46 protein-coding genes, 1 tRNA gene and 1 pseudogene (2 of these 48 cut by a window edge) are annotated in these 57671 nt (G+C 36.7%); 26 read left to right on the top strand and 22 right to left on the bottom strand.

Features of this window, described 5'->3' with window-relative positions; translation table 11 throughout:
* Positions 1 to 1294, top strand: the 3' portion of a protein-coding gene (mnmE, locus tag K2X50_01865; GenBank protein ID MBX9585980.1) for a tRNA uridine-5-carboxymethylaminomethyl(34) synthesis GTPase MnmE. Its footprint begins 59 nt before the window's first position; 1294 of the gene's 1353 nt are visible here — the last part of the coding sequence; the start codon falls outside the window, past its left edge; it ends in the stop codon at positions 1292 to 1294.
* Between the two features lie 113 nt (positions 1295 to 1407).
* Here mnmE and K2X50_01860 read toward each other — a convergent pair whose 3' ends face one another.
* The gene (locus tag K2X50_01860) at positions 1408 to 3069 is read right to left on the bottom strand and encodes an STAS domain-containing protein (GenBank protein MBX9585979.1); all 1662 of its coding nucleotides are present in this window, start codon (positions 3067 to 3069) and stop codon (positions 1408 to 1410) included.
* Positions 3070 to 3300: 231 nt separating this feature from the next.
* On the opposite strand from K2X50_01860, the gene K2X50_01855 reads away from it, so the two are divergent.
* Positions 3301 to 3927, top strand: coding sequence for a carbonic anhydrase (locus K2X50_01855; protein MBX9585978.1), 627 nt, complete (start codon positions 3301 to 3303; stop codon positions 3925 to 3927).
* 34 nt (positions 3928 to 3961) lie between these two features.
* Here the strand turns inward: K2X50_01855 and K2X50_01850 are convergent, their stop codons facing one another.
* Complete coding sequence (locus K2X50_01850; GenBank protein ID MBX9585977.1) at positions 3962 to 4468, bottom strand: DUF523 domain-containing protein; 507 nt, start codon at positions 4466 to 4468, stop codon at positions 3962 to 3964.
* A 173-nt stretch (positions 4469 to 4641) separates the two neighbouring features.
* Between K2X50_01850 and K2X50_01845 the strand changes: the two genes are divergently transcribed.
* Complete coding sequence (locus tag K2X50_01845; GenBank protein MBX9585976.1) at positions 4642 to 5028, top strand: hypothetical protein; 387 nt, start codon at positions 4642 to 4644, stop codon at positions 5026 to 5028.
* A 43-nt stretch (positions 5029 to 5071) separates the two neighbouring features.
* Positions 5072 to 5855, top strand: a pseudogene (locus K2X50_01840) (glucose 1-dehydrogenase).
* 285 nt (positions 5856 to 6140) lie between these two features.
* Here K2X50_01840 and K2X50_01835 read toward each other — a convergent pair.
* The 3 genes from K2X50_01835 to K2X50_01825 all read right to left on the bottom strand — a co-directional run bounded on the left by K2X50_01835 (position 6141) and on the right by K2X50_01825 (position 7634).
* Entirely contained in the window at positions 6141 to 6551 is a 411-nt protein-coding gene (locus tag K2X50_01835; protein MBX9585975.1) for a hypothetical protein, read from the bottom strand.
* Positions 6552 to 6618: 67 nt separating this feature from the next.
* Entirely contained in the window at positions 6619 to 7017 is a 399-nt protein-coding gene (locus tag K2X50_01830) for a hypothetical protein (GenBank protein ID MBX9585974.1), read from the bottom strand.
* Between the two features lie 335 nt (positions 7018 to 7352).
* Entirely contained in the window at positions 7353 to 7634 is a 282-nt protein-coding gene (locus K2X50_01825; protein MBX9585973.1) for a hypothetical protein, read from the bottom strand.
* 420 nt (positions 7635 to 8054) lie between these two features.
* On the opposite strand from K2X50_01825, the gene K2X50_01820 reads away from it, so the two are divergent.
* Positions 8055 to 9407: a putative DNA binding domain-containing protein gene (locus tag K2X50_01820; GenBank protein MBX9585972.1), complete on the top strand. Its 1353-nt coding sequence runs from the start codon at positions 8055 to 8057 to the stop codon at positions 9405 to 9407.
* Between the two features lie 12 nt (positions 9408 to 9419).
* Positions 9420 to 10607: an aminotransferase class V-fold PLP-dependent enzyme gene (locus tag K2X50_01815; protein ID MBX9585971.1), complete on the top strand. Its 1188-nt coding sequence runs from the start codon at positions 9420 to 9422 to the stop codon at positions 10605 to 10607.
* A gap of 230 nt (positions 10608 to 10837) precedes the next feature.
* Here the strand turns inward: K2X50_01815 and K2X50_01810 are convergent, their stop codons facing one another.
* Entirely contained in the window at positions 10838 to 11263 is a 426-nt protein-coding gene (locus tag K2X50_01810; GenBank protein MBX9585970.1) for a type II toxin-antitoxin system VapC family toxin, read from the bottom strand.
* Positions 11260 to 11499, bottom strand: a complete 240-nt coding sequence (locus K2X50_01805) for a hypothetical protein (GenBank protein ID MBX9585969.1) — start codon at positions 11497 to 11499, stop codon at positions 11260 to 11262. The genes K2X50_01810 and K2X50_01805 overlap by 4 nt, the downstream gene beginning before the upstream one ends.
* A 477-nt stretch (positions 11500 to 11976) precedes the next feature.
* Here K2X50_01805 and K2X50_01800 point away from each other — a divergent pair, with 477 nt between their 5' ends.
* Positions 11977 to 12747 (top strand): hypothetical protein, encoded by a 771-nt coding sequence (locus tag K2X50_01800; GenBank protein ID MBX9585968.1) that lies wholly within the window; start codon positions 11977 to 11979, stop codon positions 12745 to 12747.
* A gap of 100 nt (positions 12748 to 12847) precedes the next feature.
* Here K2X50_01800 and K2X50_01795 read toward each other — a convergent pair whose 3' ends face one another.
* A complete protein-coding gene (locus K2X50_01795) occupies positions 12848 to 13417 on the bottom strand; it encodes a nucleoside deaminase (protein MBX9585967.1) in 570 nt (189 codons plus the stop codon).
* Positions 13418 to 13546: 129 nt separating this feature from the next.
* Positions 13547 to 14350 (bottom strand): helix-turn-helix transcriptional regulator, encoded by an 804-nt coding sequence (locus K2X50_01790; GenBank protein ID MBX9585966.1) that lies wholly within the window; start codon positions 14348 to 14350, stop codon positions 13547 to 13549.
* 287 nt (positions 14351 to 14637) lie between these two features.
* On the opposite strand from K2X50_01790, the gene K2X50_01785 reads away from it, so the two are divergent.
* The 4 genes from K2X50_01785 to K2X50_01770 all read left to right on the top strand — a co-directional run bounded on the left by K2X50_01785 (position 14638) and on the right by K2X50_01770 (position 21592).
* Entirely contained in the window at positions 14638 to 19242 is a 4605-nt protein-coding gene (locus K2X50_01785; protein ID MBX9585965.1) for a hypothetical protein, read from the top strand.
* Positions 19243 to 19321: 79 nt separating this feature from the next.
* Entirely contained in the window at positions 19322 to 19693 is a 372-nt protein-coding gene (locus K2X50_01780) for a hypothetical protein (GenBank protein ID MBX9585964.1), read from the top strand.
* 54 nt (positions 19694 to 19747) lie between these two features.
* Positions 19748 to 20785, top strand: a complete 1038-nt coding sequence (locus K2X50_01775; protein MBX9585963.1) for an SH3 domain-containing protein — start codon at positions 19748 to 19750, stop codon at positions 20783 to 20785.
* Between the two features lie 93 nt (positions 20786 to 20878).
* The gene (locus K2X50_01770) at positions 20879 to 21592 is read left to right on the top strand and encodes a M15 family metallopeptidase (protein ID MBX9585962.1); all 714 of its coding nucleotides are present in this window, start codon (positions 20879 to 20881) and stop codon (positions 21590 to 21592) included.
* Positions 21593 to 21601: 9 nt separating this feature from the next.
* Here K2X50_01770 and K2X50_01765 read toward each other — a convergent pair whose 3' ends face one another.
* Complete coding sequence (locus K2X50_01765; GenBank protein ID MBX9585961.1) at positions 21602 to 22501, bottom strand: LysR family transcriptional regulator; 900 nt, start codon at positions 22499 to 22501, stop codon at positions 21602 to 21604.
* A gap of 127 nt (positions 22502 to 22628) precedes the next feature.
* Here K2X50_01765 and K2X50_01760 point away from each other — a divergent pair, with 127 nt between their 5' ends.
* Complete coding sequence (locus K2X50_01760; protein ID MBX9585960.1) at positions 22629 to 22988, top strand: DoxX family protein; 360 nt, start codon at positions 22629 to 22631, stop codon at positions 22986 to 22988.
* An 11-nt stretch (positions 22989 to 22999) separates the two neighbouring features.
* Here the strand turns inward: K2X50_01760 and K2X50_01755 are convergent, their stop codons facing one another.
* Positions 23000 to 23596, bottom strand: coding sequence for a hypothetical protein (locus tag K2X50_01755; protein MBX9585959.1), 597 nt, complete (start codon positions 23594 to 23596; stop codon positions 23000 to 23002).
* A gap of 237 nt (positions 23597 to 23833) precedes the next feature.
* Between K2X50_01755 and K2X50_01750 the strand changes: the two genes are divergently transcribed.
* The 5 genes from K2X50_01750 (at position 23834) to K2X50_01730 (ending at position 32779) form a co-directional block, all read left to right on the top strand.
* Positions 23834 to 28315, top strand: a complete 4482-nt coding sequence (locus K2X50_01750; GenBank protein ID MBX9585958.1) for a DUF3883 domain-containing protein — start codon at positions 23834 to 23836, stop codon at positions 28313 to 28315.
* Positions 28316 to 28465: 150 nt separating this feature from the next.
* Positions 28466 to 30220, top strand: coding sequence for an ABC transporter ATP-binding protein/permease (locus tag K2X50_01745; GenBank protein ID MBX9585957.1), 1755 nt, complete (start codon positions 28466 to 28468; stop codon positions 30218 to 30220).
* Between the two features lie 151 nt (positions 30221 to 30371).
* Positions 30372 to 30740 carry a VOC family protein gene (locus K2X50_01740; GenBank protein MBX9585956.1) on the top strand — a complete coding sequence of 123 codons (369 nt, stop codon included), beginning with the start codon at positions 30372 to 30374 and terminating at the stop codon, positions 30738 to 30740.
* 364 nt (positions 30741 to 31104) lie between these two features.
* On the top strand, positions 31105 to 31572 hold the full coding sequence (locus K2X50_01735; GenBank protein ID MBX9585955.1) for an NUDIX domain-containing protein: 468 nt from the start codon (positions 31105 to 31107) through the stop codon (positions 31570 to 31572).
* Between the two features lie 34 nt (positions 31573 to 31606).
* The gene (locus K2X50_01730; GenBank protein ID MBX9585954.1) at positions 31607 to 32779 is read left to right on the top strand and encodes a hypothetical protein; all 1173 of its coding nucleotides are present in this window, start codon (positions 31607 to 31609) and stop codon (positions 32777 to 32779) included.
* A 32-nt stretch (positions 32780 to 32811) separates the two neighbouring features.
* Here the strand turns inward: K2X50_01730 and K2X50_01725 are convergent, their stop codons facing one another.
* Complete coding sequence (locus K2X50_01725; GenBank protein ID MBX9585953.1) at positions 32812 to 33156, bottom strand: hypothetical protein; 345 nt, start codon at positions 33154 to 33156, stop codon at positions 32812 to 32814.
* Between the two features lie 372 nt (positions 33157 to 33528).
* Here K2X50_01725 and mnmG point away from each other — a divergent pair, with 372 nt between their 5' ends.
* Entirely contained in the window at positions 33529 to 35397 is a 1869-nt protein-coding gene (gene mnmG, locus K2X50_01720; GenBank protein MBX9585952.1) for a tRNA uridine-5-carboxymethylaminomethyl(34) synthesis enzyme MnmG, read from the top strand.
* A gap of 22 nt (positions 35398 to 35419) precedes the next feature.
* On the opposite strand, the gene K2X50_01715 is transcribed toward mnmG, so the two are convergent.
* A complete protein-coding gene (locus K2X50_01715) occupies positions 35420 to 38176 on the bottom strand; it encodes a hypothetical protein (GenBank protein MBX9585951.1) in 2757 nt (918 codons plus the stop codon).
* 96 nt (positions 38177 to 38272) lie between these two features.
* Entirely contained in the window at positions 38273 to 39088 is an 816-nt protein-coding gene (locus K2X50_01710; GenBank protein ID MBX9585950.1) for a helix-turn-helix transcriptional regulator, read from the bottom strand.
* 329 nt (positions 39089 to 39417) lie between these two features.
* Between K2X50_01710 and K2X50_01705 the strand changes: the two genes are divergently transcribed.
* Positions 39418 to 41730: a multicopper oxidase domain-containing protein gene (locus tag K2X50_01705; protein ID MBX9585949.1), complete on the top strand. Its 2313-nt coding sequence runs from the start codon at positions 39418 to 39420 to the stop codon at positions 41728 to 41730.
* A gap of 91 nt (positions 41731 to 41821) precedes the next feature.
* Here K2X50_01705 and K2X50_01700 read toward each other — a convergent pair whose 3' ends face one another.
* Positions 41822 to 42799 carry an aminoglycoside phosphotransferase family protein gene (locus K2X50_01700; protein MBX9585948.1) on the bottom strand — a complete coding sequence of 326 codons (978 nt, stop codon included), beginning with the start codon at positions 42797 to 42799 and terminating at the stop codon, positions 41822 to 41824.
* A gap of 199 nt (positions 42800 to 42998) precedes the next feature.
* Here K2X50_01700 and K2X50_01695 point away from each other — a divergent pair.
* Positions 42999 to 43088: transfer RNA gene (locus K2X50_01695), tRNA-Ser, on the top strand.
* 173 nt (positions 43089 to 43261) lie between these two features.
* Here the strand turns inward: K2X50_01695 and K2X50_01690 are convergent.
* Positions 43262 to 44302 carry a virulence RhuM family protein gene (locus tag K2X50_01690; GenBank protein ID MBX9585947.1) on the bottom strand — a complete coding sequence of 347 codons (1041 nt, stop codon included), beginning with the start codon at positions 44300 to 44302 and terminating at the stop codon, positions 43262 to 43264.
* Positions 44303 to 44552: 250 nt separating this feature from the next.
* Between K2X50_01690 and K2X50_01685 the strand changes: the two genes are divergently transcribed.
* Positions 44553 to 45503, top strand: coding sequence for a GNAT family N-acetyltransferase (locus K2X50_01685; GenBank protein MBX9585946.1), 951 nt, complete (start codon positions 44553 to 44555; stop codon positions 45501 to 45503).
* A gap of 293 nt (positions 45504 to 45796) precedes the next feature.
* Here K2X50_01685 and K2X50_01680 read toward each other — a convergent pair whose 3' ends face one another.
* The 4 genes from K2X50_01680 to K2X50_01665 are packed head-to-tail and all read right to left on the bottom strand — an operon-like array spanning position 45797 to position 48994.
* Positions 45797 to 46363 (bottom strand): GNAT family N-acetyltransferase, encoded by a 567-nt coding sequence (locus K2X50_01680; protein ID MBX9585945.1) that lies wholly within the window; start codon positions 46361 to 46363, stop codon positions 45797 to 45799.
* Positions 46360 to 47406 (bottom strand): protein kinase family protein, encoded by a 1047-nt coding sequence (locus K2X50_01675; GenBank protein ID MBX9585944.1) that lies wholly within the window; start codon positions 47404 to 47406, stop codon positions 46360 to 46362. Before K2X50_01675 ends, K2X50_01680 begins: the two co-directional genes overlap by 4 nt.
* Positions 47406 to 48191, bottom strand: coding sequence for a nucleotidyl transferase AbiEii/AbiGii toxin family protein (locus K2X50_01670; protein MBX9585943.1), 786 nt, complete (start codon positions 48189 to 48191; stop codon positions 47406 to 47408). The genes K2X50_01675 and K2X50_01670 overlap by 1 nt, the downstream gene beginning before the upstream one ends.
* Positions 48188 to 48994, bottom strand: coding sequence for a type IV toxin-antitoxin system AbiEi family antitoxin (locus tag K2X50_01665; protein MBX9585942.1), 807 nt, complete (start codon positions 48992 to 48994; stop codon positions 48188 to 48190). The genes K2X50_01670 and K2X50_01665 overlap by 4 nt, the downstream gene beginning before the upstream one ends.
* Before the next feature lie 468 nt (positions 48995 to 49462).
* On the opposite strand from K2X50_01665, the gene K2X50_01660 reads away from it, so the two are divergent.
* From K2X50_01660 to K2X50_01640, 5 genes are read left to right on the top strand one after another with little or no spacing between them, the layout of a single operon-like run.
* On the top strand, positions 49463 to 50431 hold the full coding sequence (locus K2X50_01660) for an aminoglycoside phosphotransferase family protein (protein MBX9585941.1): 969 nt from the start codon (positions 49463 to 49465) through the stop codon (positions 50429 to 50431).
* A 10-nt stretch (positions 50432 to 50441) separates the two neighbouring features.
* Positions 50442 to 50816: a fluoride efflux transporter CrcB gene (gene crcB, locus K2X50_01655; GenBank protein MBX9585940.1), complete on the top strand. Its 375-nt coding sequence runs from the start codon at positions 50442 to 50444 to the stop codon at positions 50814 to 50816.
* Between the two features lie 60 nt (positions 50817 to 50876).
* Positions 50877 to 51329, top strand: a complete 453-nt coding sequence (gene dtd / locus K2X50_01650) for a D-tyrosyl-tRNA(Tyr) deacylase (protein MBX9585939.1) — start codon at positions 50877 to 50879, stop codon at positions 51327 to 51329.
* 20 nt (positions 51330 to 51349) lie between these two features.
* Positions 51350 to 51661, top strand: coding sequence for an NGG1p interacting factor NIF3 (locus K2X50_01645; protein ID MBX9585938.1), 312 nt, complete (start codon positions 51350 to 51352; stop codon positions 51659 to 51661).
* Between the two features lie 52 nt (positions 51662 to 51713).
* On the top strand, positions 51714 to 52271 hold the full coding sequence (locus K2X50_01640; protein MBX9585937.1) for a 3'-5' exoribonuclease: 558 nt from the start codon (positions 51714 to 51716) through the stop codon (positions 52269 to 52271).
* A 13-nt stretch (positions 52272 to 52284) separates the two neighbouring features.
* Here the strand turns inward: K2X50_01640 and K2X50_01635 are convergent, their stop codons facing one another.
* Together K2X50_01635 and K2X50_01630 are read right to left on the bottom strand one after the other, a co-directional pair.
* Positions 52285 to 57114: a hypothetical protein gene (locus K2X50_01635; GenBank protein MBX9585936.1), complete on the bottom strand. Its 4830-nt coding sequence runs from the start codon at positions 57112 to 57114 to the stop codon at positions 52285 to 52287.
* Positions 57111 to 57671, bottom strand: the 3' end of a protein-coding gene (locus K2X50_01630; GenBank protein MBX9585935.1) for a hypothetical protein. 2925 nt of this gene lie beyond the right edge of the window; only the last 561 of its 3486 coding nucleotides appear in the window; the start codon falls outside the window, past its right edge; its stop codon occupies positions 57111 to 57113. Before K2X50_01630 ends, K2X50_01635 begins: the two co-directional genes overlap by 4 nt.

Genomic DNA, 57671 nt, shown 5'->3' with positions numbered 1-57671 from the left:
TATTAGGGTGTCAGGGTCACTGGCACCTTTAATCGCACAAACTATTACAGGACAGTCTCTAACTCCCCGCTACGCACAATACAGTCGTTTTCACGATGAAAAAAACAATATTATCGATGAAGGGCTTGTTATTTATTTTCAAGCACCCAATTCTTTTACCGGTGAAGATGTTGTGGAATTTCAAGGGCATGGTGGCCAAATTATTTTAGAATCTTTACTCCAACGAATCATTCGTTGCGGTGCACGATTGGCAAGACCCGGGGAATTTTCAGAGCGCGCTTTTTTAAATAATAAATTAGATTTAACGCAAGCTGAAGCAATTTCGGATCTTATTTCTGCAACATCTGAACAAGCGGCACGTTCAGCAATGCGCTCTTTACAGGGTGAGTTTTCCCAGGTGGTTCATGCTATCGTAGAAAAATTAATTGCTTTACGTATGTTTGTCGAAGCAGCAATCGATTTTCCTGAAGAAGAAATTGATTTTCTTTCCGATGGTCGAATTACACAACAATTAACAGAAATAAAAAAACAATTGGGTGATTTGAAAAATAAAGCGCAGCAGGGCGTTATTTTGAGAGACGGAATTAAATTAGCTTTGGCGGGGTCTCCGAATGTAGGAAAATCGAGTTTATTAAATCGACTCACCGGTGAGGATACTGCTATCGTGACACCGGTTCCAGGTACTACACGAGATTTACTCAGAGCTGAAATCAGCATTGAGGGCGTGCGTTTTCAATTGGTAGATACGGCCGGATTGCGAGACAGCCAAGATGTTGTTGAACAAGAAGGCATACGTCGAGCAGAAAACGAAATTAAACAAGCAGATCTTTTATTGTTGGTTTTGGATCATAGTCATTCGTCGGATTTCAATAACCTATTTTCCGCCATGATAGAGAATTTTTCAGGACGAAACAGATTAATTATTATACGTAATAAAATTGACCTTACTCAAAATGAACCCATGACGCTGGAACAAGATGGAGTTAAAACTGTTCTTATTTCTGCGAAAACAGGCTTGGGAATTGATCTATTGAAAAAAACGATTCTTGACACGATTGGTTTTCAATCAGTGGGTGAAGGAAATTTTAGTGCGAGAAGACGTCATTTATTAGCAATAGAAACCGCTGAAAAGCATTTGAAAATTGGGGAAGCCCATTTATCAAATGAGCGGGCTGGTGAGTTGCTTGCTGAAGAATGTCGGCTTGCTCAAAATTCACTGAGTGAAATCACCGGAGAATTCAGAGCAGACGATTTGCTCGGAAAAATTTTCTCGACGTTTTGTATAGGAAAATAATTTTTTTGTCTCAAGAATTAAATAGACTCCCCCGCTAAGAGGAGTCATTCAATATAAACCTAAAATAAACGTAATCAATCTAAGTCAAAGCACAAGAATATTAGGAATCCAAATTAATCATGCTTCCGTAGTTTTTTCTTTGCACAAATTTCACGCGTGATTTCAATGGCTTCTTGATAGTTTTCCGCGAAAAATACACCTTGTGCACCGTGATGAATACCCGCATTGGTTAACATTTCTCTAGGTTGATCTTGTAATCCACTGATAACAACAGCGGTGTCTTTGGCGTGGCAATCTTTGATTAAATTTTGAAGGCTTCGCGCACTTGTTCCATCAAGATAAGGCACTAAAGGCATGCGTATGATTAGTGCTTTGGGCATTTCACTGATCGGTCGTATAGCATCGATAAAGTCACCCGCTACGGCAAAAAATAGAGGCCCACTAATTTTAAAAACTTCCACCTTGGCTGGGAGAGTTAGGCGCTGATTTTCTTCATCAAGCGTATCACCATTAATGTCTGTAGAGATAGCAACTGATTTGCTCATTTCACGCATGAACAGTAATGATGCAACAATAATGCCTACAGAGATTGCAACGGTTAAATCTACTAATATTGTTAGGAAAAATGTCAGTAGAAGTAATAGTCGATCGGTATTTGATAATCGAAGAATGTGTGCAAATTGATGAACTTCACTCATACCCCATGCGACAATAAATAATATGGCGGCTAATGCTGCCATTGGGATATAACCCATATATTTAGTGGCGAATAATACAAATATTAAAATAAATGCAGCATTAAATAGCCCAGCTACAGGTGTTGTGGCTCCTGCTCTAATATTGGTTGCAGTTCGCGCTATTGCTCCAGTGGCTGGCAAGCCACCAAATAGTGTAGAGGCGATGTTAGCGATACCAGTCGCAACAATTTCTTGGTTAGGACGGTGTTTATAACCGGTCATTCCGTCAGCAACAACGGCTGATAGCAATGATTCGATTCCAGCGAGGAAGGCAATCGTGAATGCAAGAGGTACCACATCATTTATTTTATCGAGCCCAATTTCAGGAATTGAAGGCAAAGGAAGCCCAGAGGGGATATTTGGAAACCGTATGGCTATGGTATCAGTGGGGATGTTGAAGAAGGCTACTACAAGTGAAGACAAAACTACAACAACGATATATCCCGGTAATTTAGGAGTAAAATGACGCATCAATATAATGATGGCAAGCGAACCCAATCCAATCAATAACGTTTCTAAACCGATACTATGAGCATGATTAAAATAAGCACCCCATTTTTCAATGAATTCTGCAGGAACAGACTCCATTTTTATACCAAAAAAATCTTTAACCTGTGATGAAGCAATTATCACTGCAATACCGGCAGTAAAACCGGTAATCACCGAGTGTGGAAAGAAATTAATTATTCTACCGAACCTGAGATAGCCCGCAGCAAGTAGAATAAATCCGGCCATTAATGTTGCGACAAGTAGCCCATCATAGCCATATTGAGCAATACCATTAAAGACAATAACCACGAATGCGCCTGTTGGGCCGCTGATTTGTACGCGTGATCCACCTAGCAGAGAAACTAAAAAACCGGCAACAATCGCGGTAATTAAACCTTTATCTGGTGAAGCACCACTGGCGATTGCTAAAGCCATTGATAAAGGCAGGGAAACAATTGCCACAGTGAGGCCTGCTATTAAATCAGTCCTAAGTGTTTGTAGACTGTAGCCTTCTTTCAAAATGCTGAATAGTTTAGGTGTAAATTGCATAGGTGTTCTCTACTGCTTTGTTAGTGAAAAGAATAATACATGTTAATCTTTAGTTAATCTAATTGCAATATGATTGACCCCTATTGGGCAATAAGTACTGGCGTTAAACGCTCAAAGTGCCGGATTTATTGGAACTTATAGGTGGATCCAATTACATTATTATGCTAGGCTCAAAACATAGCTAATACTGGACGGAAGTAATTTGCTTAAATTTTCATTAAAGGAGAAGCTATGAAACAGAGTTTAAAGAAGATCATAAAAGGTTACCTATCCTTTCGTAAGAAATATGCACACGGAAATCGATCTGTTATGCGAGTTTTGTCTATGTATGGCCAGAAGCCAAAAATTATGGTCATAGCCTGTTGCGATTCGCGTGTTGATCCGGCCTTAATATTACAATGTGATCCAGGTGACTTATTTGTTGTGCGAAATATCGCAAATATCGTTCCGCCTTATGAAAAAGATAAAGCGCACCATGGTACTAGTGCAGCGCTGGAGTTTGGAATTACAGTTTTAGAAGTTAAACATCTTATCGTGCTCGGACATAGTCAATGTGGAGGGATGCAAGCTCTTATGGAAAAACGAACTGAAAGTAACTTCGACTTTATTACCAACTGGGTGTCAATCATCGATGCACCGGTCGAAGTACTTGAGAGTGTGGATGATTGTGCAAAATATGCTTTGAACGAATCTTATCAACATTGCCTTACGTTTCCTTGGATTGCAGAACGCGTTGCGCAAAATAAATTGAATGTTCATCAATGGTTTTTTGATATATCAACAGGGCAAATCCATACGTATTCACAGGAAGAAAATGTATACAAGCCTCTTGAAGAGGCTAACTTGATACAAAAATAGAATGAATGGGGTCAAGTCTAATATTGCTACCTTCTTATGTGTGCAGTGCAATCTCTTTTTCGGTGGCATGCTTTATTGCAAGGTCAATTTCCGTCTCATCGAAAACACGGATTCCATTGTCCGATAAAAGTTTCGCTGTAACACCCATGCCGATTAATAACGATCGTGAATGAGTTCCATCATATACTTGTTTTGATCCGCAAGAAGGGCTTTTCGCTTTTAAAATGGCAACATGAATATCATGTTTTCTGGCCAACTCTAAGGCTTTTTCTGCACCTCGAAGATATTCAGCGCTGACATCATCACCTTGTATAGTCAAAACTTTCCCTTGCCTTTTTAATACATGCTCGGCAGTTTTTCCGGGTTCTATTTCGGAAGGTGGTCTAGGCGTTGGTAAACCTCCCGCCATTTCAGGACAAATTGCTATCACTTTTCCTTCCTGAATCCATTGTTGCAAAAGCGCATTAGACTGCAAACAGTCTTTTGCATCAAAGCGTACTTTCTGCCCGATCAAACAAGCACTAATAAGGATTTTTGACATAGAACACCTCTTTATAGCTATGACATATCTTTGAAGGATAAATTAAAAGGGTCTATTTTCATATAGTAATTTTTTTTGTGGCTAAATTACACAGTTGTAACTAGGGGTATAAAATCTTTAATCTCTGTCTAAAATAGCATATTATCAAAATTGCAACAATTAGAGGTGTCACTATGTCAATTAAAGTTTATGCTGAGCGGTATAATGAGTTTCAACACCAATTAGGACAAGGAGTTGAGCAAGATTATGAGGCTATTATAACCGAGCTTTTTAGCCCTGAGTTTAAAAAAACGGCAAACGGGGATGTATTAGTTAGCAATCGATCTCAATTATTCTCTCAATGCGAAAATTGTAGAGAAATGGCGGGAAAGTGGACAATCCAAAGCACAGATATAATTCCTTCCGCTGATAATACTCAATGTACGATTCGTTATTTGTTAACATCTGAAAAAGCAGGGCAATTTGATGTCATTGCTATAATGACTATTTCTAATGGATTAATAGATCGTGTTGATGAAGTATATTATCAACCTGAGAGTGAAAACAATGGATATATTTGAGAAAGGAATTTTTCAGAATACAATTTTAATACAGAGTTAAATTATGAATCGTGTAAAAGATAAAGTGATTATTGTTACAGGTGGATCAACAGGAATTGGTCAGGCTGCTTGCCATTTATTATCAAAACAAGGTGGAACAATTGCAGTTGTTGATATTAATGATTCTGCAGGAAAAGAAACTGTAAAATACATTCAAGATCACGGTGGGAATGCTGAATATTGGAACATGGATGTTACAAATGAATTAAATATTGAAAAATGTTTTTTGTGAAATTAATCAGAAATTTGGTCGCATTAATGTTTTAGTCAACAATGCAGGATTTATTGGCAGCAACAAACCCACTCACGAATTAACAGAGTCTGAATGGGACAAAGTCATGAATATTAATGCCAAAGGAACTTTTTTCTGCACTAAACATGTGATTCCTTATCCCTAAAAATCCGGGGGTGGAAGTATTATTAATATTTCTTCCATTCACGGGCTCGTTGGCAGCCCCGACTACCCTGCTAACCATGCATCAAAAGGTGCCATTCGATTAATGAGCAAAACCGATGCGATGATTTACGCCAAAGATAAAATCAGAGTAAATTCAATTCACCCCGGCTACATAAACACACCCAACCTCGGCGAAATTCCTCAAAAAACCGACTCAACCCCTTCCGACATTCGCGCTGCTTTCGACAAACTCCAACCCCTCGGCAATATCGGCGACGCCAATGACATCGCCTACGGCATCCTCTACCTTGTTTCTGATGAATCTAAATTCGTAACTGCCAGCGAGCTCGTTATCGATGGCGGGATTTATGGTGGGCGGATGTTTGATTAGAATTGAACAGTTTCTTAAGTTAATTCAACAGGTTAACCATGACTACAGCCAAAGTAGTTAATTATCCAAATGGCGAGCAAATAATCTCATTGCCACTGACTGACCTACATCTAGATGCTAAATATGTCTTGATCCAACCCGTCCGAAACGGATTGAATGTTTGAACAAATCAAACTTCATTGTATGATGTTCCCCAATGAGAATAAAATATTAGGAAAATAAATAAATAAATAAATAAATAAAATTTTAAGCGCACAATCACCATAAGTGGCAAAATCGAAAAGATTAATATTCAATAATTTTACAGCTAAAGTCGTCTTTTTCAGAACATGCTATTTTCATATCAGAATCAAAATTGAAAATAAGTTGTAGGGTTTTAGTTTTTTCATTGTTTTGTATAGAAATGCTAAATACAGAATTTATTTCAAAATTTGATTGGATCGCAGCATTACCGCTTTTATCCGTTTTATATTTGGTCGGTTTATTTTCAATATATATTTTGGCATTCCTGAATGTATTGGTTAAATTAATATTTAACTGTTTGATTTTTCTAGGCGTAAAGCCTGAGTAGGCCATTCTCAATGGTTGCCCATGAAGGAATAATAACAGGGTATTATTGACGAGCTTTATTTCATATCCTTGATTTTTTAGATCATTGTCAAGTAATGCTATTATACTGGGGGTTTTAAATTGCAAACTAAAGTCTCTTGATTTGCAAATGGCGGTAGTATGTACAAGTAGTAGAAAACTAACAAAACAAGAGTTAATTAGAAACGTTTTCAATTTTTTTCCTCTCGATTATTAAACAATAACCTACCACTAAAAAAAACAAGGAGAGTAGCGAAGATAGAACAATCGATGCTGGATCTGGGGTGTCCAAGATATTGAAATCGCAAGATAGCTCATCGTTTATTAACGCACACTGACTTAACTTTAAAGCGATCTGATATAAGCTACTATATGTGTTTAATACAATTACAATCCCAATTATTGCGCAAGCAATACTTAATGAGAATGATATTAAAACCCCCCATCTATTTTGTACACCTTCTCTTACGGCCGATAAAGCAGCAGCAGATGCTAAGACTAGCAATAAAGAGCATAAATAACCTAGATATTGGCTAAACAGAGAAACGTATTCATGGTAAATCCATTTACTCATAGAACCTCGCTGAAGGAAATTAACTAATGCATTAATGATCTTAGGAGATAAAAGCGATATCGTCAAATGGAGCAGAGATTGAGTCAATTGTTTCATTATTTGATTTCAGTGACACAATCAAAGTGTCCTATAGAAAAATATTGCGCGTCGCGTCTTGAATTGTGAGAAGTTTTGGGCAAATCACTGCTAAACTAAATCAGTAATCTAAATTTAATTATATAATATACATGGTGTAAGATTGACAAGGGAAAGTACCTGCATTTTTGTAATCAGAATGCCAATAATTCAGGTGCTTTTCACTCAAATAAAAACAAAAATAATAGTGAGCAATGATGTTAGATATTTGTTTCGTAAGCGATGTGCAAAGTTTCGACTTTAACGCCGTCCTCTTCCATGGCTTTTTTACCTTCGTCAGATTGTAATAAGGCATTGAATTTGCCTAAATCAGCGACTTCGAAAATTAGGCCTGTAAAGTTTGGATTTACTGGGCTACGAAAGACGCGTGCAGTTGCTCCAATTGATGCCATTAAATCATGGCGGCTACCTGGTTTTCGAGTCCAAGCCTGAATCCATCGATCTCCATCTTCTACTTCATGTGTGGCAATTACTGTTGTCATAAGTCACTTTCCTTGTTGGGTTGATAAATGCACGTTGGCAATCCCATATAGATTGCCGGGGTCAGCCAAAGCATATGTTATATAGCATAGTACATGTTGATTAAGTGTGCTTATTGATCAAAATGAATAGAGAGGGCCAACAATTAGTTTTGCAGCCTAAAAAGTAGATGTGGCAAGGGTTTCGGGGCATTAAGATCTGTGTCAAACCGTAAAATCTCCTGGATATTTTACATTCTCAACAGGTAAGGGAGTGAGTCAATGGGTTCATATGATAGTTTTGTGAAACAATTGACCCGATTGAAGCGATCGATTGTGTCAATTGACCCAATCTCTGACTCAGTGACACAATCGACCCAATTTGTTGATAGAATGAGTCAGTTGTGTCATGCTTGGACATTATGAATCAATTAAGGCAAAAGGATGAAGTATCCCCAAAAAGAATCTTCAGTTTTGGAGTTCAAGCGTGATATTCCACAGAAGAAGCAGACCCTATTAAAGACGATAGTAGGTTTTGCTAATACTTATGGTGGGGAAATGGTTATAGGAGTAGACGATTCTGGAGAAATAATTGGTGTCCCAGAAGATAGTGTTGATCAATTAATTGATGACCTTAACCGCTCTATCTACGATACGGTGAGTCCTAGTATATACCCTTCCATTTATACTAAACGCATTGGAGATCAGTTGGTTGTCATTGTTGATATTGCCGAAGGCGGCAATAAACCATATCACTTTCGTAATGAGAGAATAAATGAAGGAACATTTGTTCGAATGGGCACGCATACAATGCTTGCGACACAAGATATTATTCAGCAATTACAATGGCAAGGCCAAAGGAAATTTATTGATGAAATGCCTGTATACGCAGCTCAAGAAGACGATATAGATACGAAAATATTTGAGAAATTTTTACAAGAACGTAAGCAGGGTTATTTAACAGTCGATCTTCAAGAAATGCTGTTTCATTATGAAATTCTTACGAAAGATAGAGGGCGTGTTTACCCAACTGTGGGTGGAATATTATTGTTTGGAAAAAACCCTGCTAAATTTTTTCCAGAGGCATTTACTATTTGCTCGCATATTGCTGGAATAGATGGTCGGGAAGTAATAGCAACTATAGACTCTGGTGGACAATTGTTTGCACAGTATAAGGAAACTGTTGCGTTTGTTACGAGTAGACTAAACACATCCTTTACGATAAAAGGAACAGGTACGCGAGAAGAGCAATTAGAAATTCCACCTGAGGCGCTTCGTGAGATTGTTCTGAACGCTACTGTTCATAGAAATTATCTTATTAATGGCCCAACTAAAATCACTATATATGATGATCGAGTGGAAATTTTCAGTCCAGGTAATTTTCCAGGGCCAATTTTAGATGATAAAGTTGATATTGGCGTTACGTATATCAGAAATTCCATAATCACGAGGGTATTTCGTGATATGGGATATATTGAAAAACTAGGATCGGGTTTTATCACATTATTTAAAAGCTATGCTGAGAGAAAATTACCGATCCCTGTGATCACTGAGGGAACTGGATTTGTGAAATGTATTTTACCCAGAAAACCAAAAGTAGAACATTCCGAAAATCTAGAATATTCAGAAATGGTTAACGCAATATTTTTTACAAAAGGTGAAATTAGAGTGAGTGATGTCATGGAGCATTTGAATGTATCACGTTCTACTGCGGGTCGAATTCTGATGAAGCTAACAAAAGATGGTCAACTCAATAAAGTTGGTCATGGTTCAGCTATTCGTTATGTGAAAATATAAAGGGAGACATTTATGGATGATCTTAATATCGAAAAACTCCGAAATGATACTCCAGGCTGCAAAAATGTAGTTCATTTTAATAATGCTGGCGCCGCCCTACCACCGCTTTCAGTTACCAACGCAATCAAGGAACATCTCGATTTAGAGTCATCAATAGGTGGCTATGAAGCTGCGCAAGCCGCTCTCGATAAATCAGAGAAAATTTACGATTATGCTGCCCAACTAATTAATTGTGATCGTGAAGAAATCGCATTTCTCGAAAATGCTACACGTGCATGGGAAATGGCTTTTTGTAGCCTTAAATTCAATAAAGGCGATCGGATCTTAACAGCTATGAGCGAATATGCTAGTAATTATCTTGCATTTTTGCATTGTTCAAAACGCACGGGCGTTATTATAGATGTCGTGAAAAATGATTCTTTTGGACAACTAGATTTAGAAGACTTGCGATTTAAAATTAATGATCGCGTTAAATTAATTGCCATCACTCATATTCCTACACAAGGGGGTTTAATCAATCCAGCAGAAGAAGTGGGTAAAATCGCTCGAGAAAATAATATTCTTTATCTTCTCGACACTACGCAATCAGTGGGACAAATGCCAGTTGATGTGAAAAAAATAGGCTGTGATTTTCTTTGCGCTACAGGTAGAAAATATTTGCGCGGACCAAGAGGAACGGGATTTTTGTATGCTAGTAAGAAAATACTTGATCAATGTGACCCTCCTTTTGTTGATCTTCATTCAGCGACGTGGATAAAAGATAATGATTATATTTTAAATCCGACAGCCCACCGTTTTGAAACGTGGGAACAAAATATAGCTGCAAAAATAGGCCTTGGTGTAGCAATAGAATACGCATTGAATTTAGATCTTTCAAAAATTTGGGATAGAATACAATTGTTGTCAAATCTTTTTCGTCAGCAATTATCTAGTATTCAAAATATCGAATTGCACGATCTCGGAGTAAATAAATGTGGTATTGTGACCTTTACTTGTAAAGGAAAAAAGGTTGATGATATCCAGCAAGCTTTATCAAAAAGAAAAATTAACGTCTCTATTTCACTACAAGAATATGCACGATTGGATATGTCTGCGCGACATTTACCGGCAGTAGTTCGAGCTTCAGTACATTATTATAATACTGAAGAAGAGGTCAATTTATTTTGTGAAGCGATAAAATCAATTTCAGAAGCTAAATAATCAGTTGAATATTAATACCGTAAATACTAAGTTATTAGTATATTTGATGTTTATTCAACTGAAAGCCTAACCATGAATTATTAGTAGTCTGCTGTGAATTGTAAACTAATAGGGTCTTAAATCAATAGCTTAAGGGCCAAAAAATAATGGCTAGAAACAAAATTTGCTTCATTCTTAGCATATAGCTACGAGATCGTAGCAGTCTTAGATTCTAGCCTTGCGACTAACAGTCATGAAAAATCAGATAATAGCATTATTGAACCTTCTGATTTGGTTCTTTTATAATATTTGGCGTCTGAAGTAATGAATACAGTGTTGACAGATTCTAATGCAACTGCGTGATACAAAGTATCAAAAAGATGGTGATTATATTTTGAAGATAAATGAGCTGCGGATGTGTAGACTTCAATTTCTTCATTGATAGCAAAGTTCATAGCTAGCAAAGACCCTAAAATCTCAGCTGTTCGGTTAGTATCAAGTCGCCTGCAAATTACAGAAATCACCTCTGGTAGCCAGTGAATTGGCTGTTGAATCTGACACTCACCTCTTTCAATAAGCTTTAATAAATTCAGTGCCTTGTCAATATGTTCTTTATCATCGTCTGTTTTGAAAATCCACTTCAATATAACACAGGCATCAATAACATAAGACTTCATTTTCTACCATCTTGACGAATAGTTAGGAGTTTTTTGGCAGATTGCATAGGTAACTCTTGTCGTATGGTCAGTAATTTATGAATAGCTTTTTTCCTCTGAAGCTGTAATTTATGTTCTTCTATGGCTCGACTCATTAATGAGGCGATAATTTGACTCTTATTGTCATGAGCGAAGGTCTTATTAAATTCACGCTTGATATTTTCGGGAACACTATAATTTACAGTTGCTGCTGTCATGTCATTTCTCCTCATTGTTGAAATTTTCTTTAGGTATAAAAGATTTCAACAATATTTTCAAGCAAGCGGTGCCCCGTTAAACTGTGCCCCTGTAGAGTAAGATTCCATGATACTGGCGATAAGCAAAATCAGTTACCGATTGACAGTAGATGACATCGCCAAGCCCTTTCAATTCGGTAATTTGAGACTTCCTTCCTATAGGATCTGATCCCAGTACCCTTAACTTATGACAATTATACTCTTGGTCATAACAGCCCTAGTTGATTATCATTTTAAGACCAACATATATTCTGATTCGTAGAATATTAAAACGTGTACTATAATGAATAGCAAAGGCGTAGTATCTTGAGTTGTGAGAGGTTTGGAGAAAGTGATATCAGTTTATTTGAAAAACCATATTTATATTATATAATAAAACGATTATATGCTTTGGTAAACAGTATACTAAAGTCAAGTTAATAGATGAGGAGATATGCTATGCGCATGCATCGAAGAGAAGATAATAGAGGTAAAATGCAAATAGCAGCTTTATCGGCGGCAATAATCAAGAAATTATTGGATATATCAAACTGTTCTCAGCATTATCGTGTTGAAAAATCTGGTGATTGCATAAAAATTCGAGAAAGTACTCAACATCCTCCCATACAAAGAAGAAAAGAGCGTTTTGAGGAGTTAGTGAGACAATTAGAAGGTAAAGGAATATTTAAATTTGCTGATACACATTTCGTCGGCATTGTAGATGGTCGAGAGATTAATATTCCATGTAAGTCAGTAACCCAGATTAATGTTAGAAAATTATGTGCATTTCTTGGAGTAGGCGTTACGGAAAAACCACAAAATGTCGAAGAAAGCGTTTGGGTAGTGATTCCTAACGAGATTAAAATTCGATGGAATAGATTTAGTCCTGAATTGCAAGAGTATATTGTAACCTGTTGTGAGCCAAATGCTGGGGATAATATTGTTAATTTACTTGAAACAAGATTGATAACTGATTCAAAGCGCTCTCCGATTACATTTGATGTCCCCAATATTCCAGTTCATTTGCCAAATCCTGATTTGAAAGGTGGGGCAAGTAATGAAGTGTATGACTTAGTGGAAATACTTAACATTAAACAGCGAGATCCTAATCATCCTGAACGACGAGCAGATCCGTTAACGCGTCGTTACTTTGATCTGAAAGAAGTCATACCTGCTAAGGAAGTTCATGAAAAAATTTTACAACAGGGCATGCCTCGTGGTCCAAAGTAGAGTACGTCGCTGAAAAAGATCAGCATAATTATCATTTAAATCTTTGCCATCAGGTTTGATAACTTTCGTTAATGCGAGCAGTAGTAGCATTCTTTTTTGATTAGGACCCACCCCAATCTTCAAGCCACAAATCGGGTTTTTCTTTACGGAACTTTTTAACTAGCGCGATGCTATCCGGATCGTCGAGCGCGATGACCTCAACGCCTTTTTGTTTGAGTAATTCGACGTTAGCAGGTCCCGAATTAATTGTATCACCGATAACAACGCGTCCGATTTTGAACTGGATGATCGTGCCGGTACACATCATGCACGGACTTAAAGTTGTGTAGAGTGTTGTTTTGCGCCTTGAAGGCATCCGTCCTGCGTCGCGCATTGCTGACATTTCACCATGGAGAACGGGGTTTCCTTCTTGAACTAGCATATTATGTCCTTTACCGAGAATCTTGCCGTTCTCGTCGACAATTACGCTACCAATGGGACAACCACCTTCATTGTAGCTTTTCAATGCCTGCTCATAGGCCATATGTAAAAAATATTTATGATCCAGTTCTCGTTGATGAGCTTTTGCCTTGGGTTGTAAATTAGTGACCACAGAATCCCCTTTGTGATTATCAGCATTGCTGCTCAATGATACAGCAAGAACCACTGGCAGAATCAAGAATTTTATCATAACCGCCCTCTGTTGGTTTCACGAAATAAGAAAGATTGTAATTTAATTGACACTCAATGGCAAAACCCATGGAGGCAAATGGGCGAGGCCGTCTATATTATTGGTAGGGAAATACATGCTATTTTCATTTTATAAAAATTTATTATCCCAAAATAATTTAACCAGGTCGTATTTTCGGGTCATGTTAAATTTTGATTTTATTTTATTGATGTTTGTTTCTACAGTTCTGCTTGAAATATGCAATTTAACTGCAATATTTTTCATCGAATAACCATGTGCAAGTAATTTTAAGCATGCAGATTCTTTTTCTGTAATCGAGATATCTTTACCTAGATATCTTAAGTAATATTTCTGTGGGAGGTTTTGAGTGTTAGAACTGTCATTAGGGTCTGAAGTATCAGCATTAATATTTGTATTGTTAGAATCCGAAGATAAACTAATTCGGTTCGAATCGGCAGATTTAATTATTTTTATTGCTGTGCTTTGAAAATAATGCAAGAAGTTTACAATTTCCTCTATATTGCTAATCAAGTGCGAAGCGGGACTTTTGTGATTAATTGCAATTAAGATGGCATTAATGCAGTCATCATATTTTTTAATAATAAGCAATGGCTCGATAATGTTATATTTATTTCGGATATCTTTTATTGTGTTTTCGGGCCAACCAAAGTTTTTATCCTGATCAATTGTAGGGACATAGATTCCCGATTTTACTTGGCTATAATTATTTGCGGTTGCTGGAAATTTGTTTTGTTTAATGAAATATTCTTCAGGCCACTCGCCTGTATTTGATAAATTAAAGAATTCTTTGTTAGGAAAAACTCTGCAATATCCGAAGTAATTAATATTTAAACTACCTTCAAAACTGGCGATGATGTTATTCACATCGCCATAAGATTTAAATGAAGGATTATTTTTTATGGAAAAAGTCATCGTAAGATACCTTAACGGTAAACAGAATTCATCACAGCAATAGCCTCTATATAATTCGATATTATATAGAGGCTACTCTGGAGATGTCAATTTATCGTAATTAGTCCAAGTATATGCGCTGTGGTATGATGTGTATCAATCCATATGAAATGAAAAGCTTACTTCGTGAACATAAGAATGCTAAGATATATTGGGACGCCAGTACAAGAACCCTATATATCATGGGATAGAATTGTGTAGATGTGAACATACAGAGCGCGAATTTAAAGACCACGGAGTAGATTATCTTGAAAAGGACATATTCTCCCGACAGAGATCAGGCTATTGCACCTGTTACATATTGGTTCGCAGGCGGAAAGTTAAGATTCGAATTAGAAAATATTGATGACACAGATGGCTATAGACTTTGTATTATAGTGCGGGATCAGGATGAAGAGAGAATATTAACAAAAACTATTGTGGATAAGATATTTTGGAGCACGATCCAATATGATGAGGTAGCAAAAAATATTATTTTTCTATCAACATCAAAAAAAGTTACCATTCTCCATATTAATGGACAAAAGATTGATGAGATAGAACTTGGGTCAGATGTAAAATGTTTTTTAATTTATCATGAATCACAAAAAATCGTTATACACACTCTAGACGATAGTGTATGGATTTATCATAGAGCCGAAAAAAAACTTGAAAGGGCGGTAAAAGCAGTAGCAACGGCTGTGTCAAAAAATCTGCTTTTCTTTATAGCAACTGATGGTACATTAACAAGTATTAAGTATGATGAATCAAATTCTCCTTTGGCAACCAAATCTCTGGTCAATTTAAGACTCACTGCTAATTCGCCTATAATCTCAATACATCCGAGTTTGCCAATCGTAGCCATTACGAATAACGAATATTGTCTAAATGGGAAAAGGATCGAAATTTCACTTTATCATTTGGAGACAGGAGGTTTATTAGGGGTAATTACTGATATTAGTTTTCCCATAAGAGAGATGAGATGGTTACCAAAAACGAACAGACTATTGTGTGTTACTCGAGCCGTTCAGCCAATCAGCGGCACATCAAACGATTACATCGAGATAATTTCGTTAGATAATTTTCACGAGCATTTTATTTTTGAGTGTGCTAGTAAAACAATTCAGGTAGTAACAGATTCAGAAGAAAAAATACTATTAACCTCTCAATTAGGTCGAGCTCAGAGTTGGAGGCTTCCAAGTAGACAGAGTAAGCAAGATAAACTGACGTTTAAGATTAGATTGGAAAGCGGAGAATTAGTACAGATAAACGGAATTGGATTATTAAAGTTATTACATGCGAGTGTACAAGAAGTTCTAACCCCAATAGTGCTAAAACATAAGGGATATTCCGCTAATGCTTTAAGAACGATTCGACAAGGAGAAGATTGGCTTAGAACCGCAGGTCGACTAGCAACTTATGTTTCTGGAGAGATTGCATCAGTACCTAGTTGTAGCTTTTTGAGAAATGATCAAAGTAAGTTATATGGGGATTTTACAATTGGAGTAAACGGGCAACATCAGACTAGAGTCGAAACAAAAAAAGAGCATGTTTCAATCAAACACGCAGCGTCTGGTCGATATCCGGATATTGCGAAGTACATCAACGGATTTCTTGAGCTACAGGCCATTAAAGTAAGCACGGAAAAACTTTATCAGGCGATGTGTTCAATTGTTTATTCAACAGTTCGGAGCCCAGAATTTCCACTTGATCAAGCACATGCAAGTTTAGCAAGAGTACTTAAAGATCGTCTTAGAGGAAATGATTATCCTCGTGAGATGAGCGGAATATTTAAAGAGTTTCTTGATAGTCTACTGTTGCTTATGTTTGGTATGGAAGGTTCGAGAATAAATACAACGTTTTTAACAGGAAGCATGTTATTAGATCTAATTGAGAATCACTGCACTTTTGGACGACTCAATAGAGTTTTTTCTTGGCAAAATATGTTCACGTCGGGTCCTGGGTATCATTGGAATGATTTTGAGCAACGTGATCTGGGTGGTAAATTCCCATTGGCTTCAAATAGCACTGGCCCCGATAATTTTAAACATAGAACTGCAATTCTAGGGTGCAGTGAGGCCGATGAACCAAGAAAATTGAAGGAAATAATAGAAGATTATCAACATTATAGAGCCCTAAAAAAAGAAATACATATCACTTTACATTGGTTATATAACTTGTCTATGGATGATCGATTGGATCTCGCGAGATCCAATAATTTACTTGAGCTAAGAGCAAAACTCAAAGATGTTTTTAAACGACGATTAGTTAGTGCATTTAATTTACAGCCAAATGTAAGTATCCCACGGTTGATTACTAATTCAGAATTGTGCATTAGACAATATGAGCTTCAACAACAGTCACAGCAGTTAACAGGTTTGAAACACTATTACTTAGTGGTGACAAATATAACTACTCTGGAGAAGAAATCAGACAAATATTACCACCGTATAGATATACCCTGTAAGCTGTTACCAGCCGACTATCTTTCTGGTTTGCCAAAAGTAATAAATGTTACGAGTCAACATCAAGATACCAAAGCAGAGGTATTCTTAGTTGATCGACAAATATGCGGTATTCGAAAAACATTTAATAGATCTTCACTAAAAGACTCAATTTTAGAAGATTCAGGTGAAGTCGTGAGTATGCGACAGAAAACTATACAAACACAGCCAACCTCAACATCAATAACATCTATGATTGAACTTATGTTGTTTGGCCCAGAACGTTACGCTGAATTCGAAGCTCGAAAAAAACGACAGCATGTTGAACAAGACGTTACTCATCCGACGAAAATATCAGTACCATTGTGTGTTCTTGTTGAGAGATATATTCAAGAAATAAGCATGCCCTATTTCGACTTTTTTGCGTTTATACCTGAAGAATGTGTAGTGACAAGAGCAATCATGAATTTGAAAAGAGATTATGGCAGATTTGTACCAGAATGGATTGGGGTTGTTGGGAGTATAGAGAATCTCGATCGAATACTTCAGTTATTAACGTTGAAAGACTTCATTGGAGGTTTTCTAACACAAAAAGATAGAGTGATAAATAAAATACAAACCATTGTGCGTCTCGGTCAAGAAGACTTAGAAAATTTTGCAAATGTAATTTTAGAACAATATAGTCATGAACAGGCACAATTTGATAGGTCAATGATTAGATATGAGTGGATTAGAATCGCTGGAAGGCGGAGTATTTTATATAATATCTTACGTAAGATACAATTTATTAATATTACGAAAAACGTAGATACACTCACCGGTGAAATAACAAAATCGTCTATAATAGACGTTATTAGACTAGAAATTCAGTTATCAGATGAAGTAACTGAAAATTTTGCCATAAGCATATTAAAAGTAATTGAGCATCTTCTATTGAACAGAAGAATGCAGGCACAACCCTATTACATTCCTGAAGTGCTAGTTAATGAAGTTGTGTACGTACCCAATTCTAACGAACCCCCGCAAACTCGTGTGTATCCAAAAAAAGAATTTATTGATACAGTTATCAGGCTTGCTAATGAAGTGAGTAGCGTTAATCTTAGCGATAAACAAACTATTATTCTTGCTATGAAAATAATACATAAGTTGACAAATTTTAATTTTGAAAGAGTATTCAGTGTTCGATCGTGTTTAAATACAGAATTAGCACCTTGCCCGCGTTGTTATGCTGAAACGGCTCCTTCCTATCCCGGGTTACCGTACGATTATGATCAAACAGTGTGTTTAGTTTCAGATCAAAATCCATATTATCATCGTGCAGTACCTAGAGAAGAAGATAAAGGCTGTAAATCAGTTGATCTTGAAACTCTCAATATTTTAAATACAAATCTCGATCCGCCCCAGCCTTTACCTACGATTCTTTCATTTGTGAAACACGCAAATGAGCGTTTAGGAAAGCAACCATGCTTAGCTTGTTGGCTCCCACTGCTAAGAGCGAATGCAACAGTGCAAAACGAACCAAATAGGCGGGATGCTTCCAGAAATAACTTTGCTCAAGGATTTTTTGCTCAACAGCCTACTCTGCCAAATTCTTCATCACGGTCAAATAATGACCAAGGTTCAGCACGTGAACCTTTGCATAAAAAACGACGTGAATATCCGATAAGTACTCAAGTTCAAGAATTGAACAGCACTCAAAAAATGATGGAAGATGAACTGATACAGTTTGACGACGATGATCACTATTTGACACAAAAAGATAAAATTCCTCCTGAAGAGAGTAACGTGAGAGTGCCAACAGTTGTAAATCGAAAGGGATTATTTAATAGCACTTCGACAAAGACTCAAACCGCAAAAGCCCTTTTAGATAACGAAATTGGACAGTTATATAATATAGGGGTTGCCGTATCTAGAGGAGATTGTTTTTATGATTCATTCGCTCAGGGGCTTAGCTCACTTGAAGTAGATACTAATCAAACGGTTAAAAGTTTACGCTGTCTCTGCTCACAAATAGTAAAGAGCTATCCTCAGGGATCAGAAGATCAGATTTGGTTGAGAAAACGCTTCAATTCTGATAGAGATTACCTTGGCTATATAATGGATGTAGAACTGACCGCCGACGAATGTGATCTGCAATCAACAGAATCGAATCATAAGTATGCAGTTTGGGGGAGCCCAGACATTGACGGAATAATTTTGGCCAAGAAATTTAAGGTCAATTTACATTGTATTGAAGTACGAGAAGATGATATTGATGGTGGAACACATGTACATATTTCTCATAGAATAATTACTCCTGAAGGAAAATCTCACAATATTGAAAAAGACCAAGTACCTGAAATCAACACCATAACTGTAGCCAACTGGAAAGATCACTTTGTGCCACTTTTTTCAAATCAAACTCACGAACATATTAATCGTCCACTATGACTAAATTGATTTAATCTCTGTTGACATTAGTTTGTAGTATGGCGATACTGCTTTTATCAATGATATTTTCTGGTGTTCGATGAAAAAAAATCTATTAATTTTATTGGTATTATTTTCAGTTTGTGTGGCTGGGGTATGGGGGTATCTAATGAAAACAGAAAAGCCATTTATTTCATTATTTCCAATTGAACGCTATGATCAAAAGCTGTCGAATTGGATTAAACCGAATGATCCTCATTACAATGCGTTGGTGCTGAGTAAAGAAAAGCAAAATATCCGATTTGAAGATTTTAAGCGTCGTTATTTTGGTGATAGATCACCGTGGGATTTGTCAAATATAAAAAATACTATTTCTAAAATTTCGCCTAATGACGTCAAAAGTGGCATTATAAAAAACCTAAATAAGTTTAATAATGAAGGTAAATCGGGGAAAGAATTAAATTACGCATAGAATTTTCGAATTTTACCCGCTGAGTGGATAAAAAATCTCGAGTCGAAATGTAAGTTGTCTCAATTTGATCATATTGAAGTGGATGCTGCGCATCGTGCGATTTCGGTTGTTCATAGTTATGGACGAGAATTGCCTACAGATGAGGTAAGTTATCATCATTATACTTATGCTGGTGAAGGTTACCCTTTTGATAATTTGCAAAATGCATTAGTTTGGGCAGGAACACCATTATATATTTTGGGTGAAACGGAAGGAAAAGATTGGGTGTTGGTACAAACACCTAGTTTCATAGCGTGGTTAAAAAGCACCGATATCGCACGCGTGGATGAATCTTTTATTACTCGCTGGCGTCAAGGCGTATCTGAAGAATTAATTGCTATCATGGATACACAAATTTCAATTATCGACGAAGAAGGTCATCAGTTTTGGAATTCTGGTTTTATTGGCATGGTATTCCCAGGAAAGCAAGAAGGATCAAATTGGCGAATTATGATTCCAGTCCGAGACGAGCATGGTCAAGCGCGTATTCATTCAGCGGCACTACCACTCAAACAAGCAAGCTCAATGCCGATTGTAGCTACGCCTAATCAATTTGTTACAGTCATGGAGAAATTAATTGGACGACCCTACGGTTGGGGTGGCACCTATTTTTACAATGATTGCGCTTCTGAATTAAAAAATTTATTCACACCGTTTGGAATTTGGTTACCCATGCACTCATCCGACCAAGTCAATCCTAATGAATTCCCCCTTAAGGTCATCGATTTAACAAGTGAGAGTCCAGAAAAGCGACTGGACTATTTAAAAAATAATGGCCGTCCATTTATGACGATTTTATATGTTGGAGGTCATGTAATTCTTTATCTAGGAAATTATCCCAACCCAAATGATCCACAACATCAATCAGTTGTTTTAAGTTACCAAAACGTGTGGAGTCTTAAACCTACAAATCCTCCTGCTGGAAAAGACCGAAGGTCTATCATTGGTGGTTCTGTTTTGTTGCCAATCTTACAGAAGTATCCTGAAGATCCCGGTATTGATTCTGATGCCAGTTGTAAGTATTTTACTCTGGGATTTTTGGACGCTGATTAAGTGGTCTTGAGTTCATGAGACTAGACAGACTAGTTAGGAGTGAGAATATGAAATTCGATTTCGAAACGGATCTGTCTCTACCGAGGAAAGAATATGAGTAAACATGACATAGTTTTGATTGCAGATCCTAGAGTATTATCAATACCTGTTAAAGAAAATCATGATCCACTCATCGATTTGAAAGATCAATCAATCATAAAAATAGGACCTTCACCTGAGATCCCGAATAATACTGATTATACTAAAATGCGAAAAACAGTTTATGAGAAGCTTCTTCATGCCCAGGAATTATTAGAAGCAGGAATGTTTTTTTGTCTTTATGAATGTTATCGTAGCTTATCACTACAGAAAATGCTGTATGATCATCGATATAAAATTATTAAATCGTTACATCCAGACTGGACTCATCAACAAACTTTTATTGAAACAACAAAAATGGTTTCACCAGTGATAAATCTCGATGGATCCAAAAATGTTCCTCCCCATTCAACTGGTGCAGCAATCGACGTTTATCTCATTGATGTGAACGGTGATGCACTTGATATGGGAATTCATCCAAAAGATTGGATTGAAGATACGGATGATTCAATTTCATTTACTGACTCAAATAAAATTTCCTCAGAAGCTAAACAGAACCGAAAAATCATGACTAATGCTTTATCTCAAGTGGGTTTTGTCAATTATCCAACGGAATATTGGCATTGGTCTTATGGTGATCGTTATTGGGCATACAATATGAAACAGTCACAGGCTATTTATGATACAATTAGCGAGCATAAACAAGAGGTTGCGTTGGAAATAAGTTAGTATCTGATACTATTCAGATTCTGCGCCGGCTTCTTTTATTATATCGTACACTAATTTCACTTTAGGGTCTCGTAGGGCTCCTTGTTTCCAGCCAAGATAAAAATAATGGCGTGGAGCGTTTTTAGACTCATAAAGAACAACAACATTTTTGTTGTCTATATATTCCTGACAAAAATAAGAAGATAAAACAGTAACCCCAAATCCTGCTCGTACAGCATCTAGAATTGCATACAAATCACTGATTATTAATTTAGGTTCTCCGTTAAATTCTTTTCCAAACACAGTATGAAAATATTGTTTAATAAATAAGAGTGTTTCATTATAGGTTAGCCACGGCAAGTCTTTTAGGGTGGATATATTGTTTTTATCAAGTTCTTTTTTGCTGATAAGTTCTTTGAATTTAGGGTGCCCTATCATAATAAATTTTTGGTGATAGATTTTTTCGATAGTAATTTGAGGGTGTGTAACAAATTCGACAAATTGTGCTAGATGTAATTCATTATTAAGTAGCCGTGGCAGTAAAGTTGAGTAATCAATTTCAAATCGTATATTAATATCAGTTTGGGAGAGTTTGGATAAATGAGGCACTACTACTTTTCCAAAAAATTCACTCAATCCTCCGACATAAACATCGCCGCGCAAAGGATTTCCACCTTGTTTCATTGTGGACAGTACGTCGTCGAGTGTATCCAGTGCATCAGTTATACTGAGAGCTAGTTGGTGCGCGACTGCGGTGGGTTCTAATTTTCTGCCAACTTTGATAAAGAGTGGTCGGTTCAAGTAATGTTCAAGCGTTTTTACGTGCTGTGATACCCCTGGCTGGGTCATGGCCAGTGATTCAGCAGCTTTAAGCTGAGAACCTAGGCGATAGACAGTTAAAAATGTATGCAAACAATCACGGTAAGACATAGAGCCCTCAATACATAAATTAATTTATACATATATTGATAATATATTATTATTTTTATAATCTCAACAGTCCTATAATGACAATAACTTCTGAGCACAGGGCTCGAAGAGTTAAAGGAGAATGATTATGATCCAAGCTTTCTATGCGATCTCAGTGATTTTTATGGCATCGACATTTTTATTATCTGCTATCAGCACAACGTTGAATTGGGAAAACACCTTGGGGATGGTTAAAGCCCGTGGTTTGCCTCTAGCCAACGTAGTGTTATTTTTAGCTACAATATTAAAATACGTTGCCTCAAGCATGATGATATTTCAGTTTTATCCAAATTTAGCCGCTTTTGGTTTGCTCGGTTTTACAATTTTAGCCACACTAATTTTCGATAACTTTTGGAGCTCAACAGGAATGGAACGTCAAATGAAATATTTTGCATTTCTTTCGAACTTAAGCATCATTGGTGGTTTGTTATTAGTTGTTGCGATTTAGAATAGACTTAATTAGAGCATGGTACAATTAAAACGATGAGGGTGTTCATCATTTGGATCGGCTTGAGTTTGTGTTAGTTCGAGAGGTGCTTTATTTTGAAGAGAAGGTAATTGATCTAATGCGAGAAAAAGGGCATTTTGAACCGACTCAATATCATTCTCTTTAACTCGAGCGAAAGGACAGCTTAAGTCTTCAATAATTTTCTTGACATCCTCTTCTTGCACAATTGTGTCATTATGCGAAAAGCAATTCCCAATTATTATCTTGGGAATATTTTCTCTAGAAAAACGATCTACTTCGTTTATCCATGATTTTAGATTATTGAGGGATGAGAGATCTTTATAGCTAAATACAACGATGATAATTTGAATACCTCGTAGAGGGTAACTAGAATGTGTTCGATCTTGTTTGTGGTTCAAGAGATCCAATTTAACAGAACGGTTTTCTCTAAATTGAACGTTATATTGGATTCTGTCTTCACTAGAAGAGGCAACAACACTTGCAGGCTTTTGATTTTTTATACAGCGAAGAATATTTGATTTCTCAGAGGTTTCATCTCCAAATAGAATAGCTCGTACAAAATGATTGGTTTCCTTACGATCTTCCATGGTGAAACTCCTTAGTCGATTTTATGTGGGAGTGTAAGGAATAAACTTCATTTTGTAAATCAAAGATTGGTAATTATATTTTTCAGTAGATCCCTACTCAATTAATTTCCAACGCCCCTGGTTAAGCAGGAACCAGTGCATGTTGTTGCTAATCGTGGTTGAAAGTTGACATGAAATAGTGTTGAGATTAGTCTACCATTATTATTAGCTCACAATATTAGATATTAAGGAGAAAACATGGAAGACAAATCTGCTCAAGAGGGAAACAATCAAGGAAAAACAAAAGAGCAGCGTCACATAGAGAAAATTCTTGCGGGGTATACGTACAATGGCTTTAGCAATCTTTCTGCTAATGTATTGGAACGTGATATCACAACGGGTTTCACAGGTGGTAATAAGTTTGTATATGAACTATTACAAAATGCGGATGATTCATCAGAAGACGAAAAGAAGATTCATGTGCAATTTCAACTCATTAAAATAGATAACCAACAATATCTACTCTTCTCACATGATGGGAAGCACTTTTCAAGAAAAAATGTTAAAAAAATAGCAAGCTATGCTGATCAAGATCAATCGCAAGATAGTGATGAAGAAGACACCGCACAAGCGGAGGTTGAGAAGGAAGAAATCAGTAAGAGCAAAGACAGTAAAAAAATAGGTTTCAAGGGAGTTGGGTTTAAAGCAGTTTTTACATTCGCCACTTATGTTGTTATTTTCTCAAGAGGGTATCGATTTAGATTCGATAGTAATTCAAGGGAACATGCTAAGTGGCCCGGAAATAAACTCTATCCTTGGCAGGTTATGCCGATATGGACAGAAGCAGAATTTTTACCTGAAGAACTTCGTAGCGTTATGTTAAATGATCAAGTCAATTTCCTGTTTAAAATAGCACCTGGTATAGATATAACGGAATCTTTGAATTTTATCAAAGATAATACACAAATGCTTTTGTTTCTTAGGAATGTTCATAAGGTCACTATAGCAAGGCAAAGTATATTAGGTGGAAAAACAGCTGATGTTAACAGTGAATATATTGTTTTAACTAAAAGTCAAAATGGGATTCATGATATAAAACATTCTTCTGATGCCTCAAAAAATAGCACATGGTTAATAAAAACGTGGGCTCAAAAAATAGAGTCCGCGCTAAAAGAAGAGCTTAAAATGATGAGTGTTCAAGCGTGCCCCGATAGACTGAAAAATGCCGATGATATTGAATTGACTTTTGCAGCGAGAGTTAATCAAGGAAAGCTTGTTACTATTAATAATGCACGTATTTATTGTTATTTACCGACTCAAGTGTTATCTGGATTACCATTTTTAGTCAATGCAGATTTTTTATTAGATCCTCCTCGAGCAATCGTAATTGATAACAAATGGAATATGTTCCTAGTAAAATTAATTGCCCGATATCAATTCATATGGATTTCAGAGTTATCTGCGAGCGAAGAATTTCGTTTGCAAGTTCTCAATGTCATGGGGACTTCTGAGCTCAAATTCTCTTCCGAAATTTGCATTAATGAATTCAAGGCAGCGTATATAAATGCATCGATGAGTATTGCCTTTATTCCAGGTAAAAGACCTCGAAGTGTATTATTACCATCTCAAGCGCTGATTGATGAAACAAAATTTTACGATGAATTTCCAGAGCTCAATCCAGGTGTCGCTGGTAAAGAATTAATAGAGTCAAAGTTAGGCTCTCAACAAAAATTAAAATTTTTTAATGTGGAAGTAATACAATATAAGACTTTGCTCCCATTGTTAAGTCAGCATTGCAAGGAATCTAATTCTATTGATCTTCATTTTAGAATTATTTCTTTCATTTATAAAAATCAAAAAGAATTCGATCAAAGCCAATTAAGAAAAGCTGAGTTTTTATTGACTCATACTAATGGGGTTTCGACTCCGGAGTTAACATATTTTAAACGTGAGGAAGGCTGTGATCAGTATCCGGGTATTGGACAACTGTGTTTTATTCACCCAGAACTTCTGGTAAAGCTGAATCGACAAATGGTGAGTTGGCTGTCCACGTTAGATGTCCAAGAAGCAACGCCTATAAAACTATTTAAAAAACATGTGTTAAAGCTCGTTGAAAATAATGGAATTACAGCAAAAGATATAATCGCTTATACACGATTTATATTTGGGTTGTTCTGTGAAAATCTACTAACGTCCAGTGACTTCGAGAAGCTAAAGAAATTAAAAGTTTTAACACAGACTAGAAAACTGGTTGAGCCATGGCAATGCTACCTTCCTGACTGCTTTAGTCCAGTGATAAAATTAGAAGATTTAGTGTTAGATGCAAATGTTTTTGTCAACGAGTCATATTATGATTCTGCAAAAATAAATGTGAATGATAACAATATATGCGAAAGGTGGGGGAAATTTTTTGCTAAAATTTGCGTGAATTGTGACATTATTTTTGTACAAGAGGATGTAAAGGTCACTGAAATTGGAAGTCGTGTATGGAAGTTTAATTTATATTTGCGACACTTACAATCGTCAGGGCAAGCAACAACCCAGGTTCATTCTAATCAAACTATTCAAAATCTAGTTTATTCCCCGATGATGTTTTTAGTAGAACATAAAGCCGCGCTCCCTATATTTTTAGAACGAACTATTCAACATTGGCATATTATAAATAATGGTCGTTCTATGAGCTATCAAATGAGCAAGACGTGCTATGACATTACATATCCTTATATTCAATTTATTTTTACCACCCATAATTGTTTGCTGGGGGAAGATGGCATCCCGAGGCCCGCCAATAAATTATTCTCCAAAGAATTTAAAACTTTGGCTCAATTCGATAACGCTATTATTGTTGTTAGTGATGAAGTAAAGTTAAATGATGATTTATTGCGTCATTTTGGCGTAATTTATGAGTTAAATTTCAGGCAATGTTTAACATTATTAACAAGCCTTGAAAAATCGTTGGATATAGAAATAAGTTGCCTGAGTGTTATTTGGCGGCAGCTTTTATTGTTAGAAAAAAGGCTCCAACCGTATGAGGTAAATCAACTCAAATTATTAAATATTCGATTTCCTACCCAAAAAAATGAATTGAAAAGTAAGGCGGAGATCAAATGTTTTTCTGTAAAAGGTCGCTCCGCTCCGTTTTCAGTATGTTGGCTTAAGCATTATCCAGGTTTTTCTGATGAAGAAATGGAAGCGGTTGCTATGTTATTTGGTATTTCAATATTTTCTGAAAATAAACATGAACTATATTTCGGGAAAAATAAACCTATAAGAGAAGATGAGACTCACGCTTTGTTCTTTAAGCCTCTGTCTCAGGTTTCGCAATGGACTATTATGGGTATCCTGGTTTATCTAGAAGGTAGGCACAGAGGTGATAAAAAATTTGGTCCACTCTGGACCAGCATAGCAGAAGCTTTCATGAAACTCGATTTTTATAAAGTTGAGAGCATAATATGCAAATACACTGATCAAAATGAAACAGATGAATCGCTCCAGATTCATCTTGAGAACAGAAAATTCTACTATAAACGTCAATGGCGACATTATAAGCGTGTTGCTGAGTTTTGTAAGGTATTAGGAACCTATTTAGGACTTTCAAATGACACCATACAAAAATCGCAAGAACTGTTGTTAATACCATTTGATAAGTTACAGAAAAAAGTTCTTAAAATGATGCTTCCAGTAGCGCCACCATTTGAACAACCTATTCCTGTCATTCAAGCAGATGATTCTTACTCAGCACCTAAGAAACTCGATGATTCATCTCATCATCCAGAGGATGATATTGCAGCTAGCGATGAAGACAGTCGATCACACGATGAAGAATTTGTTCAAGAAGGATCACCCTCTCAGGAGTCTTTTGAGATTAACACTCCTCCCAGCACAATCAGTTCTAAGGATACTCCGCCGGGAACCCCCCTATCATCTCAAGATTCAAAACAAAAGAAAAAAGTAAAGCAAGGTGGGCAGGATAAAACTCCTTCTGTAAAACTTGTTAGTCCAGCGGGATTTGATTTTTCAAAGTTGCGTAAAATTCCCGATGCAGAATTTACCGTGAAAAAGAAGTCCCCCGCGCCGGCAAAAGTTTCTTTGACTCTTTTAAAAGACGAGGTACTGCAAGCTCAAGGTCATAATTCAAGTACTGAGCCTGCAAGTGCATCGACTGAACCTAATCCGCTTCAAGAATCTGGTAGTTTTGGTGCAGCTAGCCCTCAACAATCACCCCGATTATTTTCAGGTTCAGAAAAACCGCAATTAACATCTCATGATAAAAATAGAATCGGTCGGTGTGGTGAGGAGCTAATTTATTTGGGTCTTCGCGACAAGTATTTGTCTAAATATCCTGGATGTAAAATAGACGATGGAAAAAATGGTTTTGAGATTACAGCAGCACGAGGTGCAGATACAATTAAAATAACCGTGATTTGGCATAATAAAGATGAAAAAAGAGATGAGGATCGTGACATTACAATTATTAAGCCTCCAAATAAACATGATGATCCTAGCTTGCTTGAGCAATCGGTTCATCGATATATAGAAGTAAAGGCCACTACGACTTCGAAGAAGTCTTTCCACTGGACGGCGCGTGAGATAGCTTTGGCTAGGGCCGAAGGAAATCGGTATAAGTTGATACATATCAAAAATATAGATACAGATGATCCAGTTTTTGCAAAAATTCGAAATCCTATTGATAAGCTCGATAAAGAGTTAGTCATTGAGGGCTATAAAATAGGTTTCTAACAGTAGTTGTTGATTTTTGTGAAATTTAGTGATATTGTTCGGGATCCACAAGTATTTTGACGAGCACTATCGTGTATTAAGTTCTGATTTTCGCTGACTATTGTTCTTCACCCAGATTTTTCAACCCTTTTTTGCACCCGGAAGAAAACCATGAGTAATCCGTATTTAAGTTTAGTTCGCACCGTTTGGCATTATGGGAAGCGCTGGCGCTATGCCATCGTCATCAACTACCTTGCATTTATTATCGCTCAAGCTGTGTTGAGTTTAAGTCCGTATTCATTAGGAAAAGCTATCGATGTATTACAACATTTCAAACCTGAACGTCTTAAAGAAGTAATATTGTGGTTGGCATTGAATGTAGTAGTGTTGCTATTATTTTGGATGTTTCATGGTCCCGCGAGAATTCTTGAGCGGAAAGTGGCTCTAAAATTACAGCAATCTTTTCGTCTGGATTTGTATCAGAACATGACTCGCCTGCCCCTCAAATGGCATCAAAATCACCATTCTGGGAATACAATTACACGAGTTAATCGGGCCTCGATGTCACTCTATCGCTTCGCAGAAAATCAATTTGTCTATATAGAAACAATCGTTAAGTTTATCACGTCGATTGCATTTTTACTCTGGATTTCATTACCCGTCGGGCTAATGAGCGTATTTTTATCCGTCACTTTATTAACAACAATCCTACTATTCGATCGTAAATTAATACCTTTATATGATGGCGAAAATGAAATTGAAAATCATGTGGGCGCAGTATTGTTCGACTACATTAGCAATATGACAACTGTGTTGACACTACGGTTGGGTGAATTAACTCATTCCAATCTATTCCAACGATTAATGGCGATCTGGCCGATTTTTAAAAAAGAAGCAGTTGTAAACGAAGTGAAATGGTTTACTGTTGGTATTCTATTAGCGATTGCGCAAGCCGTGATTTTGATCGGTTATATTATTCATGAGCTCAGTATTTCTAGTACGATAATGATCGGGGTTGTTGTGATGATTTTCCGATACCAGTGGGAACTGGGTGCTGTGTTTTTCGAACTAAGTATGCATTACGGTGATATCGTCAAAATGGATACGGATGTAAAAAGTGTGGATCCAATTCTTGAGGATATCGAAAATTACGCTTATGTTCCGCAAGGAGAAGCTGCTGCACGACAATGGCATACTATAGAAATAACAGATCTCGCATATCATCATCACGTGGAAGATGATGGCCGTGAACAAATATTTGAGAACCTAAATTTCAAATTTACACGTGGTGAAAAAATTGCACTAATAGGAATGAGTGGTGGCGGAAAAAGTACATTGCTAAATCTTTTGTGTGGACTCTATACGCCGCTGCACGTCAAACTTAAAGTCGATGGCATCGAATTCGACACACTGGAGCCTTTGCAGGCTATAACTACATTAATTCCTCAAGATCCCGAGATTTTTGAAAATACTATCGCATTCAATATTACAATGGATCTTCCTACAGAACCTGAAGAAATTCACAGCGCCATTCAATTGGCGGGCTTTTCAAGTGTGCTCGAAAAACTACCACTTGGTCTTGAAACAGACATTCGCGAAAAAGGACTCAATTTTTCAGTGGGACAAAAACAACGTCTAGCACTCGCAAGAGGTTTATTTGCTGCTCGATATAGTTCGTTGATATTAATGGATGAGCCAACCTCAAGTGTAGATTTGCCCACAGAAAAAACAATTCTGTCGGGAATAATTGATACATTTCCCGAATCGGCGCTCATTGTCTCGTTGCATCGTCTGCATCTACTTCCAAAGTTCGATACTATTATTATGCTAAGTCACGGAGAAGTTGTTGCGAGCGGTCCTGTTTCAGAATTACTCAGCAAACCTGGCCCTGTGTATGATTTGTGGCAGCATTATCAACAAGATTAATTATGAAAATTGCTGCCTAGCTAGTGACATTGAGTGTTGCCCTAATCCGTAGAATTGTCACTGATTTGTAGACGGCCAAAAAATTTTGCTTGAAAGTTCTCATTATGTACTCTACAATGTCCCTTGTTGTATCAACAAGGAGATAGCAATGATTATTGACCATATTGGACTTGCAGTGAGCAATTATGAGCGATCCAAGGAGTTCTACGCTAAGGTGTTAGCCCCTTTGGGCATTGTGCTTATTATGGAGCACAGCGGTTGGGCTGGTTTAGGCAGGCATGGAAAACCAGAATTATGGCTTGAAGAAGGCGAATCTCCTCAAAAGCCAATGCATATTGCTTTTGCAGCGGATGACACTGGTGCGGTCGATGCCTTTTATAAAGAGGCTATTGCTGCAGGCGCAAAGGATAATGGCCCTCCGGGAATACGAGAAATTTTTCATCCTCATTATTATGGCGCTTTTGTGATAGATCCTGATGGACATAATATCGAAGCGGTATGTCATACGGCCAAGATTTAATGTTTTTTAATTTAGTTTTTGTACTTTAAGGAGATGATCGATGAGTATTTTGAATGTGTTAAAGAAATCTATTTTTCATTGTATCAGAAGTGTTCAACTGAAAATTATGAGTCAAATACAACCTAGTCGGCGTGTAATTATATTATCAAAAACAAATTCAGAAAATATTTTTAAACCTATTTTGATTCCGGTAAGAGCAAATAGAAGCGCAGATAAAGCTACACGCAGATCATCTTTTGTATTAAAATAAAGTGGGTGATTTCTGCATAAGCTGGGATTCCAAAACACTAGTATGATAGAGGTGAAAGTAGCTATTATTCTGATATTATTTACTGAATTTATCTTGACGTGAAGGTTAAATATTGTGGTTGTAAAAAATTGGTTTAGAGTTCCTGTTGCGATAATGATAGTAATTCGTCAAGGAGACCAAGTGTTATTGGCTAAGCGTGCTAATACTGGCTTCAAAGATGGTTATTTTGCATTGCCAGGTGGAAAGCATGATGGGAGTGAGACGCTAGTGCAGGGAGTGGTGCGTGAAGCAGAAGAAGAGCTAGGAATTGTTTGTTTAACACAAGACGTAGAGTTTCGTGGGCTAATTCATGCGCATATGCCTGAACCTTTTAAAGAAGTGATGTATGTTATTTTTGAGGTTATGAAATATGAGGGTAATCTAGTGAATAATGAACCTCATAAATGTTCAGAAATCCAATTTTTTCCTTTTGATCAATTACCTGATAAAATGACAGAAGTTTCACGCCGATGTGTTTTAAATACAGTTGCGGATGTTCAATATGATGAAGTAGGTTGGGTAGAGCCGGTGGACGCCGATTAAAAACCATACTTTCTCTATTTAATGGATGAAGAGATTGAAATTCGAATTAGAACAATTATTTAAATATTTGGGTGCTGGGAATATTGATTCGTTTAAGCAAAGTTTTAGACCAGATTTTGTTAATGCTTTCTACATTGATACACTTTACGCTTATGATTACAGCTATTACTCGAGTGCATCAGTTAAAAAGAAAGAAGTACAACACAGACTATTGATATTTGAAGCAATGTTAAAAGAATCATATGAGGCATTTGGTATTTTACTTGATCATGGAGCCGATCTCTTATTGCGAGAAACATTTGAAAAATTTGATTATGTCTCTAATGGCCTCAATACAAAACCAGATATATCTAAAACAGATATTGCCATCATTTGTATTTCTAATTCTGAAAATCCGAAATTTATTCAGATGACTTTTGATCATATTTGCACCAAAGGACTTTATGAGAGACCTATTTTTATAGACTTTATGGTTCGTCATTTGAAGGAAGTAAAACGAGATAAATTCAATCCTAAATTTTTGAAGATCGATGCTGGTAGCCCTTTGCCATGTTGGTTCGAAACAGTAGAGAAATACCAAGCCTTTTTAATAAAGGCTGACATTGATATCACTGGATTATTTTTTACTAAAGCGGATTATTTAAGTGCCCTTACAGATCCATCAAAACAAGTCGATGAGTTATTTTTAAATCATGCCCTGCAGGTTTGTAATTTTACATCGGATGAATTTAAAATTATTCATGAAGTGCTTCAAGAAGAGCACTTAAAGAGAGTTGTCGAAAATTGGAGTCCTGAGCTTAATCCTGATTTTGTAAAGGCCCTTGATTTAGTGTGCGAAGAGGAAGAGCAAAATCAAAAGAAATCGCCGCCTAAAAGAGCCCGAAGTGACAGACTTGAGATACCCGAACCAAGCCAAACGGCTATTAAGATTACTAAAGTGCATCAACAAGAATATGAGCATCTAATTAAAAGAATCGCCCATCTTGAACAACAAGAGCAAGGCTTGCGGAAAAAAATTGAATTAGGTAATGGCAGTAAGGCCAATAAAGAATTAAAAAAGGAAGGTAAGAAAAGTGAAAAAGCGTTAAAATCAGTTTTAACGAGCCTAAAAGATTGTAAATCACGTTTCTATGAAAACCCTTGTTATGCCATAGAAAAAGAAGTTGATAAGGATGATTTACACGAAGAGCATAGTGCGGAATATTAAATTAAGTGTAATCGTTCGTTACTGTTTGAATTTTATGGAAAAATATTTTTAGACTCAGGGTTGTCTAAGTCTCTTTCTTTTTTCAGAAAATTTTGTTGATTAATGTTCTTATGCTTGGAACCGGGTTTTTTGAATATAGGTGATATTTGTTCATTGTCGAACATGTTAGGTTTTTGTGATGTGCTCTCAACTTTTTTTGTGATATGTTTTTCGTGTGCTAGAACTGCACCTGTGAAAGACATCGCTTCATTTTCTTGGTTTGCTTGAGTTGTGGCGATAGGTGTTTGATGCAGATTTTTTGCTGATCTAAAAGCTTCAGCAGCCCATTTTAAAAAAATTGCGATATGGTTTATATTAGTATCTGATTTTGCTTTCATGTTATTCCTAAAAAAATGTATTACTCAATATTATCAGTGGATTTTTGTTTGTCAATCTATATGGACTACACGCAAGAGTAAAAGAAGCAGTTTTCATGAAGGGCTGGAATGGGATCGTCAGCCGCTAATCACTACTCTTAGGGCATGCGAGTTAATCGTTTGGTAACAAAAATAATTGAAAGCCCAGCATTTCAGGATAAAGATGTTATAGATGTCGATGAGATAGCTTAAGCAATATCTATACTGGTATGGGACCCAGTTTTATATTGTTTTACTGTCAGTAGTAGGCAGTTGTTTTCAAAACTTGTTAGATTAGCAATAAATTGATAGTATTAAAAATTACTTCTAAATCAATGAATTCGAGACAATCCCATGGATTTTAATAAGACATTTGACGTGATTGTGGTAGGTGGTGGGCATGCGGGTACCGAAGCTGCGCTGGCGGCCGCGCGGATGGGGGCTCAAACGCTGTTACTGAGCCATAATATCGAGACTCTGGGGCAGATGTCGTGCAATCCGGCGATTGGTGGGATTGGTAAGGGGCATTTGGTCAAAGAGATTGATGCGCTGGGCGGGATCATGGCTCGTGCGATTGATCAGGCGGGGATTCAGTTTCGTACCCTGAATGCCAGTAAAGGGCCAGCCGTACGAGCCACACGAGCACAGGCCGACCGCGTTCTCTACAAACAAGCCATTCGTCATGCGCTTGAGAATCAACCGAATTTAATGCTTTTTCAACAGGCCGTAGAAGATCTCATCATCAGTAACGGTCAAGTTAGCGGTGTTGTGACTCAGATGGGATTAAATTTTTATGCGAAGACTGTGGTGCTTACGGCGGGCACTTTTCTTGGCGGCAAAATTCACATTGGGTTATCAAATTATCGTGGTGGCCGCGCGGGTGATCCACCGGCTTTGGCATTAGCTGAGCGATTACGCGCCCTGCCCTTTCGTGTTGATCGCTTAAAAACAGGAACTCCACCGCGCATCGATGGCCGCACGATAGATTTTTCTGAATTACAAGAACAGCCTGGCGATACGCCAACTCCCGTATTTTCCTATATGGGAAAAGCAAATGAACATCCGACTCAAGTGAGTTGTTTTATCACGCACACCAACGCACGTACGCATGAAATTATACGCACAGGATTTGAACGCTCTCCCCTTTTTACGGGTGTTATTGAAGGAACGGGACCGCGCTATTGTCCTTCGATAGAAGATAAAGTTGTTCGCTTCGCAGAAAGAGATTCGCACCAAATATTTATTGAGCCTGAAGGTCTGACAACGCATGAAATTTATCCAAACGGAATTTCAACGAGTCTTCCTTTTGATGTACAATTAGCTTTTGTTCGAAGTATGAAAGGTTTTTCTAATGCTCACATCACTCGACCTGGTTATGCCATCGAGTACGATTATTTTGATCCGCGTGATTTGCATCCTTGGTTGGAAACAAAATTAATGCCGGGTTTATTTTTTGCGGGACAAATTAATGGCACAACGGGTTATGAGGAAGCGGCGGCTCAAGGTTTGATTGCCGGTTTAAATGCTGCGCTCGTTGCGCAAAATCGTCCGACTTGGTATCCGACCCGTGATCAAGCTTATATGGGTGTGTTAATTGACGACCTTATTACTTGTGGCACTACAGAACCCTACCGCATGTTTACTTCACGTGCAGAATATCGTTTATTACTACGCGAAGATAATGCGGATTTACGTTTAACATCTATTGGTCGAGATCTTGGTCTTGTTGATGATGAACGATGGACCGCTTTTAGCAGTAAAAAAACACAGATTGATGCATTACAAGAACAGCTTGCAAAAATCCTGGTTCGCCAAAATTCAGATATCGCAATCCGTTTTCAGCAACGTTTTGATACACCGCTTGAACGAGAATATTATGCTATTGAATTATTGCGCCGCCCAGAAGTGACTTTAGATGTGTTGATGGAAATTCTAAATGATTCAGCTGAACACCCTCCTGCAGTAAGGGAGCAAGTTGAAATTCACAATAAATATGAGGGCTACATCAAACGTCAACAAGAAGAAATTAATCGACAAAAACGCCACGAAGAAACCGTGCTTTCACAACATTTTGATTACGAAGTTGTGAGTGGATTGTCCACAGAGGTGAAGCAAAAACTCAAGTCAGTGCGCCCCGCAACGTTGGGACAAGCCGCACGTGTTCCAGGCGTGACACCCGCAGCGATTTCATTATTACTGGTGCATATCAAAAAACGTGCTTGACCCGGGTCTTGATCTGAAAACGTTATAAATTCATATATCCGGTTCCCATTGATGAAGGTGATTCGAGGAAAGAAAATTCATTAGATGATTTCATTAATCTAATTTCACTCATCAAATTATAAATTACACTTCTAACGATATCTTCTGTAAATGAATCATCGAGTAGCTTGCCACTGTTAATTATTGTCATCTCCCTTATTTTAATTTCAAACATCTTCAATAATGTAGTTGATAATTCAATATGTAACCATAATGTTTGTGGTTCAAGTCCGGAAATATCTCGCAATGTTCTTTGAGTGCAAATGCCATTTAAGTCATCCATTGATTTGAAATTATCTCTACAATAATCAGTGACAAACAGTGAAATAACGGCCGCAAAGTTCTCTCGTGTAAAACTAGTTGCCCTTGGATTTATTGTCCTTGCTTTTTCGAGTATCATATCAGCTATCAATGTAATAGGCTTAAACCCCGATTGTTCTTTGGAGTTAAAGCGTACTGTCCCATTTGAAAAAGCACATATCTCTTGATAGATTTTTTCCATTGCGTGAATGTTTTCGTTAAATTTCTTCACCTTGTCAAGGTTTTGCATAATATATTGCGTCATTATTTTTGGAAATTGGAAAAGGGTGTGGTCATTAGGATTGAATCGAGAATAATCCATCGATGATAATTTACCAATCGTTTGATTATAATATTTATCATAGAGTTCATTAATTTGGTCTAAATGCCTCGGTAAATGAGGCATAAATTCTGACAGTATTAATGACAAATTTTCACGGTATAATTTTAGCCATTCTTCGCCACGACCAAGTTTATTCACAGGAATTTCTTGATTCCAAAAAAGTTCGGTAATTTCACTCATCGATAAAAACTTGTTTGAAAGAGTTTGGCGAAGAGTATTTATTCCTCTCTTAAGCAAGGCTTCCCCTGCTTGAGTATTGCGTACGTCAGTACCGTCATCACCATCATTTGGTAAATTTGAATAGTCAAATGCTACTTTAATACGCTCAAGAAAATCAGCATAATGAAAACGTCCGACAAGAGTTTTATGATTTTGAATAAACGCTATAAATTGTGAATCCTTTAATAGATGGAGATCAACCGTTTTATTTTTCAATGATAACAGTGAAAAGTAAAAATGGTCTTCGCCTGTTTCCTTGACTAAACCGGAAAGTGCTTTGGCCTGATCTCTCAATAATAACTTAGCTAAACGAAGTTCTTTTTTATAAATTAACCGATGTATAATCGCATGAGATAGGTTAATTGATAAAGAATTCCTTTTGATTTCATTCATGAATTCAATCATGTTCATTGAAGTGAGTGATGACAAAAATTTAATGGAGGAATCAGAGTCTGAAAAAATCATTGGGAAGTATGGGTTGTGTTTTAAAAGCGATATTAATAATCGAAACCATTTCAAAAATTCCTCTGAGCCGGGTTTGGGATTGTATTCCATCACGGCAAAAACATGGGCAATAAATTGAATATAAAGAGGCCCTATTTTTTCACTGTGCCTTATGAGTGCTTCATTCGCATCAAAAAGTGAATGGTCAACAGGGGAAAAGTGGGGATCCAATAACTGTATCAGAAGATTGACATCGATGAGTTTAATGAGGCCGATTTTTTTATGGCCAAAGCTTCTAAATATTAATGTTAGTAAGGAAGGGTCTTCTAAGGTTTTAGTCACGAGAAAGCATGTGAAAATCCATGAAATTTTATTTTCAACTTCAGATAATAAGGTTCGTCTTAAGCCGGCTTGATCAGTATTAGTGATTGAAGATCTGAGCGTTGGTGAGGATTGAGAGCTTTTTTTCTTTTTCAACTTACTAAGACACTTCATTTCGTTCATTGCAGAATTTAGCATCAAACTTTCAGTGTCTGTAACTTTTTTATCAGCTATTTTTTGGAAAAATTGATAAATTACTGGATCGACTAATGCATGAAGCAGTAGGATTGTATCATCATTAACATTTCTTCCAAAACCTAGATATCGATTAATGATGTTTTCAATGTAGTATTCATCGGTTGAGACCTGAGTGGTTAAGTCAGGTTCAGATTCCGCAAAGCCAAGTTTTCGTGGCTTCAATTTTAATAGGCTCACTTTTTGCGGGTTGGGCAATTGTTCCCTCAAAGTACTGGATGACATGGCAAATAATCGTTGAGGACTTTGTGATTGTGTTGTATCAGAATTTTTATGTGGAACAGAACGTGATTTTTTGGGCCTTAATGTGTGTGACATATCTATTGGTGAAGATGAAGGAGATGATCGCTGGATAAACAATCCACTATTCCTTAGTAGCCTGTTAGCTTTAACGGTTCTTTCAGGCGTAACTTCGCTGGTTGATTCTGGGGTGTACGCTACAGGTATAAAGTCCGAGGGGGTGTCGGTAGAATTAGTTGAGATTTCTGGCATTGATGATTTTCTTAACGCCGAATTCCCTTCCCGATTATGGAGAAGATCTTCTTTAACGAGATGAAAACCATCTATGTAGTGAGCATAATCTTCCGGAACTTCTTTGATATATTCCGACATTAATTTTAAAAAGACTTCATCATCTTCTCCATCATAACTAATATGAGCTTCGTTGAGGTGTATTGCGATTGTGATGATACCTTTAACTAACATGCCACCCTTAATGATGATTTTATCAGCCTCATTTTTGGGGAGTCTATTTTTAAGATCATCAGTATAGTAATAAAAATCATTCTCATTTGACATCAAGGAGCGTATTGCAAGATAAATATATCGACTATTCAACGTGATGTCTTGTCGTTTCATGATACCTACTCCTTCTGAACAAATTAAATAAAATTTATGGTAATTTTTAAAAGATCACGACTATGTATCAGAGTGATGTGGAAATATGTCGGGGTTTTATACGGACAACAACCGGCTTTGCCAATAGATCGCAATGAGGTCTTCTCTTTGAGATAGATGAAATTTTACCTTGATTCTCTCTATATAGGTTTCAACGGTTCTTAAGCTAATGTTCATCTCTGCTGCAATCGTTTTTCCTTTTTTTCCATGAGCGAGAAGCGATAGGCAATGGAACTCCTTTTCGGAGAGTACGACATCCGCATTTTTATATTGTATATAATATCTTTTAAGATTCGGGACTTTACGGAGATTTTTATTCGTAAGGGGCACGCCTTTAGTATTCATTTTTTGTTTATGGTACTTAGGATTAATTAATATGCAACGCTGATTTGCCGCATGAATAATCTTTGAGGCCCGATCTTTATAATAGTGTATGAAATTCTCAAAAACATCAAGATTATGAAGGTAGGTTTCATAAGGCTTTTCATTATGCAAATCGAAGCCAAACGCTTCAATATGGTCATCGTACTTCCGCGTAATCATCATCGGGTTTAAAATATTGAATTTTTCTTTTGCAATTTCAAGAATACCATCTGGATAACCCAAAATATCGTCTTGATCCATATTGGGAAACACAATTTTGTTGGTTACTTGATCATATCGAGTAAAAGTAGCGGGTGGTAAGTCAGATGTAACAATTTCGATTGGCCAATCATGTTTTATACAGATTATTGAATATTTGCCTTCTGGCCAAACAATAACATGACCAAAATAACTTAGATCCATGTCGTTGAAGTACTCTTTGACTAACTGTGTGATATCGTCAGAGTGTCGAATTCCAGGATATTGATACAACGATTTTTTAATGCCCATAAAGAATCCCGAGATAATATATTACTCATAAGAGGAACTAACTGAAGTGGGCGAAAGCCTACACGAGTGAATGTGAAAATTCAATAGTCAATTATTTTTTGAAAATAGTAATCATTTTCATTTGGAAAATAATCGAAAATCCTGATTCAATGTTTCTTAATTACAGAAGTCGGGATCAGGGCACAGCTAGAGATATAGCTTCAGTTAATTGTTCTAGTGTAAAAAGTGAAATTTTTTTAATTCGTTTATGGCTAGATTCTTTGATGAATTTAGGATTAGAATAGCGAATTAGGGATTATAGTTCGTTTCGTGCACAACCAAGGAAATCCATGAACCAGAAAACTCGATTATTTTTCAGTTGCCTCGTTATTTCCCTGGTTACTTTATCACAAAATATTTATGCAGCTGATCGTATCATTGATTTAGTGATTGGTTATAAGAAAGTGAGTTTCGCAGGAAAAGAGCAGACGGCGATATCCGTGAATAATGAAATTCCTGCACCAATTTTGAAATTTAAGCAGGGTGACCATGTCCAAATTAACGTCCACAATCTTCTTGATAGTGAGACGTCTATACATTGGCATGGCATTATCCTTCCATGGCAAATGGATGGAGTGCTAGGTATTTCTCAACAAGGGATTCCTCCCGGAGGCGTTTTTCATTATCAATTTACGCTGAATCAAGCGGGTACGTATTGGTATCATGCGCATGCAAGATTGCAAGAACAAGAAGGGCTCTACGGAGCGTTTATTATTTCTCCGCGAACACCATCAAAATATCATGTTGATAAAGATTATTCTGTAGTGTTGTCCGATTGGAGTAACACACCGCCAGAACAAATATTGTCTAATCTAAAAAAATCAGGGGATTATTATTCGTCAAAATTTCCGTTACAGCCCTCGTTATTAAAATTTCTTCACGATTATAATCGGGCATCAAAAAAAGAAAGAGAATTATTACTATCTGACTATAAAATGATGCAGCTGATGAGAATGAGTATCTATGATTTTAGTGATGTGGCATATGACGCTTATCTTCTCAACGGCCATTCTCTATCATCACCTTGGAAAGCAGTCGTTAAAGTCGGGGATCTAGTTCGATTACGATTTATTGGCGCTGCTGGTAGCACAATCTATAGAGTGAAAATTCCTGGGGCAACTCTTAAAATAATTCATGTTCAAGGTAATGATGTAAGGCCTTATAACGTTAGCAATTTCACAATCGCTCCAGGAGAAACGGTCGACGTACTGGTTAAAATTCAAAATAAATCACCAACAATTATTTATGCTGAATCGAATGATACATTAGGCTCGGCAGTTGGCGCACTTGTGACAAATCCAAATCAAGTGATTAATATTCAATCAATACAGCACTTTCCTGAACCTTTGCCTGTTTCGCGTACTATGATGCATACGATGATGGGAGGCATGTCACACGATATGCCCATGGCTATGGATATGCCGACAGAATCTACAATAGTAGGCGATACACTGTGCCCAAATGATGCCTTGTATAAATCAACGAAAAATACTCAATATCAAAAAATTGTCGCGAAAGATAAAACAAATGATCCTAATAAAAATGTTGATCGTGTAATCAAAATGGAATTGTTTGGATATATGGATCATTTTATTTGGTTTATTAATGGTGTGCCGGAATACAACGCAAAACCCATCATTTTTGAGCAAGGAAAACGTTATCGATTTGTTTTTATCAATACTTCAATGATGAGTCATCCGATGCATTTTCATGGTCACTGGTTTATTTTCAGAAATGGTCATGGCGCTTATGATCCGTTATTGCACACAATTAATGTTCCCCCTGGCGCTACAATTACAGCAGATGTTGATGGGGATGTTAGTGGTCAGTGGTTATTTCACTGTCATTTGCTTTACCACATGATGAGTGGAATGTCGCGCGTATTCCAGTATTCAACGCTGCTTGATGTTGTTCATAATAAAGTCGAACCTCAAAACAGTATTAAGCTTTCAAATTATGTTAATCGCCCTATAGTACATGTTGATGCTGTTCGGCCAATCAATATCAATCTAGTTAATCATCCAATGGCCCATTTAATGAAAAGGAACTATGCAACAAACATTGATGTGGGTGTGGATCCATTTCGCAAAGTTCTAAAATTAGATTTAAAAGGATTATATGGTTATGATTATCATAAACTAGAGTTGTATGCGAATGACGCAGAGATTAACAATGGAAAAATTGAAAATGCAGATTTGGATCTCTTTTATTGGCATTTGATGTATCAATTTTGGGCCATAAAAGGCGGTGTGAATTATACTGTTAAACCTGCTAATAAACCTTATTTACAACCTGGTGTTGGTATTGAAGGAATGATGCCCTACTTCATTGAAGCCGATTTGCGGGCGTACTATCATGCAGGCAATTTAAAATTTGATCTCGAATTGTCTCGAGATACACAAATTACAAACAATTTTTTTCTACACACCGCAGTACGAAGTATCGTGGAAACTAGGGAAAGTAATCAAATGCGATATATCATTCGACCCTATTATCGTGTGAAGCCAGGGATGGATATTTTTGTCGAGTATGAACGTGAACGCGATTATGGTCATTCATCTGTCAAATCTACTGTTACCGGTGGGGTTTCTCTGCTTTTGTAGGAAATGGCTGGAGAGGTTTTGCAATTTCGATCATGTAATATCTAATGTATATGTGTAATTGCATCTTTTTTTTACGTAATTGATATGGGCGTCAGTTTGAATATTTCGACAAAATATTTTGGATCAACTCACAAATATCAGAGCATTGATTGGGTTTTTTTGGAGCGTCGGATCTTTTTAAGCAATCCAGTAACGATGTCAAATTCATGAGATCGATGGTGGGGCTCCAATTTTCGGGAAGTTGTACACCGCCCTCGTTTAATCCACGAATAAAGGCATCTTGAAATTCAGAAGGCATTTTATGCGCGTAACGCAACATATTGGCAACATCCCATAAATAGGAGCCTGAAAAAGAAAATTCCCAATCAAGAATGCCAGAGATTTCCCATTCATTATTTATTTTATTAACGAGGATATTGGCTGGATCAAAATCACCGTGAACGAGATATCGCTCACTTTCATCCGGAAATAAGTGTTTTGATTGATCAATATAGTTGATAGCTCTCTGAATTGTCTCAGATCCAAGCACAGCGATGACATTCTGGTTAGATAAGCAAGCCACAATATGTTCTAATAATTTTTCATTAGATGTGCTGCCCGAAATAACGTTTAACTCTTTATCAAAAAATCCTGGTTCAGGAAAATTGTAAGATATAATTTTCGCAAGCATTCGCCCTGCGTTATACATAACTGTATTAGTATCGCAGGGTGTATCATTTAGCAGAAAATTTCTGAGTTGTATGCCTGGAAAAAATTTTGTAATGGCGAAAGTATACCCATCAACCTCTCCTAAATAGAATGAAAGAGGGATTGGTATTTTATCTTTTAATAATACACCAAGATTTTTTTCGCGATGAGCAGCATCTTTATCACGTAAATATATCCGCGAAATATACGATGTTGAGTCATCGTTAAGATGGATTTTAATATTAAAATTCGCGCAGCCTTCAGAAATTATCTCATAAGATGATAGATTTTTTTCAGGGAATGCCATTTGTACCATTTTATAGATGGTCGTTTCTGGTAGAGCAAGAGTAATGTCATTTCTTTCCCAGTTCATTTTAAACATAGTTTATCGCCCCATATTTACTCGCACATTCTTCATGAGAGTTGAGTCTTTGTTTCTTAACGAATCTGTTGATTTTATCATATATTGGGACGAAGGGCTTGGAGTGTGGTTTTGACAAGATTTAATAGCTGTAAATGGGCGTACTTTGTGGGTGTAACCCTTGTTTTATGGCTTGGTCAAATGATAGTCTTAACGGTCTGGAGAGGTGTCCGAGTGGTTTAAGGAGCACGCCTGGAAAGTGTGTGTACGGTAAAACGTACCGAGGGTTCGAATCCCTCTCTCTCCGCCAGTAAGGATCCATGACACAATTTCAGGTGTTAAGCTGGCCTCTTTCAGGTAAGCCACAGTACAAGATCATCGTCGAGTGAGTAGCAGTTTTCAGGGATGTTCGAGAAATATTTATAAGTAACGCTTTTGTCATCTAGAATTCGAAACTTGCAGGTGTGGATGTGTGCTCGATTTTCATTGCTCATGCTCTGGGTTCACCAATTTTCCTGCTTCGACTAACTTATCAAAATCAGATTTATGCAGTTGATCTTGTTTTTTTCTAAAAACATCATATTCTTTTTCTGCAAGCGCTACGGCAACTTCATGAGACACCGTACCCAGATCAGACAGTATTTCCTGTTCGTTATACTTCAAAAACACATCCAGTTTTTCTATCCAATCCTTCGTAGCCATCACTTTCCCTCTAGCCGCTTGAAATTCAGCATAATCAATGTACATATTAACAATTCGGTTAAGCTGCAATATTTCATCTTTGCTTAAGTAATTTTTTGCAATGGTTACATCAGATAGAAAAATTTTGCCATCAGGTGCTTTACGCCAAGTCGTCAGGCCCATATTAGGTTTGGAAGCTTGAGCACGATCAGCAATAATTTCAGCCGCTGTATTACCAGTGATAGCAAAGTGCAATTTATTTTGAACTGTGGCAAAAAACTTTTGCGCATTGTTTGAGCTGCTTAAATAATCCACAGATGTTGCATAAATATCCGTGATTTTTTGATAAGCCATTCGCTCACTGGCTCTAATTTCACGAATTTCTTCCAAAAGCTCATCAAAAAAGCGGGCGTCAAATTTCGAGCCCTTTTTGAATCGCTCAGAATCAATAGCAAAACCTTTGAATATATAATTTTTAAGCTTATCTGTAGCCCAAGTACGGAAAGCAATACCTCGTTCTGAATTAACTCTGTAGCCGACGGCAATAACCGCTTCTAGATTATAAAACAACACACTACGTGTTATTGATCGATTGCCCTCTTGTTGAACTACCGAGAATTTCTCGGTAGTTGAGTTTAGGGTCAGTTCACCTGCCGTGTATATGTTTTTCAGGTGCAGAGAGACGTTATCAGTTGAGCAGTCAAATAACTCAGCCATATGCTTTTGGGTAAGCCAAATGTTTTCATTTTCAAATCGAACCGCGATAGAAATCTTGCCATCCTGTGTTTCGTAAAACACAATCTCACTAGGTGGTAATATTGGGTTCTTTTTCTTACTGCTCATAACCCACCTCACTTTTTATCAAATAGTTGCATGGTCATGTTTCCGTCAACTGAAAATTATGAAATTCCCACAGCTTTATCTTGACATAAAATTATGTTTTGTGCAACTATAATATGTGTAATCATGTCAAAAAAGCAGCAGAAATTATGAGGATAAATGAGAAAGAGTATTTTGCACCTATAGAGAGCGACGTGGTGGACTTTTTGACAAAGCTTAAAAAATTAACACGCATTAAAGAGATTAATATGCTATGAAAATTAGTTTTGTTCCCTTAGCTGAATCACATTTTCCGCTACTTCTAAAGTGGTTAGAGATGCCTCATGTTAAAAAATGGTGGGATCAAGATGTTAAGTGGACGTTGGCATTAATTCAGGAAAAATATTCCGATTATGTTAAAGGATATAAACTAGACAACGGTATCTCTAAACCAATCAAAGCTTATATTATCTGCGCCGAGGCAAAACCCATTGGGTATGTTCAAATTTATAATGTGTATGACTTTGCACGTGAGGAGCCGTTAACTGGCCTACCTTCAAGCCTTGCTGGTTTTGATTTATTGATAGGCGACGAAGCTTATTTAAAACAAGGCATCGGCTCTCAGGCCATCGCACAGTTTATAAAAGAGCATGGTATTTCGTATACTCATGTCTTTGCTGATCCTGATTCAAATAACATTGCCGCTATCAAGGCATATGAAAAAGCTGGTTTTAGGAAGTGTAAAAAACAGCCAAGCATAGACGAAGTATGGATGCTTTGGAAAAATAAAGGGGTTTCTGTAAATAACGCGGAACATTTCAATTTGGATGAAAATGAAAATCCTGAAGTGAGATCGATTTTAAATGATGGATTAAAAGATTTCAATAAAAGTAAAATAGGCGCTTATGAACACGATCCTTTTACTTTATACATCAAAACAGAAGGTAAAGTTGTTGGCGGCTGTTATGGAGATATCACCAAAGATAATTGCTATATGGATTGTATTTGGGTTGATTCGCAGTATAGAGGCAAAGGTCTTGCTAAAAGCTTAATGTCAAAGCTCGAAGATTACGCCAAACAAAAACATTGTTCTGTCATAACCCTGGAAACAGCTGATTTTCAAGCAAAAGATTTTTACACAAAAATTGGTTTTTCAACCATTTCCACATACCCTCATAATTGCTTTTTAGGGCATCAAGTCTATCTCATGAGGAAAAAAGTATGAGCATTCATTTTGAACAAGCCAATATAAGTCACATTGATATTGTTTTCGGTTGGCTAGCCTAACCTTTTGTTCAGGAATTTTGGGATAATACGCAGGGCCATAAAGATGATATTTTAAATTTTGTTAATGGCAGAAAAGAGCCTTCGAAGTATTGTGATGGCAAGTATGTTTATTGGATAGCAAGCTGCGACAATCATCCGTTCGCCATGCTAATGACGATCCAAGAAACAGCTGAAGATCATATCGATGACATTAAATTAAATCACCTTTCAAAAACAGGTCATACTTATACTTTAGCCTTGGACAGCTTGATGTAGGTAATCCGCTTTCGCTAACCGATACAAAATATGTTGTGATAAAGGATGATCCGCAGCTAATTTAGGGTGTGCAAAATCGCCATTCATATCACGCTTTAATCCAATTTTTTCCATCACACGAATAGAGCGAATATTCGCTGGCACAGTAAAAGAAACAATTTCTTTAAGGTCACATTTTTTAAATCCATAATCCAATGCGGCTTTAGCGCCTTCAGTCGCATAGCCTTTACCCCAATATTGCGATCCTAAACGCCAACCCACTTCAACCGCAGGGGTAAAATGCGATTCCCAATCGGTGTAATTGAGACCAATAAACCCAATCAATTCACCGGTTTCCTTCAGGCAGGCAGCCCATAAGGTATAGCCATAGTTCTCACCCTGACTATTCACCGCCGAAATAAAGTCATTGACCTGGTCCATGGTTAATGGGCCGCGTAGAAACTCAATCACTTTTGGATCTTGGTTGATTTGAAAAAACCCCTCGGCGTCTTCTTTTTCCCACGCTCTTAAAATAAGCCTTTCTGTTTCAATAATTGTGGTCATGTTATCTCCGATGAACTTGTTCTCATCAATTTTTCTAATTGTGCTGCAGGGTATGGGGTTGATTTGCTCTCTTTCTGAAGTTTTTGAAAAAACTCATCCATGAGCAATGTAGTGGGTGCATATTGTTTTATCATTGCTGCTATCACGGGCGTTGTATTACCGAGTTCACCGGCAAGATATTCACGCAGGCGAATTTCCCATTGTTCCTTTCCAAAAAGTGATGTGATAATACAGTGAAGCAGGTTTTCAGTCGCGCAAGCTTGATCATATGACGAATGCTGCTTCAAAAATTCCGTTTCTGCTGGAGTTAAATCAAATTTTGATGATAACGCTAATCCAAAATCGCTTAAATATAGCCGCTTACCGTCGGTGAGTATATTTTCAAAGTGCGCATCAAAATGCATCAAACCCTGCGTATTCATATGCTTGTTTGTGGCTTTGAGATGTTTATCTACAAATAAAACTGTTGTTTCAGAGTTACCATCACCTTTAACAATTTGAGCACTTAGCCACTCATGCAAATTTTGTGGAACAAATTCAAGAAATAAAGCGATATGCGCGGATGCATTATTGAGATCTTTAACACGTTTACGAATGGCAGCGGAATTCCCCCAGTACTGACAGTATTTTTCAATATCACCCCAATAGTTGGTATTGATATCGCCCGGACCACTCGGCAAAATACGCCAATGGTACATGATAGGGAAATTTTCACATTCACCTGTGATCACCCAGTTGGTTGTCATGATATGAGTGGCAAGCTCACGCCATGCTCCAAAGCCAGCAGAGCCCACACCATATTGATAGCACAATGGCAAATCAAAAAGATTCGCAGTGGACATAAAATTTTGAGGTAGTTGCTCAAGATCGGTCAGCGGTATTTTTTTAACAAATACGGGTATGTCATCAACAGAAATTAAGGTTGATTTGCCACCGATACCTTCATGCATCGGTTTTGCATCAGCCAAAATCTGCTTTAGCTTTTCTTTGCTCAAGCATGCGAGGCTTGTTGAAATTTGGCCATACAGTTTAATTCTTTGCATTATGGCAGCCTGCTAATGACGTTATCTACAACGAATTGATAAGCTTCTTCAAAATTCCAATGCAATTTCGACGGCAATAACAGGCTCATATCTATATGAAAATCACGATTATCTTTTTTAAGCTCAAGATTCTTTAGGAATTCTTCTCGCGAGATTTTCATACCGTTATAAGTGCAGTACTTAGCAAAAATATCAAACACTTGATTTAAGTTAATCAATTCGTTGGTTGTCACATACCATATATCAAATAAATCTCGTCCTTTGCGGCGCTGATACAGGGCTCGCAATTTAGTGGCCATCAGCTCATCTATTTCGTAAGTAATAATATCTGCTGCTCCCTTGAACCAATCTGAATCCATAGAGAAAGGAACCTTTTTTAAGGGCAGCACTTGGAAATGTTCAGTCGTATTTATTTCGATTTTTAGTTTTGATGCAGATTTGTTTATGGATTCATATTTGTAAATCAGCTTTGCGCTTCTTTGAGTAATTTTCCATTTTGGATCCCCTAACCATGGTTTGAGCACCTCACGAATTGCATTAATTGTTTGACCGATTGGCTCAGCATTTTTCTGAACGAAGTCAATGTCTTCACTGTATCTAGACGGAGGATTAATAAATAGTTTATTTAGTGCTGTACCGCCACGAAAAACTAAAGCGTCTTTGATATGCGGATCGTTATATAAATCTACTAACGCTCTGCTTATAATGAGATCCTGTTCAATTTGGGCTGGTGTTTGCCATTTAACGTGATTAGACCAATTTTGTATAAAAATATTTGGAATCATAAATCGCTCTCTATTTCAGTATTTTCTATTATTTTCCATCTCTTGTATCTCGGGTAACCCTTTTTTTCTATTTCAGAAGCAATGGGTATGTAATATTTCATTTTTCCCTTTAAAAAAACTTCTAAAGTCTCGATGATTTCAGTTTTTTTATCTTCATCCATGACATCAATCTTCTCTAAAATATAACCAATACGTTGTAGTTGGTATCTAGCATTGATCTTTTCAGCAAGCTCTATCAATTTACTCGGATCTATGGCTTCGGCTAATTCAGAAAAAACGGTTGCTATGTGGTTAAGTCCGCCCGCATGAGAGGGGTAATTGAGTAAGTCGATTGCAGTGAGCTCAGGTGATGCAACTTTAAGATAGCCAGTATCAACAACGAAATCTTGAGTTGGAAGTCCAGAGAATGACTTTTTGTAAATAAACTCTATTTCAACATCACCAAAAACTAAATTACCGCTCATCCTTTTATTCAACATGACTTGGAATCTAGCGGGTTTTTGATGGGTTGCTCCATGAAATAACCCCGCTGATAACAGAGCAACATAATAATTGGTATTTAGATGCTTCATGAGTATGGGAATAAGTTGTTCTGCGGGTATACAACCGTATGTTTGATATTCAGGAGGCACGATGACATAAAAAGCTTTAGCCGGTGAGACAAGGTCACCACTTTGAATAAGACGATATACAGCCACCCTGGCATAATTGCGAGATACTTTGAATTCCTCCAAAATCTCTTCAATAGTGAAGGCTCGTTTCCCATATTTCCTGAGCTGTTTTATGTAAGATTGTAGATTCATATGATTGCCATGCTTCCAAAATTACAAATAGTGTAATTATAAGAACATAATACACCTATTTCTGGGTAAGTGCAAGCAAAATATTTAATTTTTTGTGTCAGAATGTATGTATAATTACTCATGATGTAATTATAGAAACATGATGGATTCAAAAATGCGTGTAACCGTCCTTAACTTGGTGATTATGAGATGTTCAGTAGGTTACGAATAAAGCAACCTAAAGGACATAGTAAGCTTGTTTTGAATAATCACCTTGTTATCGAAAACAGCGTAAATCGATAATAACGGCATTTCTTATTACCACGGATGGTGATAACTGCTAGCATTATTATCGAAATCTGCTTGAATTGCTGTCGGTGAAGTTGACATTCCCCACCCAGTTTGGAGGTGGTTATTTTGAGGGATGCTCACCTCCGCCATTTCAGCTTATACAAACAGGAAAAACCAATCGTATCGATTACGAGGAGTATGAGCACTATGAGTCAAGAAATTATCCAATGGGGTTACGAATGCCTTTCATCTCTTGGGTATACACTAAAAAGCAATATGTCAGAAAATGTGCAAAACACCCCTTGGTCTTATGTAGTCCGCTTTGATACATCTGATGGATATATTTATTTGAAGTGCACACCGAAGCTGTTCGCATTGGAGCCAACAATTATCCAAATTTTGCATGATCAATTTCATGCTTCTGTTCCAACAGTTATCGCACACAATGCTGAATTAAATTGTTTTTTAATGAAGGACGCAGGTCGGTCATTACGAGAAATTCTAAAACAGAAATTCGACGTGGAATTGCTTTGCAGAGCTATTGAACAATTTACATTACTTCAGATCGCTGTTGCAGATCGTGTAGATATTTTTCTTGATATTGGGGTTCCTGATTATCGCTTAGATAAATTGCCTGGTTTATACAAAGAATTAATTTCAAAAAATGATTTATTATTGGCGGATGGTCTATCTGAAGTAGAAATTAGCAAGCTGGAGAATCTGCTTCCAAGGGTTTCTGATTTATGCAAAAAATTATCCGCTTATTCTATCAAAGAAACAATTGTTCAGCCCGATTTTAATGATAACAACACTCTTATAGACGATAGTTTACAAGATATTACAATCATTGATTTGGGTGAAATAGTAATATCGCATCCATTTTTTTCTCCGCTAAATTGTTTGGAACAAATAAAAAAACATCACGCATTAACAGATGAAGATGAGAGATATCTAAAAATTAAAAATGCTTGTTTTAAAGATTATATGGATATTTTTGAATCTAAAGAACATTTATCAGATGCTATTGCTACGGCACAATTATTACGTATTGTTTATGGGATAGCGTGGTCATATAGATTTATGCTCGCATGTGGTAAAGAGAAGCTGATGTCATTCCAGCATTGGAAACTCAGTAATTTATTGAAAGAATTAATGGCTAAAGGATAGAGGACAAAGAATGATTAGACATTATATCGCTACTGGATTGGGGGGCGGAGTAGGCGCAATCATGCGTTTGTTGATTAGTAATTTATTACCACTTTCCGTTTTTGGTATCCCACTTCCCATACTTGTTGTTAATGTTGTTGGATGCTTTATTATGGGCGTTTTAACAGAGTTTATGGCCTTTTATTGGTCACCATCAGATACTGTAAGATATTTCTTGATATCAGGAATCTTGGGAGGCTTTACAACCTTTTCAGCGTTTTCTCTAGAGTTTGGACTACTCTTTCAGAAAAATCAGTTTGTGTTGTCTTTTTTGTATATTACTCTAAGTGTTTTGTTAAGTTTAGTATTCTTCTTTGTTGGAATGAAAATTGTAAGGCTTTTTTAGAAAATCTAGATAAGTAAAGTTCTGATGAACTTAGATGTTTTACCTGTAGTAGGAGATGTTATGCGAGTTTTGTTGCAAAGAGTAAAGCAAGCCCGTGTGACTGTTGATTCAAAAACAGTCGGTGAGATTGATGGAGGTTTATTGTTGTTGATTGGCATTGGTCATGAAGATAAAGAATCTTGTGTACAAAAAATGGCAGACAAAGTTGTAAATCTGAGAATTTTTGAAGATGAGCAAGGTAAAATGAATCTTTCCGCATTGGATATTGGCGCTAATATTTTGGTGGTTTCACAATTTACATTGTACGCAGATACTAAAAGTGGTCGTCGACCGGGTTTTGGTCTTGCAGCAAAACCAGAACACGCCGAACCTTTGATTCAACATTGGGTTAGCACTTTGCAACAATTGGGAATCCAGAAAGTTGCCACAGGTGAGTTTGGTGCGTATATGCAAGTTGATTTAACAAATGATGGCCCTGTGACCATAATGTTGGAGAGTGACTTCTCTAATTAATTTTTTATAGGGAATAGGAAATGTATTTAATTATTTTGAATGTTCCGGAATCTCATCTCGAGATAGTAAAAACAGCACTGTTTGAAGCAGGCGCTGGAAAAGTCGAAAATTACAGTCACTGCTCATGGGAATGCCGTGGTGAAGGTCAATTTATGCCATTATCAGGCAGCAATCCGTACATCGGAACAACAAATCAACTGGAAAAAGTTTCAGAATACCGAGTGGAAACCATCTGTGATGAGTCTAAAATTGGAGACGTAATCACTGCACTAAAACGTGCTCATCCTTATGAAGTTCCGTCGTATCAAGTATTAAAGATGGAAAACTATTGATATTGGGTTAATTAAAAATTAATTATGTTAGTAAATAACGCACGGAGACAATATGTACGAAATTTATGTTAGTACAGATATTGAAACAGATGGCCCGATTCCGAGTATTAATTCTATGCTGAGTTTTGGATCGGCAGCATATCAAGCCGATAAAACTCTGGTGTCGACATTTACTGCAAACTTGGAATTATTACCAGGTGCTGTTCAAGAACCACGAACGATGGAATGGTGGAAAACTCAACCTGATGCATGGAAAGCATGCAGAGAAAATCTTCAACGACCTGAAAATGCGATGAAACAATATGTGATTTGGTTAAAAGGGTTAAAAGCCAGACCTATTTTTGTAGGATATCCTGCAGGGTTTGATTTTACTTTTGTGTATTGGTATTTGATGCGTTTTGCCGGTGAAAGCCCTTTTTCATTTTCTGCTTTGGATGTTAAAACTTATGCAATGGCATTATTAAAAAATGAATATCGTCGTTCCACCAAAGGAAATATGCCCAAACATTGGTTTGATAATTTACCTCATACGCATATTGCACTTGATGATGCTATTGAGCAAGGGGCATTATTTTGCAATATGCTTTCTGAAAATTTAAAGGATAAGTAGGCGCGATGTGTTATCAACGAAGATAATACACTGGGAGTTCTTCGATATCACTATCTGCGTTTTCCTCTGAAGTGGGCAAAACGAGTTCTGTGTGACAATTTGCCTGGTGATGTTTTGCTAATTCAATATTCAAACTTTTCATATAGGTCGCAAATTTCGCATTAAAATCAAATTGATCTGAGCTAGAGGGTGATGTAGGAGCAGAATTGGATTGAGTTGCAAGCTCAAATAATTCCATCACTTTTGTGTAAGCCGTTTCAATCTGTTCTTCTGAAGGGACTGCATTGATGTCTATGAAATATTCATTGAGAACGACTGAAGGGATAGAATTGATGTTTATGAAATAGTTATTGAGAATGACTAAAATTTCGCTTTGTTGAGGATCGATCGTTTCAATTAATGTATGCATTGAGCAGTCTATTAGAGAAACATTAGATTTAAATACCGCAGTAAGATTGGGCCAAACACTAGTATCGGTCAAAACATTATCATGAAAGGGTTTTATACAGCATCTAAATCTGTCTACTATGTAGATAAGAATCATATGTTTAATGATCGATGGTTTTAGTAATCTCGCTAGTTCTTTTTCAATCTCCAGAGTTTCAGTTAAAGTCGAAAAATCGAGAGTAAAGTAAAAATACCAATAATGCCTATTATTGTGAATGGGGTCGTTCTTGGATTGTTTGAGCAACGCTATAATTTCTTCTTTTGTAACTTGTATCTCTCGAAGAGTGGATTTCATGAAACAGAGCTTCTTAACATGTAAAGGCATAATTCTGTTTGAAAGAAATGGCGCTAGGAACCGAACATATTGTGGGTAATATTTTAAAACATCAATACAGTCGTTTAAATTAGTACCGCGCAATTTTGGATCAGCCAATATTTTTGAAGCCGCTTTTAAAAACCCTTTTTTAAGGAATGAGGCTAATGCTTTAGAGTGCCAATCTTCAGATAATACAAGCCCAATATCAAAGAGCAGGAGAATATTATCTTCGTTATAATCTTCTCGTGAAACAATCGAACCAAAGTATTGTCTAAGATCTGACTGCCAGCGGTGTACTATATCAAACTCGTATTGATTGTACTTATCATTATTAATGTATTCACAAATAAAAGATTTGACTGTTGTGACGTTTTCTTGGGATAAATGAGATAAAAGAGATGTATATATTTGATAATGCAAGCAGTAAAAATAGGCAGAAGATTGGCCTTTCGGAGAAGTAAGTAAGAAGATTAATTTGTTGATATTCTTTTCATCAAGACAATGTTTAACGATATATAAATAGACAATGTTAGGATTATAAATAATTTTTCCATGTGGGATAGAACCCGATACTTCGTTAAAATGTTCTATGATCAAATCGATCGCATCTCCAATATTATTATTGTCATTTGATAATAATTTATACTGGTGACAAAGATTTATGAGACGCTCTTCAGCTAATTGAGTATTTTCGAATGAGAGAGTTTTTAGAAAAACGTAACAAATAGCAATTTTAAGCACGTGAGGATTTGGATTGCTGATTCTATTGTTGAGATTTTCTAAGAGGCGAATGGTTTGGGAGTGACCCAATTGATAAGACAATTGCAAAGCGACAATGTAGCGGATTTGAACAGACTCATCATTGTATTTCGATTCCGCGACGATCGCGTCTGGTATCAAATCATAAAGTCGATTTTCAAGGGTCTGATAGAGCACGCCTTCAATGAAGTGTGGATAGTAACTTCGTTTTTCGGGCATGGCCCCTTTGTCCATCAAGAAGCGAGCCGTATCAATTTCTTTGTATGCTATGGCAGCATTTAAAGCTACTCCTAATAGCGTTTTATTATTAAGGATAATAGGAATTGAGGTAAATAATTCAATATCTTTCCAATGTCTTCTCTCAATGGAAATATAAAAAAATTGAGTGATTAGCGTGGCGTAGTCATTTACACTCTCTAGTTTCTGAAGTGCCATAATAAGGTTTTTCACAGCCGCATAATGTTTATATAATAACTCTCTGATATGCTCGGGATTGACATTAATGAGAACGGTTTTCGATAAACCTTGAAGTGCACGTGGATAACGAATTAAAACACCTACACATTCGTTTAATTCAACTTCCTTGATTTTTGGATATGTCACTACTCTCTCAGCCGCTTTGAGATATCCTTTTATGAGCAGTGATTCATAGGTATTAGCCCACTCTCCGTAAAAGTATGGAAACCAAATTTCAAGCAGTAATAATATCTTTCCTTCACAGTTATCTTCACTTCGAAGTGCTTCGGAGAAAAAAGATTGGAGACAAAAATTCCAGTCTTTACTTTTTTTTGATTTTAAATCAGGGTCAAGTTCACTTTCTATATATTTATTTACAAAGTCTTTTATAATATCAACATTCTCACTTGATAGATATTTAATGATTTGCATATAGACAGCATTATGGACTTTAATGGGGTATATAAAAGAGGATTTATTTTTGCAATCGATAGAAGTAATTAGAAAAATCAATTTATCGCTATTTTTTTGACTCAGGTAATGCCCTACAAAGAAATAAAATATGAAGCCACCGTCTTGTAAATTAAGCGATGTAGCAGCGTCAGGATAATATTCCATAACGATGTTTAGCGCATCGCTAATATTGGTATTATATGTGGGTAGTAATTGATACTGATGACAGAGTTTGATAAGACGGGTTTTCGCCAATTCAATATTCTCATCATACAGCGCATCTAGTACCAAGTAGCAGATAGCAATTTTGATATTCTTAGTATTGAGATCTTTGACCTGATCTTTAAAGCTGTCTAGTGAAGTGATAATTGTAGAATTCTGTAATTCATTGGCTAGCTGTAATGCAACACAGAATCGAATTTGTAAAGCTTCATCGTCGTATTTTGTCTCTAACTCTATAGCGGCTGGTACTAGTTCAAATAACTTAATGAAAATCACTTTAATAAGGACACTGTCTATAAAGTGTGTATGGTTTTCATCTTTTTCAGGTATGGCACCTGCATTGAATAATGTGCGGGCAGTTTCAACTTGCTTGTCTTTTATTGCTCCCATTAAGGCTCTGCCTAGAAGGGGCTTATTCGCTAAGATAACTGGATTTGAGAAAAATGATACCACATATTCCCAGTGCTTTTGCTCAATAGCAGCTTTAAAAAATTCGGTCATCATCTCGTCGATTTCAGCACCCATTTGAAACATAAATTTAGACTCGCAAGCTTTTTTATAAAATAAGGCTTTTGAAAAAAGTTTAGATAATGTTTCTTTACTAATAGTAGTAGTAAATTCTTTCAAACAGAGTTTAATAGTAACCCATTTGTGTTGTTCAGCTGCTACTAAAAGCATTTCATCCAGCCCCATGAATTGAATTTGACGCGGATTACCTTTATAGAGTAGATGATCGAAAAGATTTACATGTTCAGAACGTACAATTTGAATATTATTTTTTTCGCTATTAGTGGCAGTGATTAATTTGTCTGCTAAGTCAAACTGTTCTGCTAAAATTAAATTTGCAATAATTGGATCATTTTTCTTGAATAAGTCTCGAGAGTCCAGTGTATCAAAAACATGGTTTCGAAGTTTAGGTTCTTTTAATAATCGCATTAACATCCGAGTATAGCCATTATTGAGCATTACATAGGCAAGTGGCGCTCCCATGCAAGTATCCAGTAGTATTTCGGAGGTGATTTCAGGTAGGCCCAAAAGAAATTCAAAATCACAATTTCTATAGTGCTCGATTCTTTCTTCTAAATTAGAATAAATTCTGACGGATTCTTCTTCATCACTTCTCCGCATTTGATCTGTGTATTGTTTAATATCATGATAAACTTTTGAAAACAACCCTGAAAATGTATTTTTACGAATATAGAAAATGATGGGAATTTTAAAATGAGGATTTACAGTGAGATTATTTTTTTCAGCATAATCCTTATAATGCTCAAGTAATTCCTGAGCAAAATCATAAGCCAGTAACCGTGCTTCTAGTGTATCCGAACAAATACTAACAACGCTTCGATAGGGATTAAAGCGAATTCGAGCTAATACTTCATTAGTACGAGGATTCAACATCCTGGCCTTTTTATTGGCTCTTTTGAACTCTTCAATTTGATCGGTTGTATAGAGACGTCCTTTTAACCAGGATAAACTACTTTGAGCGCGTTCAGTGGAATCGTAATCGAATATTCTAGCCACTGTTCCTGAGTCATCAGTCAATAGCCTATTAAAAAGTGAATCGTGGGTGTGCGTCACTATTCCGTATAATTTTTCATTTCGGTGATAGATACTAAATCCAAAAGCACGACTGAGCGCATTAGGATCTAAAAGGGTATTTGATTGAGTTTGTGAAAATCCAGCTTTCTCTTTTGGTGCATACATTGGCTGTTTGGTTTCTCTTGGTTTAATCCTGCCATCAGGCGCGATTAAAAATTGTTTTCGTTGAGATGGGCGTAAATTGTGAAGTCTTCGGGAGTTGTTCTCACCTGGGATGATGCCCAAAATAAATTGGTGGCTAAAATCGAATTCGTCAGCACGGAGTGTTTTTAATAAACAATCATTTATGTAATCCGTAGTTAAATTGCCGCTTTCGCTCATGGCTTGGCGTTTGCAATAGAAATATTGTTCATCTGTTATATAAACAACGAGACCATCAATTTTTGGAAACTCAGTATTTAATAAAGGTAAGCGTTCTTTAACGAAATCAAAAAATTCTTGTGCGATATGAGGTTTTTTGAATCGTAAAATAGTAGTAGTTTTTGCGCCGAAAATAAATTCAGCTGACCTACTAGCATTGAAATAGTCTGTAAATGATTCTTGAGTCTTATTCATTAAATTATTTGATTTCGCAATTTTACTTTTCATAGGACTCTAACTTCATTTGATACAGTTGAATTATTCTCAGAACCACTAGTGATTTTGCAAGAAATACTTTTTATTTTTTGATTAAGACTACGCATGAGAGTATTAATTAGCTTGTTAAATTCAGGGAGTGCGGGTTTTGTAGTTGCATAAAATGGCAGTATTAAACGATTTTTGCTTACTGTCCCATCAAATAATTGTATTACTCTTGAGAATGTTGTGTTGGTTAGTTCAGGATAGGGTAATTGATTAATGTCTATAAAATAAGTGTTGAGTGTATCTAATATATCAGCATGATGTGAATTTAATCGCGCAGAGTTTTCTGTTTGATAAAAACACAACTTTTGTAGCTGATCATTAGTTTTTATAGCTTGTGTAAGTTTTGGCCATTTGCATGATTCAATGGGTTTTTCAATTTCGTCGCGAAATAAGTCGATAGCGCGAAACATGTAGACTACAAATATTAACATCATATGTCTCATCATCGACGGAGTTAACAGTTCACTTAGAGTGTCCATTACAATGAAATCAGTCGATAAATTAAATGTAAATGCTGAATA

The sequence above is a fragment of the Gammaproteobacteria bacterium genome (genome assembly GCA_019748175.1).
Taxonomy (GTDB): Bacteria; Pseudomonadota; Gammaproteobacteria; order JAIEPX01; family JAIEPX01; genus JAIEPX01.
The sequence above is the reverse complement of the archived record's forward strand: the minus strand, read 5'-3'. Positions and strand labels throughout refer to the sequence as shown.

Excerpts from the sequence above, each read along its gene's own strand:
- K2X50_01860 (MBX9585979.1), bottom strand. The coding sequence starts at position 3,069 with ATGCAATTTACACCTAAACTATTCAGCATTTTGAAAGAAGGCTACAGT.
- K2X50_01855 (MBX9585978.1), top strand. The coding sequence starts at position 3,301 with ATGAAACAGAGTTTAAAGAAGATCATAAAAGGTTACCTATCCTTTCGT.
- K2X50_01850 (MBX9585977.1), bottom strand. The coding sequence starts at position 4,468 with ATGTCAAAAATCCTTATTAGTGCTTGTTTGATCGGGCAGAAAGTACGC.
- K2X50_01845 (MBX9585976.1), top strand. The coding sequence starts at position 4,642 with ATGTCAATTAAAGTTTATGCTGAGCGGTATAATGAGTTTCAACACCAA.
- K2X50_01830 (MBX9585974.1), bottom strand. The coding sequence starts at position 7,017 with ATGAGTAAATGGATTTACCATGAATACGTTTCTCTGTTTAGCCAATAT.
- K2X50_01825 (MBX9585973.1), bottom strand. The coding sequence starts at position 7,634 with ATGACAACAGTAATTGCCACACATGAAGTAGAAGATGGAGATCGATGG.
- K2X50_01820 (MBX9585972.1), top strand. The coding sequence starts at position 8,055 with ATGAAGTATCCCCAAAAAGAATCTTCAGTTTTGGAGTTCAAGCGTGAT.
- K2X50_01815 (MBX9585971.1), top strand. The coding sequence starts at position 9,420 with ATGGATGATCTTAATATCGAAAAACTCCGAAATGATACTCCAGGCTGC.
- K2X50_01810 (MBX9585970.1), bottom strand. The coding sequence starts at position 11,263 with ATGAAGTCTTATGTTATTGATGCCTGTGTTATATTGAAGTGGATTTTC.
- K2X50_01805 (MBX9585969.1), bottom strand. The coding sequence starts at position 11,499 with ATGACAGCAGCAACTGTAAATTATAGTGTTCCCGAAAATATCAAGCGT.
- K2X50_01800 (MBX9585968.1), top strand. The coding sequence starts at position 11,977 with ATGCGCATGCATCGAAGAGAAGATAATAGAGGTAAAATGCAAATAGCA.
- K2X50_01795 (MBX9585967.1), bottom strand. The coding sequence starts at position 13,417 with ATGATAAAATTCTTGATTCTGCCAGTGGTTCTTGCTGTATCATTGAGC.
- K2X50_01790 (MBX9585966.1), bottom strand. The coding sequence starts at position 14,350 with ATGACTTTTTCCATAAAAAATAATCCTTCATTTAAATCTTATGGCGAT.
- K2X50_01780 (MBX9585964.1), top strand. The coding sequence starts at position 19,322 with ATGAAAAAAAATCTATTAATTTTATTGGTATTATTTTCAGTTTGTGTG.
- K2X50_01770 (MBX9585962.1), top strand. The coding sequence starts at position 20,879 with ATGAGTAAACATGACATAGTTTTGATTGCAGATCCTAGAGTATTATCA.
- K2X50_01765 (MBX9585961.1), bottom strand. The coding sequence starts at position 22,501 with ATGTCTTACCGTGATTGTTTGCATACATTTTTAACTGTCTATCGCCTA.
- K2X50_01760 (MBX9585960.1), top strand. The coding sequence starts at position 22,629 with ATGATCCAAGCTTTCTATGCGATCTCAGTGATTTTTATGGCATCGACA.
- K2X50_01755 (MBX9585959.1), bottom strand. The coding sequence starts at position 23,596 with ATGGAAGATCGTAAGGAAACCAATCATTTTGTACGAGCTATTCTATTT.
- K2X50_01750 (MBX9585958.1), top strand. The coding sequence starts at position 23,834 with ATGGAAGACAAATCTGCTCAAGAGGGAAACAATCAAGGAAAAACAAAA.
- K2X50_01745 (MBX9585957.1), top strand. The coding sequence starts at position 28,466 with ATGAGTAATCCGTATTTAAGTTTAGTTCGCACCGTTTGGCATTATGGG.
- K2X50_01725 (MBX9585953.1), bottom strand. The coding sequence starts at position 33,156 with ATGAAAGCAAAATCAGATACTAATATAAACCATATCGCAATTTTTTTA.
- mnmG (MBX9585952.1), top strand. The coding sequence starts at position 33,529 with ATGGATTTTAATAAGACATTTGACGTGATTGTGGTAGGTGGTGGGCAT.
- K2X50_01715 (MBX9585951.1), bottom strand. The coding sequence starts at position 38,176 with ATGAAACGACAAGACATCACGTTGAATAGTCGATATATTTATCTTGCA.
- K2X50_01710 (MBX9585950.1), bottom strand. The coding sequence starts at position 39,088 with ATGGGCATTAAAAAATCGTTGTATCAATATCCTGGAATTCGACACTCT.
- K2X50_01705 (MBX9585949.1), top strand. The coding sequence starts at position 39,418 with ATGAACCAGAAAACTCGATTATTTTTCAGTTGCCTCGTTATTTCCCTG.
- K2X50_01700 (MBX9585948.1), bottom strand. The coding sequence starts at position 42,799 with ATGTTTAAAATGAACTGGGAAAGAAATGACATTACTCTTGCTCTACCA.
- K2X50_01690 (MBX9585947.1), bottom strand. The coding sequence starts at position 44,302 with ATGAGCAGTAAGAAAAAGAACCCAATATTACCACCTAGTGAGATTGTG.
- K2X50_01685 (MBX9585946.1), top strand. The coding sequence starts at position 44,553 with ATGAAAATTAGTTTTGTTCCCTTAGCTGAATCACATTTTCCGCTACTT.
- K2X50_01680 (MBX9585945.1), bottom strand. The coding sequence starts at position 46,363 with ATGACCACAATTATTGAAACAGAAAGGCTTATTTTAAGAGCGTGGGAA.
- K2X50_01675 (MBX9585944.1), bottom strand. The coding sequence starts at position 47,406 with ATGCAAAGAATTAAACTGTATGGCCAAATTTCAACAAGCCTCGCATGC.
- K2X50_01670 (MBX9585943.1), bottom strand. The coding sequence starts at position 48,191 with ATGATTCCAAATATTTTTATACAAAATTGGTCTAATCACGTTAAATGG.
- K2X50_01665 (MBX9585942.1), bottom strand. The coding sequence starts at position 48,994 with ATGAATCTACAATCTTACATAAAACAGCTCAGGAAATATGGGAAACGA.
- K2X50_01660 (MBX9585941.1), top strand. The coding sequence starts at position 49,463 with ATGAGCACTATGAGTCAAGAAATTATCCAATGGGGTTACGAATGCCTT.
- crcB (MBX9585940.1), top strand. The coding sequence starts at position 50,442 with ATGATTAGACATTATATCGCTACTGGATTGGGGGGCGGAGTAGGCGCA.
- dtd (MBX9585939.1), top strand. The coding sequence starts at position 50,877 with ATGCGAGTTTTGTTGCAAAGAGTAAAGCAAGCCCGTGTGACTGTTGAT.
- K2X50_01645 (MBX9585938.1), top strand. The coding sequence starts at position 51,350 with ATGTATTTAATTATTTTGAATGTTCCGGAATCTCATCTCGAGATAGTA.
- K2X50_01640 (MBX9585937.1), top strand. The coding sequence starts at position 51,714 with ATGTACGAAATTTATGTTAGTACAGATATTGAAACAGATGGCCCGATT.
- K2X50_01635 (MBX9585936.1), bottom strand. The coding sequence starts at position 57,114 with ATGAAAAGTAAAATTGCGAAATCAAATAATTTAATGAATAAGACTCAA.